Source organism: Mesorhizobium sp. B1-1-5 (assembly GCF_006443065.1).
In the GTDB taxonomy this organism is placed as follows: Bacteria; Pseudomonadota; Alphaproteobacteria; order Rhizobiales; family Rhizobiaceae; genus Mesorhizobium.
The window spans coordinates 1-45,321 of sequence record NZ_VFWS01000031.1 but is presented as its reverse complement, the minus strand read 5'-3'; the positions used below and the strand labels follow the sequence as shown (position 1 = coordinate 45,321).

Sequence of the window (45,321 nt, the reverse complement as noted above, 5' to 3'; positions counted from 1 at the left end):
CTTCCAACACCCCTCATCCGGCCGCTTCGCGGCCACCTTCTCCCACAAGGGGAGAAGGGGGAAGCAGCGCTTCACTTATTGAAGTTGGCGATGAACTGCCTGAACTGCGGCGTCGGCGGCCTGGCGAACATCTCCTTCGGTTCGCCGGCCGAGTCCACCTCGCCCTTGTGCAGGAACATCACCTTGCTCGACACGTCGCGGGCGAAGCCCATCTCATGCGTGACGACCAGCATGGTGCGTCCTTCTTCGGCGAGCGAGCGCATGACGCGCAGCACCTCGCCGACCAGTTCCGGATCGAGCGCAGATGTCGGCTCGTCGAACAGCATCACCTTGGGATTCATCGCCAGCGCGCGGGCTATTGCCGCGCGCTGCTGCTGGCCGCCCGACATGTGGGGCGGATAGTAGTTGCGGCGCTCCCATATGCCGACGCGCTTCAGCAAGGCCTCGGCCTGTTCCAGGCACTCGGCGCGCGGCCGCTTCAGCACATGCGTCGGCGCGGCGACGAGGTTTTCCAGCACGGTCATGTGCGACCACAGATTGAAGCTCTGGAAAACCATGGCGAGGTTGGCGCGGATCCGCTCCACCTGGCGGATGTCGGCGGGCATCTGGTGGCCGTCGCGACCCCGCTTCATCTTGATGAGCTCGCCGTCGACCCGCACTTCGCCGGAATCCGGGGTCTCCAGGAGATTGATGCAGCGCAGCATCGTGCTCTTGCCGGACCCGGAGGAGCCGAGAATTGAGATGACGTCGCCCTTGTGCGCTTCGAGCGAAATGCCCTTGAGCACCTCGTGATCGCCGAAGCACTTGCGCAGATCCTTGACGCTGATGGCGGGCGTATCGTCGGAGGACGGCGCGGCTTTCGCCGCAGCGGCGACATTTGCCGACATCACAACACCTCCGGTACGGGTTTGACTTGCTGGTTCTGCTCGGGCGGGGCACGCAGATGCGGCGAAAGCCGGTGCTCGACCCAGGCGAACAGCCGGGCGATCGACAGGTTGAGCAGCAGGTAGATCACGCCGGCGCAGGTCAGCACCTCGATCGGCCGGAACGTGTCATGCTGGATCTTCTGCGCCGTTCCCATCATCTCCATGATGGTGACCACGGATGCCAGCGCGGTGGCCTTGGTCATGAGGATGATTTCGGTCGAATAGGCCGGCAAAGCGAGCCGCAGCGCGATCGGCAGCGTGACGAGCCGGAAGCGGGTGAAGGCCGACATGCCGAACGCCTTGGCCGCCTCGATCTGGCCGACAGGCACCGCCCGCAGCGCGCCGCGGAAAATCTCGCTCTCATAGGCCGCAGTGTTCAAGGCCATGGCGACGATGGTGCAGTACATCGGATCGCGCAGGATCGGCCACAGGATCGGGCTGTGGCGCACGAAGTCGAACTGGGAGAGCCCGAAATAGACCAGATAGAGCTGCACCAGCAGCGGCGAGCCGCGGAAGACGAAGACATAGGCGCGGGTGAAATACTCGCCCGATTTGTAACCGGAAGCCCGCAGCCAGGTCAGGCCGGTGGCGATGAGGAGCCCGAAGGCGATGCCGAAGAACCAGATCTCGAGCGTCAGCGGCAGCGCCTTCAGCACGCTCCACATGGTTGAAAGGTAGAAGTCGAAATCCACCGCCACCTCTTATTTCGGCCGCGTGAAGCTGCGGGAGGTGTAACGCTCGGCCCTGTCGAAGATCGGTGTCGAGATCGACGTCATCACCAGATAGAGGATGCCGGCGAGCGTATAGAAAAGCAGCGAATGATGCGTCGAGCGCGCCGCCTTGTTGGCGGTGAGCATCAGCTCGGCGACGCCGGTGACGGAGATCAGCGCCGAATCCTTGATCGTCAATTGCCAGACATTGCCCAGCCCCGGCACCGCGAGGCGCAGGACCTGCGGCATGATCACGAGGCGAAACCGCAGCCAGGCCGACATGCCGTAGGCACGCGCCGCTTCCAGCTCGCCGCGATGGATCGCCAGGAAGGAGCCGCGAAAAACCTCGGCCTGGTAGGCGCCGGAAATGATGCCGACCGCGAGAACGCCGCCGAGGAAACTCGGCATGTTCAAGATATCGGCCGAGCCGATCGATCCGGTGGCCCGAGCAACGCCGGTCAAGACCTGCGTGCCGCCATAGTAGAACAGGTAGATGATCAAGAGTTCCGGCTCGCCGCGGAAGACGGTGGTGTAGCTCTCGCCGATGAACCTCAATCCGCCGCGATGCGAAAGCTTGGCCGCCGCCACCAGCGAGCCGAGAACGGCACCAATCATCATCGAGACGACGGTGACGGCGAGCGTCCAGGCGATGCCCCAGAGCAGTTGCACGCCCCAGCCGGCGGCCAACAGCTCATAGGCCGTCGACACCTGGTCCTTGAGATCGTTGAGAAACTCCACTTACGGCTCCTGCGGGCGCCGAGATAGGCATCGACGGGTTCCTGCTTCGGTGCATGTCGTTTTCCCGCACTTTCGGGCGACATGCACTCAATGCAAAACGGGAGCAGCCTTGGCTACTCCCGTTGCGACATTACTTGGTAATGTCGATCTTGAACCATTGCATGGAATATTTCGACACCGAGCCGTCGTCGAGCGCGGCCTTGAGCGCCTTGTTGTAGATGTCCTGCAGGTCCTTGTCGGTCTTGCGGAAAGCGGCGCCGATGCCCGGTCCGAGGATCGGGCCGCCCTTGAATTGCGGGCCGACGAATTCCAGGTCTTTCGCATCGGGCTTGGCCAGCGTGCCGAGGAAATAGGTGGTGTCGGCGAAGGCAACGTCGATGCGGCCCGCCATCAGGTCGAGGTCGTGCTCGTCGGTGGTCTTGTATTCATGGACGTTGGCGACATCCTTGAGATATTTGTCGGCGAAGGTCGCTTCAGTGGTCGAGACCTGCAGGCCGACATTCTTGCCGGTGAGCTCCTTGCGCAGCGTGTCGAGCGCCGCCTTGGATTCGGCGTCGTCCTTCGACAGATCGATCATCTTGCCGGTGTTGGACATCTGCGCCAGCGGGCCGTTCTTGTCGGCCAGGAAAGCCACCGGCGAAGAGGCATAGGGGATCGAGAAGTCGATGGTCTTCATGCGCTCTTCGGTGATCGACATGCCGTCCATGACAATATCGAACTTGCCTGCCGTGAGCCCGGGAATGACGCCATCCCAGTCCTGCGCGACGATGCTGCATTCGAGCTTCGCGCGGGCGCAGACGTCGTTCAGGATGTCCACCTCGAAGCCGACGATCTTGCCGCTGGCATCGGTCTGGTTCCACGGGGCGTAGGAGCCCTCCATCGCGACCGTCACGGTCTTCCAGTCCTTGGCCATAGCCGGGGTCGAGCAGGTCAACGCCAGCGCGGCGAGCGCGATCCAACGTGAAGATGTCACGGTAATTTCTCCCATATTTTGTTCTTGGAACCCTCAGATACCCAATTGCTTAGCCCAGCCCCGATTCTGCGACAAGGGCTGTTTTCCGGTTCACGCGTTGTTGCAATTCGTCCACGATCGGGACTTGCCCCGCGGCTTCACCGCGAGCGTCGACCCAATCGGAACCGGTCCGGGTGTGGACGGAAGAGCGAGACTACTCCGCCGGCGCGCCGGCGACGCCCCTGCGAGACGCCTCCAGCATCCGGCGCCGGGCGCGGAAGACGCCCCATTGCTGGTCGACCAGCACACCGATCAGGATCACGCCGCCCATCACCGCGAAGTTGAGCGAGGAAGGAATGCCGAGCAGGTTGACGAGGTTCTGCAACTCCTGCAGCAGCACGGTGCCGAGGACAGCGCCGACCAGCGACCCTTCGCCGCCGCGCAGCGAGAAGCCGCCCAGCACCGCCGCCGCAATGGCATAAAGCTCGTAGAACTGGCCGTGGCTCGCCGGCGAGATCGAGCGCGTGTACATGGCGAAATAGATCGCCGACAGCGCCGTCAGCACGCCGCAAATGACATAGGCGGCGATGATCACCCGGCCCGTGCGGATGCCGGAATATTTCGCCGCTTCCTCGTTCTTGCCGATCGCATAGAGATAGCGGCCGAAAACCGAGCGGTGCAGCACCACCCACATCACGATGGCGATGACGATTAACGCGATGAAGCTGTTCGGCAGGCCGTAGGAGCGGCCCGCGGTCAGGAACTCGAGCGTCGGGAAGTTCTGCCCGAAGGCGAAGCCGGCCGTGCCGTCGGCGGTATAGAAGCGCGCCACGCCGCGATAGATGAGCAGGCCGCACAGCGTCACCACGAAGGGCTGCAGTTTCAGCCGCGTGATCAGCCAGCCATGCACGAAGCCGATGATGGCGCCGAGCGCGAGGATCAGCACGAAAGCCAGCGGCCAGCTCACCTCGCGCACCGCGATGAAGTCGATGAACAGCGTGCCGAGCAGGGCGATCACCGAGCCGACCGACAATTCGATGCCGCCGGTGATGATGACGAAGGCCTGGCCGATCGAAAGGATGCCGAACAGAGCGACCAGATTGGAGGTGTTGGCGAGGTTGATCGCCGACAGGAAGCGCGGATTGATGGCCGTCACCACCGCGCCGACCACCAGGATCAGGATCAGCAGGCCGAGATCTTTCTTGGTCATAGCGCTCCTCCCGCCGTTTGCAGCAGTTTCGGCTTCTTGCCGACCGCCAGCAAAAGCACGTTCTCCTGGCTGAAATCGTCCTTGTCGAGGATGCCGGAGATCTGCCCCTCATGCATGACCGCGATGCGGTCCGACACGCCGATCACTTCTTCCATGTCGCTGGAGATCATCAGCACGGCGACGCCGGCGTCGGCCAGTGCCCGCATCAGCCCGTAGATCTCCGCCTTGGCGCCGATGTCGATGCCACGCGTCGGCTCGTCCAGGATCATCACCTTGGGGTTCATCGCCAGCCATTTGGCCAGAACCACCTTCTGCTGGTTGCCGCCCGACAGCGTGCCGGTTCGGGTCAAGACCGACGGCGCCTTGATGCCGAGGTTCTTCTTCTGCTTTTCCGCCGTCGCGAGCTCGGCGCCGGCCGAGACCAGCGAGCGCCTGGCATGCGCCGGCAGGTTGGGCAATGAAATGTTCTGCGCGATCGAGAGATCGAGCAGTATGCCGGTCAGCTTGCGGTCCTCGGGTACCAGGAAGATGCCGTTCGCCACCGCGTCGGCGGCCGATGTCACATTCAGCGGCTTGCCGTCGAGCGCAACGCTGCCGGCGAGCCGTTCGTCGATCCCGAACAGCACGCGCGCGAGCTCCGTGCGGCCGGAACCGACCAGGCCGGCGAGGCCGAGTATCTCGCCGCGTTTCAATTCCAGACTGACCGGCCGGTCCGGATAGGTGCTGGTGCGGATCGCATCCGCCGACAGGGCCACGCTGCCCGGCGCGCGGGCGGCCTCGCCGGCCTTCTCGCGCTCCTTCAGCATGCGGCCGATCATCAGCCTGACCATCTCGTCGTGATTGATGTGGCTCTTGGGAAGGGTGCCGGCCAGCGTGCCGTCGCGCAGCACCACGACGCGGTCGGCGACGCGCTCGATCTCATGCAGCCGGTGCGAGATGAAGATGACGCTGATGCCTTGCGCCTTCAGGCCCTTGATGACGTCGAGAAGCTTTTCGGTTTCCGCCATCGGCAGGCTGGAAGTCGGCTCGTCGAGGATGACAAGGCGGGCCTTGATCGACAGCGCCTTGGCGATCTCGACCATCTGCTGCTGCGCGAGCGACAGCGACGCCACAGGCGCGTCGGCCGAGAAATTGGCGCCGACGCGCTTCAGGAGCGGCGCCACCATCTCGCGCAATTTCGCGCGGTCGACCAGCCTCAGCGGACCGGCGCGCAGCGGCTCGCGGCCGAAGAAGATGTTGGCGGCGACGTCGAGGTTTTCGAAGAGGTTCAGTTCCTGATGCACGAAGGCGATGCCGGAGCCGATGCTCTGCTCGACGGTCAGGCCGTCATGCGCCGCGCCATCGACGGTGACGGTGCCGCTGTCCGGCCGCGTCACGCCGCCGAGGATCTTCATCAGCGTCGATTTGCCGGCGCCGTTTTCGCCGACCAGGCCTATGACCTCGCCGGGCCGGACCTCCATCGAGAATCTGTCCAGCGCGACGACGCCCGGATAGGTCTTGCGCACGGCATCGAGGCTCAGAAACGGAGCGGTGGTCGGTTGAGTGGAATCGGTAGAGGTCATCACGCCATAGTTTACCGCACGGGCAACAGCCGGTGGCCCACAGACTGACGGGCCTTGGCAGGTCCGTCAATACGAACGCCGGCTCAAGGCGGACCCTTGAGCCGGCGCATCTGTTTTGGACCTACTTGCCCTGCATCGCCTTGAGATTGGCGGCGTAGGCGTCGACGTCATCCTTGCCGATGATCTTGGTCGGGATGATGATCAGATTGCCGTCCGGGATGCCTGACTTGTCACCCTTGAGGTAGGCGGCCATCAGCTTCATGCCCTGATAAGCCCACTCGAACGGCTGCTGCACCACGGTCGCGGCGACGGTGCCTTCCTTGACGCCACCCAGCGTGATCGGATCGTCGTCGAAGCCGACGACGGTGATCTGGCCGAGCTTGCCGGCGTCGCGCAGCGCTTCATAGATGCGCGGCGTGTTGTAGGAGTAGAAGCCGACCATGCAGGTGATGTCGGGGCTGGCGACCAGCGCGTCCTCGACATTCTTCTTGGCGCGGGCCTGATCGATGTCGTCGCCGCGCACATCGACGAGCTCGATCTTGCTGCCGGCGAGCCCGTCCTTCATGCCCTGGATGCGCTCCTTGGCGTTGTCGGCGCCGAGCAGGCCGACGAAGCCCAGGCACTTGCCGCCGTCGGGCATCGCCTTCTTGGCGATCTCGGCCGCCTGCTTGCCGGCATCGACATTGGACGAGCCGATATAGGCGACGCGCTTGGTCTGCGGGGCATCCGAGTCGGTGGTGAACAGCGCGGTTTCCGACGCGATCTTGTTCAGTCCGTCGGTCGAGGTCTTGGGATCGACGGCCGAGACCATGATGCCCTTGACGCCTGCCGTCACCAGATCGTCCATCAGCCGCTGCTGGATGGCGACCGACGACTGTTCCGGATATTTGAGCTCGAGATTGTAGTCGGGCAGTTCGCCCTGCGCCTTCTTCACGCCGGCTTCCGCCGCCTTCCAGAAGTCTGACGCACCGTTGACGACGAAGGCCAGCGTCGGCTTGTCGTCGGCGCGCACACTGGCGCTTACCGACAGGCCTAAAGCCAAGGCCGCCGCGGCGACGGATGCGTTGCGTATCATGGATTTCATAGTTCAACCTCCCTTGTAGAACTCTTCGCTGATGTCTCGGCTGCGGCGCGGATAACCCTCCTCCTCAAGGGTGTGGCGCAAAGGTCCGCCGACTTAAGAACGGTTCCGATCCGGCCGCGGTCGAGACACTAGACACTCATGTGGCATTCGTAAATAGTCCGATTTGTCTGACATTTTCGTGAGGATGGACACGAGCCCAAACCGGCGATCCCGCCGGGTTTCGAGCGAGCATCCTTCGCACTTTGCCGGCACCGAGCGGAAGCCCGGACGGTTTCGACGAGTTGACAGTAGAACGCTTACAGCTATTAGTAAAGAGTATTAGTTTTAGACCGAGGCGCGCGCTTTCGAAGCGGAGGAGACGCTGGTCGAAAGATGCGCCGGGAATGAGGAGTGCACGTGCGGCAAAAGCCTGCTACCGCACGGAAACCCATGGGAATTGTCAGCGCTGCTGACCTTGTCGCATTGATTTCGTCGCGATGCGGCGCGGCCGGCGATTTGTATGTCGCGCTTGATAATACTTATTATCAATGGTGCGTTTCATATGAGCGTGCCGACCATCTTGCCGTTGCAATCGGCCTTTGCTTTAGAGCCGGCCGGGTTTGGGAACCGACCATGAGTGAACCGACGGAACTGCGCGATCCTCCCGGGGCTTCCAGGCGCCGCAAGCCGGCCGCCAAGCCCAAAGGACGCGTCACCATGACCGACATCGCACGCGCCGCCGGCTGCTCGCAGGCGACGGTCTCGTTCGTGCTCAACAATTCCCCGGGCATCAGGCTGTCGCAACAGACACGCGACCGGGTGATCGAGGCGGCCCGAGCGCTGGGCTATTCGCCGCCGGTCTTTTCCGCGCTGCGGCCGCCGGTGACGCCGTTCGAAGGCCTGGATGGCATCATCGGCTTCGCGGTCGACCAGCTCGCCACCAGCCCCGAGGCGGTGGTCGCCATCGAGGGCGCGCGGCAGGCCTCGTGGAACGCCGGCAACGTGCTTCTGGTGGCGCAGACCATGGGCGACGCGGTGATGGAGCCGCGCGCCATCCAGGCGCTGACGGGGCGCGGCATCACGGCCTTGATCTACATGACCATCTTCACCCGCGAGATCGCCGCGCCGGATTTCCTCTACAGCCTCGAGATGCCGGTCATCCTGCTCAACTGCTACACCGCCGATTATGCCTTCCCGGCCGTGGTTCCCTCCGAGATCGCCGGCGGCCAGAGCGCGACAAGACACCTGATCGGCCATGGCCATCGCCGCATCGCCACCATCACCGGCGAGCCGTGGATGCAGGCCGCTCAAGATCGGCTGAAGGGCTACCGCCGCGCTCTAGCCACCGCCGACATCCCGTTCGACCCGGAACTGGTGGTCGAGGGCGACTGGTCGGCCAGTGCCGGCTATGCCGCGACGGTCAAGCTGCTCGGGCTCAAGGAGCGACCGACCGCCATCTTCTGCCAGAACGACCGCACTGCGATCGGCTGCTACGAAGCGCTGAAGGAAGCCGGCCTGCATATCCCGCAGGACATCTCCGTGGTCGGCTATGACGATGAGGAGATCGCCCGCCATCTCTTCCCGCCGCTGACGACCTCCATCCTGCCGCATCTGGCGATGGGCCAATGGGCGATCGAGCAGCTCGAAACACCGCCGACGCCCGGCCGCGGACGCTATCCGATCACCAAGCTGGAGTGCCCGCTGGTGGAGCGGGAGAGCGTGGGGAGCGTACCCGCACAATTCCGGTGACCCGGCCCCGAGACCGGCTTATGATGGGTGGGCGTGTGTTCCTTCCCAACAGGAAAAACGCTCATGTGGCCGAACCGCCGTTTATGCGATCTCTTGAAGATCGAGCATCCGATCATCCAGGCGCCGATGGCGGGCTCTGCGACGCCGGAACTCGCCGCCGCAGTGAGCAATGCCGGCGGGCTGGGGTCGCTCGGATGCGCATCGATGCTGCCGGATGGCCTGCGCAATGTTGCGCGCCAGATGCGCGCCTTGACCGGGCGTTCCTTCAACCTCAACTTCTTTGTTTTTCCCAGGCCCGACACCGGCGACGCCGTGCTGACCCAGGTCATCGACAGGTTGCGGCCCTACTACGAGGAGATGTCGCTCGGCGAACCCTCGCGGAGGCTTCCGCCGATCGGACCGGGTTTCGATGAAGAAAAGCTTGAACTGCTGCTCGAGGTCCGGCCGCCGGTCGTGAGTTTTCATTTCGGCATTCCGGATGCGGCTGCCGTCGGCAGGCTGAAGCAAGCCGGAATCGCAATCATCGGCACCGCGACCAATGTCGCCGAGGCGCGCAAGCTCGCCGACGGCGGAGCCGACGCGGTCATCGCCCAGGGCTGGGAGGCGGGAGGTCACCGCGGTTCGCATGCTCCCAATGGTCCTGGCGACGGCGTTGGAACGATGGCACTGGTTCCCCAGGTCGTCGATGCCGTCGAACTCCCGGTCATTGCCGCGGGAGGCATCGCCGACGGCCGCGGCATAGCGGCCGCTTTCGCGCTTGGCGCCAGCGGCGTGCAGATCGGCACCGGCTTCCTGTCCTGCGACGAAGCCGGCACGGACGCACCGCGCCGCGCCCTGATCCGCACGGCGACCGACATGGACACGATGGTCACCGATGCCTTCACCGGCCGCGCGGCGCGGGCCAGACGCACCCGCTACGCCCTGGAAATGGAGGAGAGCAGGGTGCCGCTTCCGGACTTCCCGCAAATGGTCGCGCTCAGCGCCCCGCTCGGCGGCGACAAGGATTTCGCCTTCCATCTCTATGGGCAAGCGGCGGCGCTGAACAGGGAGCTTCCGGCCGACCAACTGGTGCGAACGCTCGTGGCCGAAACGGGCGAAGTGTTCGACGTTCTCTCGACCGGCAAAACGACGCCTGCGTGAGCGAAGTCTCCGTCATCGCGGTCCCGACGAGCTTTTAACCCCGAGCGTCGAGGCCGGATTGCGAAAAGATCAGCCGGCAAGCAGGGATGCCATACGGTCGCGATCGATGATGTTGGGATTCGGCGGCAAGGGGCGACCGTCCAGTTCGGCCAGTTTTGCCGCGATATGCGGTCTGGCGACGACATCCTGCGGCAGCGAAACGCACATGGCGATCTCGATCACGCCGCGAAACACGTCGGCATCCTCGCTTGCGGCGGCGAAAAGCCGGGCCATGACCGGATTGGGCGGCGGAACAGGAAGGCCGTCCGCCAGGGCGTCCATCTCCGCGATCCGGGCACGGTCGGCGGCGATCTGGTTGCGATAGAACGGCCCGACCTGGCGTTCGGTCTCGGCATCGTATTCCCGCGAGAATTCGGCAGGGTCGCCGATGTGCCGGCGAGCGACATTCCTGAGCACCTGCGCGTGCAGAAGGCCGACGCTCAACCCCCGCCCGGCGGACGGATTGGTGCAAGCCCAGGCGTCGGCCACAGCCGCAAACCCGGTGACGACAGGCTGGTGTTCGACGACAAACCGCCGGTAGCGGTCGAGAACGCCTGCCATCAGCAGGACATGCGTGATCGGCTCGCCGTCAAGCCAATGGGCCTGCATCGGACATGCCATGACGACACGGTGAAACGTGGCGGTGTCGCGCAAAACGCGCATGGCCTTGTTTCTCGCGGAGGTGAACAGGGTTACCGACCAGGTGTCGTTGTCGCCATCTAGGGTGAGAATCGAGAACAGGCCCATCGGCGTGAGCAGGCGGCCCTTTCGGCGCGGCCGCTGCTTGCCCGTGAAATAGCGGGTGAAATAGACGAAATTGCTGTCCTCGGCTTCCTCGCTGGGACTGCGGCCTCCCGCCGCAACGATCCATTCGCAGGCAGGGCTTCGCCTCCCCATCGCATCGATCACCAAATCGGCGCGAATCTCTTCGCCGGACGTCGTTCGAACGCCCGCAATATGCGGCACGCCGGGAATGGCTGAGGCTCCCGTGATCAACTCGCGAACCTTGATCCCCCGCCGGACGGTCACATTGGGCGCAGCTTGCGCCATCTCGGCCGTGGCCCACTCGATCACCGGCCGCCGGCCGGTGACGAAGCGCATGGCTTCGTCGCCCGGGCGGGGCGCCCTGTCCGTTATCGTCGGGGGCAACGATCGAGGGTCGAAGAAATCCATCCAGACGCAGCCGGCGCGCAGCAAAATATCCGTCAGCCCCGGCAATTCTTGATCGGCGACCATCCGGAAACGCGAGCTGAGGTTATGGGGCTGCCTGAACTGCGCAACGCCGGGGCGCTCCCAGTCCCACCCTTGACTGGAACTCGAAGGCCGGTCCGCCGGATCGGCCTCGAGGACCGTCACGTCATGACCGTCGCGGCCAAGCATGGCCGCCGCGCACAACCCGATTACGCCTCCACCGCAAATCAGGATCTTGCTCACCCCGTCCCCCAATATCCGCGAGGGTTCGGCGCCATATTAGCTTCTGTGCACAGTCCCGGCAATGTGCTGGGCCGCCGGGGCCTACCGCTTGTGTGCGGTCACGGAACGATCCGCTGCTTTGGCTGCTTGGCATGGCTTCCGTGGACGTCTAGGCTGACTTCAGCGAAGGGAGGGCGGGATGACATCAAGCTTCACCGTTCACGCGGCGTCAGGCTATGAGCAACTGATGGGGCGCTGGAGTCGCAGGCTCGCGCCCAAGTTCATCGACTTCGCCGGTCTGGCCGGCGGCGAAAAAGTCCTCGACGTGGGTTGCGGCACCGGCAGCCTCACCTTCGAGCTGGCGAAGTCAGGCGATCTCGCCGAGATCCAGGCCATCGACTTCTCGCCGATCTTCGTCGCGGCGGCGAAGGAGAGGAACACCGATCCGCGCGTCACCATCCAGCAGGCGGACGCCACCGCGCTGCCGTTCGCCGACAATGCGTTCGACCGCGCGCTGGCGCTGCTGGTGCTGCACTTCGTGCCGGAGGCCGCCAAGGCGGTGGCCGAGATGCGCCGCGTGACGCGACCGGGCGGCGTGGTCGCGGCCGTGGTCTGGGACCATTATGGCGGCATGGCCGGCATGCGCATGATGATCGACACAGTTGCTGCGCTCAGCGAAAGCGGGCGTCAGATGCGCAGCCGCTATTGCTTCCAACCGATGGTGCAGCCGGGCGAGATGAAGCGGACCTTTGTCGAGCAAGGCCTGGCCGATGTCACGGAGGCCGAGCTGATGATCCGCATGGATTACGCGGATTTCGACGACTTCTGGGCGCCGATCGGCGCCGGCGAAGGCCCGCTCGGCAGATACATGACACTGGATGCGGCCGAGCGGGAGCGTGTCGAGGCCGCCGTCCGCGATGCCTATCAAGCCGGCCGGCCCGATGGCCCGCGATCCTTCGCCAATGTCGCCTGGGCCTGCCGCGGCATCGTTCCCTGAGATCCAAGGCCGGCAACTGGTCAGTTGCCGGCCGCCACCGGGGCATTGATCTCCCAGCCGTCGACCCACACCTGCCGCAGCCGGTCGCCTTCGCCCTTGAACCATTGGCCGGCCGCCCGGCAATCCTCGATGCGGTCGCTGCGGAAATTGCGGATGGCCTGGCGCAACTCGCACCAGGCGACGATATTGGCGGTTTCGGCATAGTAGATCAGGGCGACCGGGCGGATGATGCGGCCGGTCGGCCGCCCCGCCTCGTCGCGATAGGAGAGGTCGAGTTTCTCCTCGTCGCGGATGGCGCGGCGGACCAAAGCGAGGTCGACGGCGGAAGCGGAGGGTGCGGCAAAGCCCCAGGCATGGAGGGCGTTGGCGTCGAGCGTTTGCCGTAAAGGCGGCGGCACGGCGCCGGCGATCTTGGCGCCGACGCGCTTGGCGGCCTGCTTGAGCTCGTCGTCGCCCGTGCGCTCCAGCAGGGCCAGCGACAGCACGATCGCTTCCATCTCCTCGATCGAAAACATCAGCGGTGGCAGGTCGAAGCCTGGGCGCAAGATGTAGCCGATGCCGCGCCCGCCCTCGATCGGCACGCGCATGGCCTGCAGTGCCGCGATGTCGCGATAGACCGAGCGTGCGGTCACTTCCAGCCGCTCGGCGATCGTGGCCGCCGTCACCGGCTTCTTGGCCAACCGCAGGATCTGGATAATCTCGAACAGGCGCGAGGCCTTGCGCATTTTCTCACCCGGCTGGAATGCAACTGACACACCCCCGTCAGTTGGAATGCCCTATAGGGCCGCCTACCCGCTTGAAAAGCAACAGGTTCCTTATCGGCCGGCGATCGAAGCGACCGGCAACTGACATGAGCTATGGCGAAAACCTCTGGCTGTTCTTCGTGCTTCTGTTCGGCATCATCGCCGTTCCGGGCATGGACATGCTGTTCGTGCTGGCCAATGCGCTGGCCGGCGGCAGCAACCGGGGCCTGGCCGCGACTGCCGGCATCATGCTGGGCGGCGCCGTGCATACGCTGAACGGTGCGATCGGCGTCGGGCTGCTCATGCATTTCGTGCCGATCCTGTTTACGCCGCTGCTGATCGCCGGCGCCGCCTACATGGCCTATATCGGCATTTCGCTGATGCGCAGCTCGATCACCGTCGGCGACAACGCACCATCGGGGAGCCGCTCGGCCTGGAAGGCGTTTCGCCAGGGCCTGGTCACCTGCCTGATCAATCCGAAGGCCTATCTCTTCATCCTTGCCGTCTATCCGCAATTCCTGAAGCCGGCTTACGGCCCGATCTGGCTGCAGGCGACAATCATGGGATTGCTGACGGTCGCCACGCAGGCCGCGATCTATGGCGGGCTCGCCGTCACCGCCGGCCGCAGCCGGCGCCTCCTGGTCGACAATCCGCAAGCGACTATATTTGCAGGCCGCGCAGCGGGGCTGCTGCTGTTTGCCGTTTCGATATTCACGGCCTGGGAAGGGTTGAGGGCGGCGTGATCGCCGCCCTCTCCATTTTCGCTCAAGCCGCACCCTGCCGGCTGGCAAGCATCTCGCGCTTCACCGACCGGCGCCATTCGACGGCGCCGGCGAGGCCGTGCAGGACCGTCTCGGTGGTCGCCCAGTCGATGCAGCCGTCGGTGATGCTCTGGCCGTAGACGAGCGGCTTGCCGGGCACGACGTCCTGGCGGCCGGCGACGAGATTGCTCTCGATCATGACGCCGATGATGCGCTCGTCGCCCGCGGCAACCTGGCCCGCCACGTCATGCGCGACCTTCGGCTGGTTCTCCGGCTTCTTGGCGCTGTTGGCGTGGCTGACGTCGATCATCAGCCGCGGCGCGACGCCGATGCGGCCGAGCTCGGCCGCGGCGGCCTCGACGCTTGCGGCATCATAGTTCGGCGCGATGCCACCGCGCAGGATGACATGGCAATCCTCGTTTCCGGTCGTTGCCGCGATGGCGCTGCGTCCGCCCTTGGTCACCGCCATGAAATGATGCGGCTGGGCGGCGGACTTCACCGCTTCGCCGGCGATCCTGAGATTGCCGTCGGTGCCGTTCTTGAAGCCGACCGGGCAGGACAGGCCCGAGGCCAGCTCGCGATGGATCTGGCTTTCGGCGGTGCGCGCGCCGATCGCGCCCCAGGCGACGAGGTCGGCGATGTATTGCGGGATGGTCATGTCGAGGAACTCGGTCGCCGCCGGCAGGCCGAGATTGTTGACGGCCGACAGAACGTTGCGCGCCATGCGCAGCCCCTTTTCGATGTTGAAGCTGCCGTCGAGGTCCGGGTCATTGATCAGGCCCTTCCAGCCGACCGTGGTGCGCGGCTTTTCAAAATAGACGCGCATGACGATCTCGAGCCGGTCGGCCAGGGCCTCGCGCAGCGCCGCCAGACGGCTGGCATAGTCAACGGCCGCGACCGGATCGTGGATGGAACATGGGCCGACGATGACAAGCAGTCGATCGTCGGCCCCCGAAAGGATGGAATGGATGGCGTTGCGCGAGGCGGCGACGGTACGCGTCGCGGTGAGCGAGCGCGGTATCTCGCGCATCACCTCGTCCGGCGCGCTCAGGGCCCTGATTTCGGTGACCCGAAGGTCGTCTGTGGTGGTCAACACGGCTTTCTGCTCCTGGTTTAGGAGACCTGCCGGCTGAAACAAAAAAGCCGCCAGGTCTGGCGGCTTGTCGGATTTTTGATCTGGAGTTTTCAGATCGAGCGCAATCCTCCCGCCGCCAGCGAGCTACCGTAGCTAAAGTACCAAGACGAGGCGGTCAGGTGGATCATACGGCTCATATAGTCGAAGCGTTGGGGTTTGTCACGTGCCTGATGGGGCTGGCGATTTCGGGGTGGGGCCGAACCTTCGCGATTTCGTCATTCCAGGGCGAAGCAGGAGCGAAGCTCCGTCGCGAAGACCCTGGAATCCATGCCGTTACCTTGGCCGAAGAGCGCGGCGATGCATAATTCTGGACCGCAGCAACGCTCTGCAGTCGCGGCATGGATCCTCGAGTCTACGCCGCGTCGCTTCGCTCCTTGCTCCGCCCGTGGATGACGAAGTAACTTGCGTCGCCGCCAGACTCCCCTGTGACTACTCGCCGACCACCCCGGCGATGTTCTGATCATAGTCGACCAGTGAGCCGGTCATGACGCCGGCCTGCGGGCTCAGCATGTAGGTGATCAGCCGGGCAAGCTGAGCCGGCTTGACCAGCTGGCCCATGGGCTGCGCGGCCTCGGCCTTCTCCAGCCAGTCGTCCGGCGCGCCATGCCATTTCTTCTGCACGATCGCCTCGCCCTCGGTGTCCATCCAGCCGGGCAGCACGGCGTTGCAGCGGATGCGGTTCTTCCGATAGGAGCTGGCGACGTTCTTGGTCAGCGTCATCAGCGCGCCCTTGCTGGTCGAATACGGCGTGAGGAAGGACTGGCCGGCATGCGCCGACATCGACAGCACGTTGACGATCGAGCCCGGAGCCTTGCGCTCCAGGAGATGCGCGACAAGACCCTGCATCAGGAAGAAGGGTCCGCGCACGTTGGTGTCGAAGATCTGGTCGAAGAGTTCTTCCGAGGTCTCCACCAACGACCCCCGCGCGGACGTGGCGGCGGCGTTGACCAGCGCGTTCAGCGTTCCGAAGTGCTTGATCGCGGTCTCGACAGCGTGCTTGCAGTCGGCGACCTTGGCGACGTCGGCGCTGATGAAGATGGCGTCGACGCCGTTCTTCTTAAGCGCCGCGACCGCCCTGTCGCCCTTTTCCTGCGAGCGGCCGATCAGCGCCAGTGCGCGGCAGCCCTCGTCGGCCAAGGCTTCCGCAACCGCGAAGCCGATGCCCTGCGCGCCGCCGGTGACGATGGCGCGCGTTTGTGAATTGCGACCGGCCAAACCGTTCATCGCTGTGCTCCTGTGTTTTTGACTACCAATGGACTTCGAGGTTCATTGAGGTTCCGATCGTTTCTCGGTGCCTCGCCCCATCCTCTACGTCGTCATCCTAGGGCGAAGCAGGAGCGAAGCTCCGTCGCGAAGACCCTAGGATCCATTCCGTGACGCCAGTCGAAGAACGCAGCGGAGCAGAATTTTGCACCGTTAGCATCGCTCAGATGTAACGGCATGGATCCTATGGTCTGCGCCGCGTCGCTTCGCTCCTTGCTTCGCCATAGAATGACGACGTGAGGGATGCTCCGGCTAATCACTAGACCCCGCAGTCCGACAACCTGACCGTCCTCAAACGCTCGCCCGTGATTTAATCGACGCGGATGGTCTTGCCTGTCTTGGCCGACTGCAAGGCCGCGTCGGCCAGTTTCAGCGCGATCAGCCCATCCTTGCCGCTCGGCGCTGCTTTCTTGCCCGACGTCGCCGCCGTGATGAAAGCCGCGATCTCGTTGGCATAAGCGTCGAGATAGCGGGTCATGAAGAAGTCGTGCAGCGGCGGGCGGGTGTAGCCCTTGTCGTTGGCGAGCTCGATCGACACCGGGCGCTGGTTCTCGGCAGCGACCATGCCCTTGGAGCCATGCACCTCGATGCGCTGGTCATAGCCATAGGTGGCGCGGCGCGAATTGGAGATGACGGCCTGCTTGCCGGAGGCGGTTTCGAGGATGACGCTGACCGAGTCGAAATCGCCGGCTTCGCCGATTTTCTTGTCGACCAGCACCGAGGCATGGGCGCTGACGGCCACCGGCTCCTCGCCGAGCAGGAAGCGCGCCATGTCGAAATCATGGATGGTCATGTCGCGAAAAATGCCGCCGGAGCGGGCGATGTAGTCGAGCGGCGGGGCGCCTGGATCGCGCGAGGTGATGGTGACCATCTCGACCGTGCCGATGGCGCCGTCGTCGATCGCCTTGCGGACGGCAGCGAAATGCGGGTCGAAGCGGCGGTTGAAGCCGACCATCAGCGTGGCCTTGGTCTTCTCGACAACGGCCAGGCATTTTTCGACCCGCTCAACGGAGAGATCGATCGGCTTCTCGCAGAAGATCGCCTTGCCGGCCTTGGCGAAGCGCTCGATCAGATCGGCATGGGTGTCGGTCGGCGTGCAGATGATGACGGCGTCGATGTCCTTGGCCTGCTCGATGGCATCGATCGTGCGCACTTCGGCGCCGTAGGCGGAGGCGAGCTCAGTCGCCGCTTTCTCGAAGGCATCCGCCACGGCAACCAGTTTTGCCTGCGGATTTGAGCCGACGGCGCGGGCATGCACCTTGCCGATACGACCGGCGCCGAGAAGAGCGAAGCGGAGAGTCATGGAAGATCCTTTGAGGTGATTCAGAAAGCTGTCCGCGCCGGCCGGCGCGGATGATTGATTGATCCCGTCGCAGCGCCCGTTGCGGCGTCCGTCAGGCGGCCTGCAGTTCCGCCTGTCCGGTCTTGGCGCCGGTGATGTAGGCGACGATGTCGTTGCCGTCGGTGTCCTGCTTGCGCAGGTTGGCGACGATCTTGCCGCGGCGGAAGACGACGATGCGGTCGACCAGATCGAACACCTGGCGCATGTTGTGGCTGACCAGGATCAGCGGCTCGCCGTTTTCCTTCAGCGTACGGATGATGTTTTCGACCTGCGCGGTTTCCTGCACGCCGAGGGCTGCCGTCGGCTCGTCCATGATGATCAGCTTGGAGGCGAAGGTCGCGGTCCGGGCGATCGCGACGCATTGGCGCTGGCCGCCGGACATATGGCGGATGGTGCTGGAGAGATTGGGGATCTTCACCGCCGTGCGGATCAGCGCCGCCTCGGTCGCCTTGCGCATCGCCTTGCGGTCGAGGATCGAGAACGGCCCGAGGTTGAAGAGCACCTTCTCACGCCCAAGGAACAGGTTCGACGGCACGTCGAGATCGTCGGCCAGCGCAAGGTTCTGGAACACGGTCTCGATGCCCGCCTCGCGTGCCTCGATCGGGCCGGCGAAGTTCACTTCCTTGCCGTCGAACCAGATCTTGCCGTCGGTGCGCTGCTCGACGCCGGTGATCTGGCGCACGAAGGTCGACTTGCCGGCGCCGTTGTCGCCCATGATGGCGACATGCTCGCCCTTGCGCAGTTCGAAATTCGCCTCCTGCAAGGCGTGCACGCCGCCATAATGCTTGGTGAGGTTTTCGGTCTTCAAAACGATGTCGGACATGGTCAAGCTCCTATCGCGCGGCGGCGCTGGCGCCATTGATCGAGAACGACCGCGCCGACAATGATCACGCCCTTGACCATCTCCTGATAGTAGGCGTCGAGGCGCAGGAAGGTGAAGCCGGAAATGATGACGCCGAAGATCAGCGAGCCGATCACGGTGCCGATGATGGAGCCGCGGCCGCCCGACAGCGAAACGCCGCCGATGACCGCCATGGCGATGGCGTCGAGCTCGTACATGACGCCCATGCCGGCCTGGGCGGTAAGGTTCTTGGAGCAGAGCACCACGGCGGCGAGCGAGGCGAGGATGCCGGCGATGGCGTAGACCAGCACCTTGTGGTTGGCGATCTTGATGCCCGACATGCGCGCGGCATCCTCGTTGGAGCCGATGGCGTAGCAATGCTTGCCGTATTTCGTATAGCTCAGGATAAGCTGGAACAGGAGCGCCAGCGAGATGAAGATGACGACAGGCATCAGGCCCTTGCCGATGGCCGCGAAACTGTCGGTCGGGAACGAGATCGGCTGCCCCTTCGACCACCATTTGGCAATGCCGCGCGCGGTGACCATCATGCCGAGCGTGGCGATGAAAGGCGGAATGCGGGTATAGGCGATCAACAGGCCGTTGATCAGGCCGGCGATCAGTCCGCAGCCGATCGCGACCAGCACCGGCACGATAACCGGCAGGTCGGTCCAGCCATAATCGATGAACATCGCCTTGGGATTGGGATTGCCGTTGACGGTCGCAACCTGCGCGAAGCTCATGGCGATCATGGCGGTGGCGCCGACGATCGAGCCCGAGGACAGATCAATGCCGCCGCAGATGATGACCTGGGTGACGCCGATGGCGATGATGCCGACGATCGAGACCTGCAGGATGATGATCTGCAGGCGCTGCTCGTTGAAGAGGCCCGACACATTCTCGCGCGTGTTGAACAGGAAGCTGTCGCCGAGGAAAACGCGGCCGATCAGCTCGAAGGCGACGACGAGTATGACCAGCGCCAGGAACACGTTGAACTCGGCCGGCCATGGGCGCTTCTTGGCGTCATAGCTCAACCCGCCAATGCCATGCGATGTCTGTGACACGTCTTCTTCCTCCGAATGACCGCGCCCCGTTCTCCCGCCCGATCGGGCGGGAGAGGAACAGAGCGGCGCCGCTTCGCCAGCAGCCGATTTCAGCCAGTCCGATGCGTCGCGGCACCACTCCGCGGTTTGTCTTCACGCAATTCCGTACCGAAAACCGTTCCTGGAATTGCGCCGGCGCGCCTCAGTTCTTCTTCAAGAACTTGTCGATGTTCGCCGGAGTGACGAGCTGGAACGGGATATAGACCTTGTGTTCCACCTTTTCGCCCTTGGCGAGCTTCAGCGCCGCGTCGAGCGCGCCGGCGCCCTGGCCGGCAGCGTCCTGGAAGACCGTCACGTCGAGATCGCCTGCCTGCATCGCGGCCAAAGCGTCCTGCGTGGCGTCGACGCCGCCGACGACCACCGACTTCATGTCGATGTTGGCGGCCTTCATCGCCTGGATGGCGCCGATGGCGCTTTCGTCGTTGTTGGCGATGACGCCGTCGAACGCCTTGCCCGACGACAGCCAGTTGGTCATCAGGTTCTGCGCCTGGTCACGATCCCAGTTCGAGGTCTGCTTGTCGATGATCTTGATGAAGCTGCAGTCCGGCGTGGCGATGACTTCCTCGATGTCCTTGGTGCGCTGCACCGCGGCCTGGTTCGAGAGCTCGCCCATGATCACGTAGACATTGGCTTCCTTCTTGCCGGCTTCCTTGAACAGGCGGCAGGCTTCCTTGGTCTCGAGCGTGCCGGATTCCGCCTCGTTCGACGCGACGAAAGCCTGGTTGTCCGGCAGCTGGTCGACATTGACCGGCTGGCGATTGACATAGACCAGCGGGATCTTGGCCGCGGCGGCCGCGTCCGACATTGCCTGGGTGGCCGAGGTGTCGACCGGATTGACGATGATGGCGTCGACGCCCGAGGCGGCGAAGTTCTTGATCTGGTCGAGCTGCTTGGCCACGTCGTTCTGCGCATCCTCGACCTGCAATTCGACACCGCTCATGCCCTTGGCCTGCGCGATCATGCCGTTGCGCAGCACGGTCAGGAAGTTGTCGTCGAACTTGGCCATCGAAACGCCGATCTTGGCGGCGAAGGCGGATGAGCACATCAGCGCCGAAAGCGCGACGCCCAAAAGCAGTTTCTTCATTTTATTCTCCTCCACTTGGTGTCCGGCTGCACCCATTTGAACCGGAATCCCCGGTTTGCCCGGGGAATCTCTCCCTGCGACCATGCGGCGTCCCAATCCGACTGGAACGCCTCTTCCTCCGTTCGTGCAGACGCTCCCGGAACGAAAGAACCAAAAAGCCTAGTTAGTGAAATATTTATTCCATTTCGTTTTGGAAACGTCAAGGGCGATTCCGACGAGATTGGCCGGTTTTTCGGTCCCGATCGCCGTGACGAAGGCCATGATCGTCGAAACCTGAGTCCGAATCGGAGCAAATCGCCATGAAAGAATCCATCAGCTTGATGGATTCTTTCACATCGATCCCATCGCAAACGCCGGGAATTGGTTGAAGCCGGCCCAACCTCGTCATTCTATGGCGGAGCAAGGAGCGAAGCGACGCGATGGGCGTTTCGGCCAATCTCCAACGCGTGCCACCTGCCAACGCAAACGGGCGGCCGATCAAAATCCCTGCGCTGGAGCTTCTAGATGTTTTCCGGCAGATAGATATCGAAGGGCAGGAAGGTCTGCCCCGGCGCATTGGCGGCGCCGCTTTCGATGGCATGGGCCATAAGCCCCACGAGCTCCCGGCAGAGCGCGGCGAGCGGCGTCGAGATCACCATGGTAAGGATGTTGTCGGCAAGTGCTGCGCGCGAGGCAGCGTTGATCTCGTTGCAGATGACGACCGGCATATCCGCCGGGTTCGCCGTTCTCAGCGCCGAGACGGCGCCTTCCATGCCGCCGCCGGCGACATAGCAACCGGCAAGATCGGGATGGCGCGCCAGAAGATCGAGCATGGCGTCATGCGTCACGTCATTCGCCTCGAGGTTGACCAGCGTCTCCATCACGGTGAAATCCGGCGCGTGCTCGCGGAAATAGGAGCGGAAGCCGATCTCGCGCAGCTCGTGGCCATGGAAGCGGTGGCTGCCGACGAAGAGCGCCACCTTGCCTGGCTTCCTGGCGGCCTTGGCGATCATCCATGCGGCGCTGCGTCCGACCTTGCGGTTGTCGAGGCCAACATAGCCCTCGCGGATTCCGGCGGCAAAATCGGACAGCAGCGAGAAGACCGGCTGCCCCCTCGCCTTCAGCGCCTCCACCACCGCCGTCAGCGTCGGGTGATCTGGGCCGACGACGGCGATGGCTCTCGACTTGGCCGCCAGCCTGCGCATCTGGCCCGCAATCTCATCGGGCGCCAGCGACGTAGCGAAGTCGATCGCGGCAGTGCCGCGGAAACGTTGCGACTGCGAAACCGCCAGCTCGAGCTCCCTGGCAAAATCGCCATAGAAGACGTCATTGCCCCTCAGCAGCAGGAAGCCGAGCCGGTATTCCGGCAATTCCTGGCGCATGCGCTGCTTGATCAGCCCCGCCGCGTGGTAGCCGATCTCGGTGGCGGCCTCGTAGACCCGGCGCGCCGTCTCCTCGCGCACCGGCAGGCGGCTGTTCAGCACCCTGTCGACGGTGGCGACACTGACGCCCGAGACGCGCGCGAGATCGCTAATGGTCGGCCGCTTTGCCATGAATGCTCCATTGCTTGTCCGACTCAGCATATCTCACTCTGATAGGAAATGATAGAAACTATCTTCCTGATGTTGAGACTATCATGGGCCGGCGGTATGGTGAAGTGGAAGCCGGCCATGAACGAGCCCAGACCTGCTAAAACCGTTCGCCGGGCGCTGTTGGAGGAACCTCAATGACGGCCATGACGTCTTCGTCGGCGTCGCCACGCGACTACAGCCTGACCGGCCGCGACGCCAAGCTCGCGGTCGAGAACGGGCTAGCGGCGGCCGAGTGGTACCATACCGAGATCCCGCGCAAGCAGATGAAGGAGCTGATGCAGCGCTCCGACCAGCCGGCGATCCGCGACACCATCATCTGGCTCGGCGCGCTGATACTCAGCGGCGCGGGCGGCGCCTGGTTCTGGGGTAGCTGGTGGTGCGTGCCGTTCTTCTTCGTCTATGGCACGCTCTATGGCTCCTCGACCGATTCCCGCTGGCACGAATGCGGCCATGGCACGGCCTTCCGCACCCAGTGGATGAACGACGCCGTCTACCAGCTCGCCTGCTTCATGATCATGCGCAATCCGGTGACATGGCGCTGGAGCCACACACGCCACCACACCGACACGATCATCGTCGGCCGCGATCCCGAGATCGCCGTCATGCGGCCGCCGGATCTGCTGCGCGTCGTGTTGAACTTCTTCGGCATTCTCGACGCCTGGCATGCCATGACCGACATGGTGCGCAACGCTGCCGGCGTCATCAGCGCGGCGGAAAAGACTTTCATCCCGGAACAGGAGCAGCCGAAGGCCATCCGCGTCGCCCGCCTATGGCTCGCTATCTACATCGCCACGATCGCCTTGGCTCTCTACCTGCATTCCTGGCTGCCGCTGATGCTGATCGGCCTGCCCCGCCTCTACGGCGCCTGGCATCACGTCATGACCGGACTGCTGCAGCATGGCGGGCTGGCCGAGAACGTCATCGATCACCGGCTGAACAGCCGCACCGTCTACATGAACCCGGTCAGCCGCTTCATCTACTGGAACATGAACTACCATGTGGAGCATCACATGTTCCCGATGGTGCCCTATCACGCGCTGCCGAAGCTGCATGAGATGATCAAACATGACCTGCCGGCGCCGACGCCGTCGATCCTGGCCGGCTATCGCGAGATGATCCCGGCCTTCCTGCGCCAGCTGCGCAACGAGGATTACTTCCTCAAGCGCGCGCTGCCGCCGACGGCGAAGCCCTACCGGGAAGAGCTGCACAACGACAATCCGGTGGCGGCCGCGGCCGAATGATCTGCCGAAGAGCTTAACCAACCGATTTTCGCGGAGGACGAGATGAGCGACTGGGTCGAGGCCTGCGCGGCCGGGGACATTGATGAGGAGGACGTGATGCGGTTCGACCATGCCGGCCGCACCTTCGCCATCTACCGCAGCCCCGACGACGAGTATTTCGCGACCGACGGGCTGTGCACGCATGAAAAGGTGCATTTGGCCGACGGGCTGGTGATGGACGACATCATCGAATGCCCGAAGCACAATGGCCGCTTCAACTACAAGACCGGCGATGCAAGAGGCGCGCCGGTCTGCGTCAGCCTCAGGACCTATCCGGTCAAGGTCGACGCCGGCAAAGTTCTTGTTCAGGTCGGGTGACGCTGATGACGGGAGGAATGGTGGTCATCGGAGCCGGCGAATGCGGCGGGCGCGCCGCGCTCGCTTTGCGCGATCTCGGCTTCGAAGGGCCGGTGACTCTGGTCGGCGACGAGCCGCATCTGCCTTATGAACGGCCGCCGCTGTCGAAGGAAGCGATGACCGGCGAGGCGCCGGCGATCAAGGCGATCGCCACCGACGCGCTGTTCGCCGAGCGCGCGATCCGCCATATACACTCCGTCCGGGCCGTCGCGATCGATCGTGCCGCGCATGTCGTGCAACTGTCGGACGGATCCTCCCTGCCATATGAAAAGCTTTTGCTGGCGACCGGATCCGTGCCGCGCAAGCTGCCGATGCCGGGTCTCGGCGGCCGTTGCGTCTATCTCAGGACGTTCAACGACGCTTTGGCCATTCGCGCTCATCTCAGCGCCGGCAACCGCGTCGCCATCATCGGCGGCGGCTTCATCGGCCTCGAGCTTGCCGCCGCGGCGCGCAAGCTAGGCGCCGCCGTCACCGTCATCGAGGCGCAACCGCGCATCCTGATGCGCGGCGTGCCGGCCGAGATCGCCGAGATCATCCACAAGGCGCATCAGGCCGAGGGCGTTACGATCCGCACCGGCCAGGGGATCGCGGCGATTGACGACGACGGCGCGGAGGTCGGCATCACGCTGGCCGACGGGCAGAGGGTCGTCGCCGATCTCGCGGTGATCGGCATCGGCGCCGTGCCGGTGACCGCGCTTGCCGCCGAGGCGGGGCTGGCCATCGACAACGGCATCGCGGTCGACGAGCAATTGCGCACCGCCGATCCGGACATCTTCGCCGCCGGCGATTGCTGCTCGTTCCCGCTCGCCGTCTATGGCGGCCGGCGCGTGCGCCTCGAAGCCTGGCGCAACGCGCAGGAACAGGGCGCCTTAGCCGCGAAGAACATGCTTGGCGGCGGCGAGGCGCATGCCGCCGTGCCGTGGTTCTGGTCGGATCAGTATGGGCTGACCCTGCAGATCTCCGGGTTGTCCGACGAAGGCAAGAGTATCGTGCGGCGCGACCTCGACGACGGCGCCTTCATCCTGTTCCATTTGGCCGAGGACGGCAGGCTGGTGGCCGCCAGCGGCATCGGCCCCGGCAATGCGGTGGCGCGCGACATCCGGCTGGCGGAAATGCTGATCGCCAGGCGGGCGAGCCCGGCGCCGGAAGCGCTCGGCTCGCAAGCGGTCAAGCTGAAGTCGCTGCTGGCAGCGTGACAGACCCGCCTAAAACAGTGCCTTCAGCTCATCCAGCTTGTCGTTGACCAACCAGCCGTAATAATTTTCTTCGGGCAGCTTTTCCGGCTCGCCGGCGGCGCGGCGCTTTTCGTTCTCGGCCTTCAGAGCGTAAGCGCGCTCTTCGGGGTTGCCGACATTGTAGAGCGTGGCGGTGAGGCCCGGATTTTTCGAGATGTCGAAGCCGGCGATGCCGCGGTAGGCGTCAATCGACTTCTTGATGGTCGCGGCGACGTAGGGCAGCGTCAGGTCGGGGTCCATGATGGTCTTGTAGACCGCGTTGGGATCGCCGACGTCGAGCCTGGGCAGGCCCGAGACCTTGTGCACGAGGTCGCTCATCTGCAACGCGGTCAGCGGGTTCAGCTGGCCGAGGCCGAAGGTCTGGCCGGCATAATAGGGCTGGAAGAAGGTGGCGCCGAAACGGTCGTTGGGGAAGTCCTCGCCGCCGACGCTCTTGCCGCGGAAGGCGCGGTTCCACACCTGCTCGCGGCATTCCCAAAGGTCGTAGCTGTCGTCCATGCCGGCGCATTTCTCGAATTCCGGCCGCTGGATGAAATCCGAGACGTCCTCGCCGTGATAGGCGAAGGAGAGCTTGCTCGACAGATAGGAGATCGCCTTGACGTAGTAGGTCTGCAGGCGGTCGTAAGCGTCGACATTGTAGGTATGCTCGCCGACGATAGCGCCGACGATATGCATGGAATCGATGCCGTAGGCCGCTGCCGCCTTCCTGATCTTGCCGCGCAGCTCGGCATCGTTCTGCAAGAGCGCGTAGACCTTGCGGTACTTGGCCTGGAAGGTGGTGTTGGTGGCCTGGGTGCGCCGGCTGGAGGCGCCTGGAATATCCGGCTGCACGCTGTTGCGGTTGCCTGGGGGCACGATGGTCGCGGCATCGGCGGTTGCCACCGCCGCCGCCAGGGCCATGCCGAGAAAAAGCAGGATAAGATTCTTCATACGCCGCCGCCTTCGAATGCGCGGCAAACTAGGTAAAGCGCTTGGCAGAGTCGAGAGAAGGCTTCGAGCTGCCAGCAAAAATGGTGGCCAGATGCTTCCATTTGGCCACACTTTGGATTGGAAGGGCGTTTTCAGGCGGGCCGGAAGCCGGGGCACCGGAGGGCCGTTTCGGGTCGGCTACGAGAGCCCCGCCCAAACTAGTGGCGTGGCGGCGCCTCCAAGTCACGGAATGGATTCTATGGTCTGCGCCGCGTCGCTTCGCTCCTTGCTTCGCCATAGAATGACGACGTTGGGGGCGGCTTCAGCAACTCCCGGCGTTTGCGCTGATTTCACTCCCTGAGTCGGGGAACTAGGAACTCAGAGGATAAACCGCGACAGGTCGGTGTTTCTGGACAGGTCGCCGACATGCTTCTCGACATAGGCGGCGTCGATGGTGACGGCCGTGCCGTTGCGGTCGGGTGCGTCGTAGGAAATCTCGTCCAGCACGCGCTCCATCACCGTCTGCAGGCGCCGAGCGCCGATATTCTCGACGCTGGCGTTGAGGTCGACGGCGATGCCGGCAAGCGAATCGATGGCGTCATCGGTGAAGGTCAGCTCGACGCCTTCGGTCTTCATCAGCGCGATATACTGCTTGATGAGGCTAGCCTCGGTCTCGGTGAGGATGCGGATGAAATCCGCCTTCTCCAGCGCGCGCAGCTCGACACGGATCGGCAGGCGGCCCTGCAACTCCGGCAGCAGGTCGGACGGCTTGGAGACGTGGAAGGCGCCCGACGCGATGAACAATATATGGTCGGTCTTGATCGGCCCATATTTGGTCGCGACCGTGGTGCCTTCGACCAGCGGCAGCAGGTCGCGCTGCACGCCTTCGCGCGACGGGCCGCCCGAAATGTCGCTCCTGGCGGCGATCTTGTCGATCTCGTCGAGGAAGACGATGCCGTCATTCTCGGCCGATTCCAGCGCCCTGCGCACCACCTCGTCCTGGTCGAGCAGCTTGTCGGACTCGTCGTTGACCAGCACCGCATAGGAATCGCGCACCGTGGTCTTGCGGGTCTTGGTCCTGCGGCCACCCATCGCCTTCGACAGCATGTCGTTGATGTTGAGCACGCCGACGCTGCCGCCCGGCATGCCGGGGATATCGAAACCGGGCATGCCGCCGGTGCCGGTGTCGGCCACCTCGATCTCGATCTCCTTATCGTCGAGCTCGCCGTCGCGCAGCTTCTTGCGGAAGGAGTCGCGGGTCGCCGGGCTCGCCGTCTTGCCGACGAGGGCTTCCAGCACGCGTTCCTCGGCGTTGATCTGGGCGCGCGCGGCGACATCCTCGCGCATCTTTTCACGCGCCAGGCCGATGGCGACCTCGACGAGGTCGCGCACGATCTGCTCGACATCGCGGCCGACATAGCCGACCTCGGTGAACTTGGTTGCCTCGACCTTGACGAAGGGGGCGCCGGCGAGCCGCGCCAGACGGCGCGAGATCTCGGTCTTGCCGACGCCGGTCGGGCCGATCATCAGGATGTTTTTCGGCATCACCTCTTCGCGCATCTGGCCTTCCAGCTGCTGGCGGCGCCAGCGGTTGCGCAAGGCAATGGCCACTGCGCGCTTGGCGTCCTTCTGGCCGATGATGAAGCGGTCGAGTTCCGAAACGATTTCGCGGGGAGAAAAGGTGCTCATATTACTCAAATTCCACTTTGCCACTGCCTGATAAACTCGAACGGATGCAGCAGCATGATCACGTTGAGCGTCAGATTGTCCCGGATGATGTAACCCGTGCCGAACTCGAAGATGAGCGCCAGGGCCACGACCACCCATATAGGTAGCTTTCGCGCCATCACAAATCCCAGCGCCATGAACAGCGTGTCGGACACCGAGTTGATGATCGAGTCGCCGTAATAGTTGAGCGAGATGGTGCCGGCGCGATAGCGGTCAATGATGAAGGGGCTGTTTTCGAGGATCTCCCAGCCGCCTTCGATGAGGACGGCGAAGGCGAGCCTTAAGCCGACCGGCGAGCGCGGGAACAGCGCCCAGGCCAGCGCATAGAACAGGAAGCCGTGAATGATGTGCGAGAAGGTGTACCAGTCGGCGATGTGCTGGGAATTCTCCGAACTGTTGACCACGCCGTGCCAGAGCTTGACGTAGCCGCAGGTGCAGATCGGCGGGTGGCCCATGGCGTACAAGGCGCCTGCCTGGAAGATGATCAAAGCCAGCACGAGCAGCAGGCCCATGCGCCAGCTGTCTTCATAGGCCGAAAGTGTCTTGTCCCCTCCGGATGCGGTCAATTCAATCAGTCCCCCAGCTGTTCATCGTCGTCGGCCGCATCGACGGCCATCAGCACGACGTCCCCATATTGCGTATGCCTGCGCCCGATCGGCCTGAAGCCGGCTTTCTCATAGGCGCGGATGGCGCGGCCATTGTCGGGATGCGGGTCGATGATGACGCGCGGCGCGCCTTCCTCGAACAGCTCCTCGACGAACTGGCGCAGGATGGCCGAGCCATGGCCGACCCCGACCAGTTCCGGTGGGCCGATCGTGAGATCGATACCCAGCGTGCCGAAGGGCTGGTCGGCATAGGGATGGTCGTCCTCCATATGCGGATCATAGCTCTGCAGATAGGCGATCGGCCTGCCGTCGAGCTCGACGATCAGCGGTTCCACCGAGACCGAATCGATATGCTCGCGGATCTCGGCGATTTCCTTGTCCGGATCGTCCCACCATGCGGCGACATGCGGCTCGCGCAGCCATCCGGCGATCATCGGCAGGTCTTTTTCCGTGACCGGCCGGAACTCATATGTATCTGCTGGTTCGACCATGATCTTGTCCGAAAACCGGCGGCCACCTTTCGCTTTCGCGGTCCTTCGGTTCGGGGTCATGGTCGTTCAGGCGGCATCAAGCGTTTCGACGACGAAATTATTGTTGGTGTAGACGCAGATGTCGGACGCGATCTGCATGGCCTTGCGGGCGATCTGCTCGGCATCCTTGTCGGTGTCGATCAGCGCGCGGGCCGCGGCCAGCGCGTAATTGCCGCCGGAGCCAATGGCCATGACGCCATGCTCGGGCTCCAGCACGTCGCCATTGCCGGTCAGCGCCAGCGAGACAGACTTGTCGGCGACCAGCATCATGGCTTCCAGGCGGCGCAGATAGCGGTCAGTGCGCCAGTCCTTGGCGAGCTCGACGCAGGCGCGCGTCAGCTGGTCCGGATATTGTTCGAGCTTGGCTTCGAGCCGCTCGAGCAGGGTGAAGGCGTCGGCGGTAGCGCCGGCGAAGCCGGCAATGACGCTGCCGTCCTTGCCGATCCGGCGCACCTTGCGGGCGTTGCCCTTCATGATGGTCTGGCCAAGGCTGACCTGGCCGTCCCCGGCGATCACGACCTTGTTGCCCTTGCGCACGCTGATGATGGTCGTGGCGTGCATGGTGAGTTCATTCGACATTTGAGCTCCGATTCGCGCTATCCCTTGATAAAGGCAATTGGCGCGGTACGAGTGGATTTGATCGGCCATATGTATGCACAAGGCCAACGATTGCAAACCACCTCAGGCCGAGCCGATAGCGGCCGGAATGGCAACTGGCAATCGCCGGATCATGCTGATAGAAGGCTTTCGTTTTCAAGCCCTGGCGCCTCCGAGCAGGGCAACAAGGACAGAGCGATGACGCGTTCGGCCGAAGTCAGCCGCAAGACCAAGGAAACCGAGATTTCGGTCTCCGTCGATGTCGACGGCAAGGGAAAGTCCGACATTTCGACCGGCGTCGGCTTCTTCGACCATATGCTCGACCAGCTGTCGCGGCATTCGCTGATCGACATGACGGTCAAGGCCAAGGGCGACCTGCATGTCGACGACCACCACACGGTCGAAGACACCGGCATCGCGATCGGCCAGGCGCTGAGCGAGGCGCTGGGCGAACGGCGCGGCATCATGCGCTATGCCTCGATCGACCTTGCCATGGACGAGACGCTGACCAGGGCGGCGATCGACGTCTCGGGCCGGCCGTTCCTGGTCTGGAACGTGGGCTTCTCGTCGCCGAAGATCGGCACGTTCGACACCGAGCTGGTGCGCGAGTTCTTCCAGGCGCTGGCGCAGAATGCCGGCATCACGCTGCATGTGACCAATCATTACGGCGCCAACAACCATCACATTGCCGAAACCTGCTTCAAGGCGGTGGCGCGGGCGTTACGCGCAGCGCTGGAGCCCGATCCGCGCCAGCCCGACGCGGTTCCCTCCACCAAGGGATCCCTGAAAGGATAGCCCTATGGCGATCTATGTCGTGATGGCGCCGCCGGCCGGCAACAAAGCCGAGGACGCAAGTTTTGTGCGCGACAGCTTCACCTGGCTGGGTTTTCTGGCCGCGCCGCTCTGGCTCGCCTGGCACCGGATGTGGATCGAGGCGGCTCTGACCTTCATCGTCATGGCGATCCTGCCGGTGGCCGGCGAGAGGCTCGGGCTCGAAGGAGCCGGATCGCTGCTGTCGCTGCTGGTCTCGCTCTATATCGGCTTCGAAGGCCAGGGCCTGCGGATCGCCTCGCTGCGGCGGCGCGGCTGGCGCGAATGGGGCGTGATCGAGGCCGGCAATCTCGCCGATGCCGAGACGCGCCATGTGCTGGAAACCGGCGAGGTGAGCGAGGAGCCGCCAGCCCTGCCGCGCATCGTGCCGGATGCATCGCAGGCACGTCCGCCGCAGACAGGCATGGCGCTCGGCCTGACCCATACGCCTGGAAGGCCCTGACATGCGGGTGGCCATCATCGACTACGGCTCGGGCAACCTGCGCTCGGCTACCAAGGCCTTCGAGCGCGCCGCGCATGAGGCAGGCCTTGCCGCGACGATCGAGCTGACGGCCGACGCCGAGCGCGTGCGTTCCGCCGACCGCATCGTGCTGCCGGGCGTCGGCGCCTATGCCGACTGCGCCGCCGGCCTGCACGGGGTGGCAGGCATGTGGGAAGCGGTGGAAGAGGTCGCGATCGTCAAGGGCCGGCCTTTCCTCGGTATCTGCGTCGGCATGCAGCTGATGTCGCAACGCGGCCTCGAAAAGACCATCACCCAAGGCCTCGGCTGGATCGCCGGCGACGTCAGGGAGATCACGCCGTCCGATCCGGCGCTGAAGATCCCGCAGATAGGCTGGAACACGATCGAACTCCAACGCAAGCACCCGCTGTTTTCCGGCATCGGGACCGGCCCGAAGGGGCTGCACGCCTATTTCGTCCATTCCTATCATCTGGACGCGAAGAACCCGGCCGAGATCATGGCGACGACTGATTATGGCGGCGCGGTGACGGCGGCCGTCGCCCGCGATAACCTCGCCGGCACGCAGTTCCATCCCGAGAAGAGCCAGGCGCTCGGCCTGGCCTTGATCACCAATTTCCTGAAGTGGAGGCCCTGACAATGAGCAAGAAGGGCTATTGGATGGCGATGATCGATGTCCGCGATCCGGACGTCTACAGGCAATATATCGAAGCGAACGCCGTCGCCTTCGCGAAATACGGCGCAAAGTTCCCGGTCCGCGCGGGACGCTACGAGAGTCCGGAAGGTCCGACCGGCAACCGTCACGTGCTGGTCGAGTTCGAGTCCTACGACAAGGCGATCGAATGCTATCATTCGCCTGAATATCAGCATGCCTCGAAGTTCCGGCTCGCCTCTTCGACCGGCCATTTCGTCATTGTCGAGGGCGCCTGACCGATGATCCTGTTTCCGGCAATAGATCTGAAGGACGGCCAATGCGTGCGCCTGAAGCACGGCGACATGGCCACGGCCACCATTTACAACGACGATCCCGCCGCGCAGGCGAAAGCCTTCGAGGAGCAGGGCTTCGAGTGGCTGCATGTCGTCGACCTCAACGGCGCCTTCAAGGGCCAAAGCGTCAATTCGGCAGCGGTCGGTGCCATCCTGAAGGCGACGAAGAACCCGGTGCAGCTCGGCGGCGGCATCCGCACCTTGCCGCAGATCGAGGATTGGCTGGATCGCGGCCTGACGCGCGTTATCCTCGGCACCGTGGCGGTGCGCGAACCCGACCTGGTCAAGGAGGCCTGCAAGGCCTTTCCCGGGAAAATAGCGGTCGGCATCGACGCCAAGGGCGGCAAGGTCGCGGTCGAAGGCTGGGCCGAGGCCTCCGAGCTCGGCGTCATCGAGCTCGCCAAGAAATTCGAGGGCGCCGGCGTTGCCGCCATCATCTACACCGACATCGACCGCGACGGCGTGCTGACCGGCATCAACTGGGATTCGACCATCGACCTCGCCGAGGCGGTGTCCATCCCAGTGATCGCCTCCGGCGGCCTCGCCTCGATCGCCGACATCGTGCGCATGACCATGCCGGATGCGCAAAAACTCGAAGGCGCGATCTCCGGCCGGGCCCTATATGACGGACGCATCGACCCGGCCGAGGCGCTGGCGATCCTGCGCGGCGAGCGGGCGGAGGCAAGAGCGTGAACATTTCGATCATCCTGGCGTCCTATGACAGCGGCCATTTCCACGGCGGCTGCGGCCAGGGCCCGGACGCGCTGATTTCGGGCGGGCTGGCCGAGGCGCTGAAGCTCGCCGGCCACGATGTCGAGGTGAGCGACATCGGCAAGGTGGTCGAGGACGAAGCCGAGCGCGAGATCGGTACCGGATTTGCCGTCTGCAACGCCGTTTCAGGCGAAGTCCGCATGGCGCTGGACAGGAAGCGGTTTCCGATCGTGCTGGCCGGCAACTGCCTGACCGCCGCCGGCGCCGTGGCCGGTGCCGGTGCCGACGCCATCATCTGGGCCGACCAGCATGGCGACCTCAACACGCCGGAAACCTCCACCACCGGCTTCCTCGACGGCATGGCGCTGGCCGCGGTGCTGGGCCTGTGCTGGCGATCGATAGCGGCGCAGATCCCGGGCTTCAAGCCGGTCGATCCGTCGGGCTGCGTTCTGGTCAATGCGCGCGACCTCGACAGCGCGGAAGAGGAACTGCTGGAAAAGCTGCCGATCATCCGGACCGAATGCCCGGACTGGAAGAGCGCCGCGCAAAGACTGAAGGCCGACGGCGCACGCCAGGTTCACATGCATGTCGACCTCGACGTGCATGACCCCGAGAAGCTGCAGGCCAATCGCTACACCACGCCCGGCGGTCCGGCGCCCGAGCAGCTGCGCACCGCCATGTGCGGTCTCGCCGGGCCGCTCGCCATCGCCGGGCTTACCATCTCCGCCTACGATCCGGCCTTCGATCCCAAGGGCGACGTGCCGCCGCTGGTCGGCGCGCTGGTGGTCGACCTGCTCTCGACGCTGGAGCGCAAGTGATGCTCAAGGCCCGCGTCATCCCCTGCCTCGACGTCAAGAACGGCCGCGTGGTCAAGGGCGTCAATTTCGTCGACCTCGTCGATGCCGGCGACCCGGTCGAGGCCGCCAAGGCTTATGACGCCGCTGGCGCCGACGAGCTCTGCTTCCTCGACATCACCGCATCGTCCGACAATCGCGAGACGATCTTCGACGTGGTTGCCCGAACGGCCGAGCAGTGCTTCATGCCGCTCACCGTCGGCGGTGGCGTGCGCCAGGTGGCCGACATCCGCAAGCTGCTCCTGGCCGGCGCCGACAAGGTGTCGATCAACACGGCGGCGGTGAAGAACCCGGATTTCGTCGCGGAAGCCGCCGATAAATTCGGCAATCAGTGCATCGTCGTGGCGATCGACGCCAAGAAGGTATCGGCGCAAGGCGACACCGGCCGCTGGGAGATCTTCACCCATGGCGGACGCGAGAAGACCGGCATCGACGCGGTCGAATTCGCGCAGCGCATGGTCGAGCGCGGCGCCGGCGAGATCCTTTTGACCTCGATGGACCGCGACGGCACCAAGGCCGGCTACGACATCGCGCTCACCCGGGCGATTGCCGACGCGGTGCGTGTGCCGGTGATCGCTTCCGGCGGCGTCGGAACGCTCGATCACCTGGTCGAAGGCATCCGCGACGGCCATGCGGGCGCGGTGCTCGCCGCCTCGATCTTCCATTTCGGCACCTACACTATCGCCGAGGCCAAGACGCATATGGCCAGGGCCGGCCTGCCGATGCGGCTGGACTCGGCCGCCCATCGGACTTAAACCGCTGCTATGGCTCAATTTTCACTCGCCGAGCTGGAAACGATCATCCATCAGCGCGCCCATTCCGGCGACGCCGACTCATGGACGGCGAAGCTGTTCGCCAAAGGTATCGACAAGGCGGCGCAGAAGCTCGGCGAGGAAGCCGTCGAGACGGTGATTGCAGCCGTCAAGGGGGACAGAAAAGCCGTCGTTTCGGAAAGTGCGGATCTTATATATCATTGGCTGGTCGTTCTTGGCATCGCGGGCATTCCGCTTGACGAGGTGCTGAAGGAGCTTGAGGGCCGAACCAGCCGCTCGGGTACCGCCGAAAAGGCGTCCCGGCCCCAGGGTTGATCGAAAGAGAGAGCATGATGTCGCCCGGCTTCGCACTTTTCGGCAGCACGCTCTAGGAGGGCAGGAAACCCGATGGACCAGCTGGCTCCGACCGAGAAGTATTCCCCTTATCGATTCTTCTCCGCCGAGCAATGGTCGCAATTCCGCGCCGACACGCCGCTGACGCTGACCGGGGACGAGATCGACCGGCTGCGCTCGCTCAACGACCCGGTCGATCTCGAAGAGGTCAAGCGCATCTACCTCTCGCTGTCCCGGCTGCTTTCGGCCCATGTCGAGGCAAGCCAGTTGCTGTTCCGGCAGCGCCAGGCCTTTTTCAACGCGCAGGACGTCGTCAAGACACCCTTCATCATCGGCATCGCCGGCTCGGTCGCGGTCGGCAAGTCGACCACGGCGCGCGTGCTGAAGGAACTTCTGGCGCGCTGGCCGTCGAGCCCGAAGGTCGACCTCATCACCACCGACGGCTTCCTGTTGCCCAACGAGATCCTGCGCCGCGAAAACCTCATGGAGCGCAAGGGGTTCCCCGAGAGCTACGACGTCGGCGCGCTGCTCAGGTTCCTGTCCGGCATCAAGTCGGCGCAAAGCAGCGTCAGCGCGCCGGTCTATTCGCACCTGACCTACGACGTGATTCCCGGCGAGTTCGTCACCATCGACCGGCCGGACATACTGATCTTCGAAGGCATCAACGTCCTGCAGCCGGGCAAGCTGCCGAAGGACGGCAAGATCGTGCCGTTCCTGTCCGACTTCTTCGATTTCGCCATCTATATCGATGCCGACGAGAAGCTGATCCATCAATGGTACATCCAGCGTTTCATGCGGCTGCGCGAAACCGCCTTCCGCAACCCGGACTCCTTCTTCCACCGCTATTCGCAGCTCTCCGAGGATGCCGCGCGGGCCATCGCCGAGGGGCTGTGGGCCAACATCAACCTGAAGAACCTGCGCGAGAACATCCTGCCGACCAGGGCGCGGGCCGACCTCATCCTGCGCAAGGGCACCAACCACCTGGTCGAGGAAGTGGCGTTAAGGAAATTGTGACCCCTTAACGGCGCCTTAGGCAATCCCGACTAGCGTCGCCAGCCAAACTCCAGCGGGTGTCGGGAGGGAACCGGTGATCGATGCGGACAATGCCGCGGGACGCGAGGTCCCGGTCTATTCACTGGTCATTCCGGACTTCAATGAAGAGGCCTTGCCGCCCCTGCTCGTGGCGTTGTGCAAGCCTGTCCTCGTGGGAGGCGTTCCCATCAACGCCAACGGCCCCCTCTGCCCCGAAGGACGGAGCCGATGACCGCCGTCCTCGACAGCCCGACGGCAGACGCGCCGATCAGCGACGCGCGCAACACGCGGACATGGACCGTGGTTTTTTGCCTTCTGGTGCTGGCGGCCGCCGTTCCCTGGCAGATGCGATGGGGCGTCATATCCGACACGAGCTGGGTGATCACCGTGTGCGAACGGATGCTTGCCGGATCACGGCTCTATGTCGATATTTTCGAAGTCAATCCGCCTTTCACGCTTTGGATGTTCATGCCGGCCGTGGCGCTCGCGCATAGGATCGGCATCTCGCCTGAAATCGCGGTTCATGCCTACAGCTATGCGATCTGCCTGGCGGGATTGGGCCTTGCCGCATGGATCGCCAGGCGGGCGGGTTTTGTCGAGAATCGCACCCTGTTTTCACTGCTGCCTCTTTTTCTGGCGCTGCTGGTCATCTTCCCCGGCAATGCCTTCAGCGAGCGGGAGCATCTCGGGATCGCGCTGTTTTTGCCGTTGCTCATGCTGACGGCCTGGCGCGCGGCGCCAATCGACGATCGAATGCCCAGCCTGCCGGTGGCCCTCCTTGCCGGATTGAGCGGCAGCATCCTGGTGCTGGTGAAGCCCTATTATGCTCTGGTCGTGCTCGTTCCGGCGCTCTACGCGGCCTGGAACCGCCGGTCGATCCGAACGCTTTTCGCCGTCGAGTACTGGACGATCGGCCTGATTTGCGTCGCCTATATCGTCGCCGTGCAGTATTTCCATCCGGAATTCCTAAGCGTCATCTACCCGGTGCTGGCCGAAACCTACATGCGGATCCGGAATATGGAGGCGTTGCTGACGACCTATGGGCCGATCTACCTGATCGCGCTCCTGGCGCTGCGCTTTCTTCGCCCAGGATTGCCGTTGTCGCCGCTGATCACCGTGTTCACGCTTGCTTCGCTGGCTGCAACCATGCCGCTGATCTACCAGGCCAAGGGCTGGGCCTATCACGCGTTTCCGGCCTTCAGCCTGATTCTGGCGGCGCTCCTGCTGAGGATGGCGCAAGCTGCCCCGGCGACACACGACTCGTCGGGCACGGCAATGGACCTGAGGCGCAAGATGCTGTTGGCTGCCATCATTGCCGCCGCCGCCATCCCGTTCATGCGGACACAGAAGCTCAGTGCGGAGTTTGTCGCCAAGCTTAAGGCCGCGGCTCCTCAGCCGACCGTCGCGCTGGTCGGCGCCGACATCTCGGGGGGCCATCCGCTTACCCGCATGCTCGGCGGGACATGGATTTCACGCCATTGCAACGACTGGCTGGGTGAACAGGCGCTTTATCTTTCGGGCATCGCAAGCCGGGACGGCGACCAGGAGGCGGCATCCCACTACCGGCAGATCGCCGATCGCTACATCGAGAGCAAGATCGCCGAACTCGAAGCCCAACAGCCCGCCATGATAATCGTCGAGAAAATCGACAGGGACTGGAATACGGAGCTTGCCCAGTGGCCGGACTACGTCAACTTCCTGCGAGGCTACCAGCAGATTGCCGAGAATGGCGAACTTCAGGTGCTGCTGCGCAATCCAGGAACTGCCCAGGCAGAGTGATCCGCAGCGCTTTTCGGGAGAGGTCGCGAGGAAAATTTTGAGCGGTGTCTGCCGGTTAAAGCGCGCTTAACTGCCGGTCCGTTACAAGCTAAGCCACAAACGCTGTACTGCTATTGAGGCTCCCGGCATGGATGCGCCATTGGTTGCTTCAGGCGAGCAGGCCAATCTGCGGCCCCGTCAGGCCGGAGCTGCATTTCGTCTTGGCCCGCCTGCCGCCGCAACATTGTTGATCGCCCTCTATGCGATTGTCGTCTCGCGCGTCTTGCCGGGCAATGTCGACGTGTCGTGGCTGCTGACCGTCGGCGACCGCGTGCTGAGCGGCGAACGCCTCTATGTCGACGTCGCCGAGGCCAATCCGCCCTTTTCCACCTGGCTCTATCTGCCATTCCTGATTCTTGAGCGGTTGACCGGGCTTTCGGCGGAGCTCTGGGTGGGGCTCGGCATGGTAGTGCTGGCAATCGGTTCGGTCTGGCTTTCAGCTCGAATCCTTGTACGTGCCGACCAAACGCTGACGCGATTCGTCTGGGCAGTTCCGGTCCTGGTGTTTCTTCTGCTTGCGCTGTCCCCGGCGGATTTCGGCCAGCGCGAACAAATCGCAGTCATCTGCCTTTTGCCTTGGCTGGCGCTGCTTGCGGCACGCGACCGGATAGCGGATTTCCGTGCCGGCAGCACGGCCGAGCGGCTTGCCGCCGGGATTGGCGCCGCGATTTTCGTCATGATCAAACCGCCCTTCAGCGTGCTGGCGCTGGCTGCGCCGGTGCTGGTCCTTGCCGCGCAGCGACGCTCGGCGCGGCCTCTGCTGACGACCGAGAATGTGTTCGGCGCTGTTTTGACCGTCGCCTATCTGGTCGTGCTTGTGGTTTTCATGCAGCCCTTCTTCACCGATGTCCTGCCTTTGCTGCGCGAGGTCTATTTGCCGATGCGCTTGCCGGTCGTCGACATGTTGATGCTCTTGCCGGTGAAGATTTTCGTGGCCATGGCCGCGGCAACGTTGGCTATGGCCTACCCTGACCGGCCCCATCGCGATGCGAAGATCCTGCTGCTGGCGGGTGTTGGCTATCTCCCTGCCTTTGTCGTCATGGGCAAAGGCTGGACCTATCAGGCGATGCCGTTCTTGACGCTCGGCATGTTGGCGTTTGTGCTCCAGTTCATCCGGTTGCGGCCACAGCGCGACCTGCCTGTGCTGGCAAAGGCGGGTGTAGGGTTCGGTCTGCTTTTGTTCGTAACGACCGTCGCGCCACGGCAAGGCCTGGCATTCGTCGAACCGCGTGGCGATCTCGACGCGGCGACGGCCGCCATCAACCGGATCGCCGATCACCCGACCTTTATATCGATCGGCTCAGGGCTGCAGATCGGCAATCCGCTCGTCCGGATGGCCGGCGCTCGCATGGTTGGGCGCCACCCGTCCGGCTGGATGGTCAATGATGCCATGGTCCTGATCGAGTCCGGGCCGGATGCCGCGACCCGGCTTCGGCTCGAATCCTTGCGGGCGGACTACACGCAGGCGATCGCCAGTGAGTTGACCACGAAACGGCCCGATATCATTGCCGATGACGGAACCGCAGGACCGGACGTACCGGTAAAGCTCCATCTGACGCAGCCGCACGCAACAGCGCCGTTGCGTGATAGCCCTTTGATCGCAAAGGCTTTGCAGGACTATCGACTGCTCTATCAGAACGCCTCCGTAACCCTGTTCATCCGCAGCGATATGGCCGAACGCAATTAGGGCAGCACTGGCTAATCGAGATCAATTGACGCTTATCGGCGTCGCGCTTTTCCTGCCGCTGATGTCATTGATGGCGTGGTGCGCGCGGGGCGAGGTACGGGTGCTACAGCGCAACGCCGGAATTAGCCAGGCACGAGGACCCGCGACCACCTCAAATTGATATGGCCGCCATTCTTCATACTTCCTGCGGCGAACGGAAGGCTGCGGCAAAGCCGCCGAGCCTATCGCTGCGCACGTATCCTGGGATTGCTTCAGGCTAGGGACGGTTCTCCCGAGAGTTGAGCCTTCCGGCCTCTCGTCCATATCGAATGCAGCATCCACGCGGCAAGAAAAAGCGGGATCAGGACAGCGACGCAATATCCGCCCCAGGTGAAGAAATGCACGACGAAAGGCCCAAGCCAGCAAATCGCCAGGATCAGCCGAGGCGGCCTGGAAACCATCGCGGCGAGCATCGCCACCGCTACGGCCACACCGATCGTGTCGTAGGTGTAGCCATAGGGCGTGGCCAGGATTGCGAGGACAGCGGTAAGCACCACGCGTTCCTGATGGGAGACCACGCGGCCCGGCCGCCAGAGCCAGATCGCCGCGGCGATGGAAGCGATGGTCGCGACCGCCTGCACACCATAGGCGGAGGTCACCCCGGCTCCTACGGCTCTCGCCGTGAAGAACACCGTTATCGCGTTGTACTGATAGGGCTGCGGATAAGGCGCCTCCATGATCGCCGTCATCAAGGGGCGGGTTTCGGTCAGGAACAGGCGCCAGACATCGAAGCCAAAGAACAGGCCGGTGGCGAGGGCGATCACGACGCTGGTGCCGATGGCCGCGAGAATGGCGCGCCAGTTGCCGCTGGCTAGCAGGCAGAAGGGCACGAGAATGCCGAGATGCGGTTTGATCGTCAGCAGGCCGAACAGGATTCCGGCCAGCAGCGGACGCCTGGGCGCCACGGCAAGGCCTCCGATCAACAGCGCGGTGGTCAGCGCGCCGTTCTGGCCGAACACCGAGTTCCAGATGACGGCGGGGCTCAAGACAATCGCCAGTTCCAGGGCCGCTCCGAGCTTCAGCGGCCGGATCGCCAGCCACAGGCACAGCACGGTCCCGAACGTCCAGATCAGATAGGCAGGCAGGATCGGCAAGGTGGCAAGCGGAACGCCGAGCAGGAGGATGTTCGGCGGATAGCTCCATTCCTGATTTGGAAGGTCGGGCGAGAACATCGCGCGCAGCGCCGCGCGGTAGGCCTCCACGTCGAAGAGGGTAACAACATGACCGTCGATGGCCATGCGGGAACCAGCCCAGAGATTGGTGAAGTCCCAGTAGGGGAGCCTGTGCGAAAGTTCGGAAAACCCTCGGTCGTCGAGGTTCCACAACAAGCTCAGGTAGAATTCGGTCATCCACAGAGCGATGATCGACACGACCGTGACGATGGCGACGTCCAAAAGGCTTCTGGTTCTGATCCAATCAGGTTGCATGGCGATCTCGGTTTCGCAACCGCGGTTGTAGCCCGGGTATGCTTAAGATCGCGTTGCCCCGACGCCAGGCATGCTCAGCCAGGCACCGTCACCCGCCGCAACGTCAGATTGATGCGGCCGCCATTCTTCAGCAGCGCCGACGTCGCGGGATAGATGCGATCGACGCCGTGGAAGGCGAGGCGTCCTTCGCCGCCAAGCACGACGACGTCGCCGCTCTTCAGCCTGAACGACTTGGTGCCGCCTTCGCGCCTGTCCTGGCCGACCCGGAACAGGCAGTCGTCGCCCAGCGAAACCGATACCACGGGCGCGGCGAAATCCCGTTCGTCGCGATCCTGATGCAGGCCCATTTTGGCATCCGCCGAATAGAAGTTGACCAGGCATGCCTCGGGCGGATGCGGATATGCCGAGACCTCGCGCCATAATTCCAGCAGGATTTCCGGGATCGGCGGCCAGGGCTCGCCGGTCACCGGATGCGTCGGCTGATAGCGATAGCCGCGCTCCTTGTCGGTCACCCAGCCAAGCGCGCCGCAATTGGTCATGCGCACGCTCATCTGCTTGCCGGTGCGCGGCATGGCCGGCACGTAGAGGGGTGCGGCCTGCACGACGCGCCTGATCTCCTCGACCAGCGCTTCCTGGGCCGGGCGCGCGAGGTAGCCCGGCATATGGCGGACGCCTTTGGGCAGAACGAGCATGGATCGATCCGGTTACCGATGCGGTTGACTGGCCGAGCATGCCACCGGCAAAAGAAAACGGCGACCCGAAAGCCGCCGTTTCCAGATTCCCGTGATATGGCCGGTCAGGCCTGGTCGATATCCGGTATGCGCAGCACCTGTCCGGGATAAATCTTGTCGGGATGCGTCAGCATCGGCTTGTTGGCCTCGAAGATGATGTTGTTCTTCGCGCCCTTCCCCTTGCCGTAGGATTTCTCGGCGATCTTCCAGAGGTTGTCTCCCTTCTGGACGGTATAGAGCGTCGGTTCCTTGGCCGGCGCCGCCGTGCCGGCCTCGGGCGCGACCTTCAGCTCGTCGGCTTGCACCTTGGAAACGCCCAGCGTGTTGCCGACGGCGATCACCGCCTTTTCGAAGACCGACTGATCGTTGACTGTACCCTTCAACACCGCAGTGTCGCCCTGGACGGTCACCTGGACGCCGTCCGTGCCCAGCTTGTGCGAGTCGAGTTCCTTCTTCAACGTGTCCGCGTTTGGCGATGCCTCATCGTCGCCGCCGATGCCGAGCTTCTTGCCGACGCCTTTGACAAAATCGAAAATACCCATTGCTGGTCTCCTCGTTGTTGCAGCAATCGGAGCCTGCCATCTGCAACCCTGAATTGGAAGCAGCTAATCCAACCGTGCTTAGAGCGCTTCACCGTTTCACGGAAACGGCGAACCGCTCTGTCTCTTGTTTTGACGCAATTCCGGACGGAAAACCGCTCTCACTTTTCCTGGAATTGCTCTAATCGTTCTCGACTCGGCCGCGCAGCTTCTTCACCGTCGACCGGCCTGCCTTGCTCTTCAGGCGGCGCTCGACGGCGCCTTTGGACGGCCTGGTCTTCTTGCGCGGCGGCGGCGGCGGCTCGGCCGCCTTGGCGATCAGCGCGGTTAGCCGCGCCCGCGCGTCGGCGCGGTTCTGCTCCTGGGTGCGGAAGCGGCCTGCCTCGATGACGATGACGCCGTCCTTGGTGGCGCGCTGGCCGGCCAGCTTGATGGCGCGCTCGCGCACGCGCTCGGACAGCCCGGATGCGTTCGCCGCGTCGAAGCGCAGCTGCACGGCGGTGGCCACCTTGTTGACGTTCTGGCCGCCCGGACCGGAGGAGCGGATGAAGTCCTCATGCAGGTCGCCAGGACGGATGACCACTTCGCCGGAGATGATGATATCGTCGTCGCTTGCCATGCACGCACTCATGACGCGACGGCGGCAAAAAGAAAAGGCCCGGCGCGAGCCAGGCCCTGGAGGAAGACATTAGCAGTGACCGCTATTCAGCCGCTTCCTGCATCCGCGGCGCCGCGCCGAGGATGGTCGCGTCGACATGGCGTTCGAACTTCTCGAAATTGACGGCGAACATGTTGACCAGCTTCGCGGCCTGGCGGTCGTAACCGGCCTTGTCCGCCCAGGTCGAGCGCGGGTCGAGAATGGCGCCGTCGACACCGGGGACCGCCACCGGCACCTCGAAGCCGAAATTGGCGTCGGTGCGGAACTCGGCCGACTTCAACGAACCGTCGAGCGCAGCGCCCAGCAAGGCGCGCGTCACCTTGATCGGCATGCGGCGTCCGGTGCCGTAGGCGCCGCCGGTCCAGCCGGTGTTGACCAGCCAGCAGTCGACGCCGTGGCCGGCGATCAGCTCGCGCAGCAGATTGCCGTATTCGGACGGATGGCGCGGCATGAACGGGGCGCCGAAGCAGGTCGAGAACGTCGCCTCCGGCTCGGTGACGCCCTTTTCCGTGCCGGCAACCTTGGCGGTATAGCCCGACAGGAAATGATACATCGCCTGCGCCGGCGTCAGCCTTGCGATCGGCGGCATGACGCCGAAGGCGTCTGCGGTCAGCATGATGATGTTCTTCGGATGCCCGGCGCGGCCGGTCTTCGAGGCATTGGGGATGAAATCCAGCGGATAGGCGCAGCGCGTGTTCTCGGTCAGGCTGCCATCGTTGAAATCCGGAATGCGGCCGGCGTCTAGCACCACGTTCTCCAGCACCGTGCCGAAGCGCTGCGTGGTGGCGAAGATCTCCGGTTCGGCCTCCGCCGACAGCCTGATCGTCTTGGCGTAGCAGCCGCCCTCGAAATTGAAGATGCCGTGCGGGCTCCAGCCATGCTCGTCGTCGCCGATCAGCGTGCGCGACGGGTCGGCCGACAGCGTCGTCTTTCCGGTGCCGGACAGGCCGAAGAAGACGGCCGCGTCGCCGTCCGCACCTTCATTGGCGGAACAGTGCATCGGCATCACGCCCCTTGCCGGCAGCAGATAGTTCAGCATGGTGAAAACCGACTTCTTCATCTCGCCGGCATAGGAGGTGCCGCCGATCAGAACGATCTTGCGGGTGAGGTCGACCGCGATCACCGTTTCGGTGCGGGTGCCGTGACGTGCCGGATCGGCGCGGAAGGAGGGCAGGTCGATGATCGTCAGCTGCGGCACGAAACGCTCGATCTCCGCGGCTTCGGGACGGATCAAAAGATTGCGGATGAACAGCGAGTGCCAGGCGAATTCGGTGATGACCCGGGTCGGCAGCTTCAGATTGGCGTCGGCGCCGCCGACGAGGTCCTGCACGTAGAGGTCCTTGGCGGCTGCATGTGCCTTGAAATCCGCCAGCAGCGCTTCGAACTCGCCCGGCGAGATCGCCTTGTTGTTGTCCCACCAGACCTGGCCGCCGGTCGCCTCGTCGCGCACGACGAATTTATCCTTCGGCGAACGCCCGGTGTGCTGGCCGGTCTCGGCGACGAGCGCGCCCTGCGCGGTCAACCTCGCCTCGCCGCGCCGGATCGCTTCCTCGTAGAGTTCGGCCGCGCCAAAATTATAGCGTACCATGCCCATTGTCTTCAGGCCGATCGCGTCGATGGCGCAGTCGGGGTTGCGTTTGCCGGCTTCCGACATCAAATTTCCTCTCTGGATTTGGCCGCATCTAACGGGTTACTTCCCGGAGCCCGCGCTGGGGCCGTCAGGTTCAGAACCAGAAAAGCCGAATGATATCAAATCATTAATCGATTTAAAAAATTTGAAAGTTGTTTAAATCGTTTATATGTGCAAAAAACATAGAGGTTGCCCAAAGGATTGGCAGGCTCGGTTCGTCCAATCCCACTGTGGGTGCGATGGCGTGTGACGGCAGGCCGCCCGTGACTTCGGACAAGGCCCGTGCCACATTTTGTACCCAATTTGTCCTGCAAAAGCCCCTTCTCGACGACAGAAGGGACAGCTCATGAGGGAGCCGCTTGAAATGGCAACAATCGCGCTTGTCGACGACGACCGCAACATTCTGACTTCGGTGTCGATCGCGCTCGAATCCGAGGGCTATCGGGTCGAAACCTACACCGATGGCGCGTCGGCGCTGGAAGGCTTGGCGGCGCGACCGCCGAACCTCGCCATCCTCGACATCAAGATGCCGCGCATGGACGGCATGGAGCTGTTGCGCCGCATGCGCCAGAAGTCGGACCTCCCGGTCATCTTCCTGACGTCGAAGGACGACGAGATCGACGAATTGTTCGGCCTCAAGATGGGCGCCGACGACTTCATCCGCAAACCGTTCTCGCAGCGCCTGCTTGTCGAGCGCGTGCGCGCCGTGCTGCGCCGCACCAGCGCCCGCGAGGCGGCGGCCAAGGCGCCCAGCCAGCAGGCCCGCTCGCTCGAACGCGGCCAGTTGGTGATGGACCAGGAGCGGCACACCTGCACCTGGAAGGGCGAGCCAGTGACGCTGACGGTGACCGAATTCCTCATCCTGCATTCGCTGGCGCAACGCCCCGGTGTGGTAAAAAGCCGTGATGCGCTGATGGATTCAGCCTATGATGAACAGGTCTATGTCGACGACCGCACCATCGACAGCCACATCAAGCGGCTGCGCAAGAAGTTCAAGGCCGTCGACGACGACTTCGAGATGATCGAAACCCTTTACGGAGTCGGGTACCGGTTCCGCGAGGCATGAGATAGGCAGTAGGCAGTAGGGAATAGTCAGTAGTCAGTTTTGAATGATGCGAGCGGCCACTCATGCATAGCCGCGGTCAGCCAACATTATTCCTACTGCCTACTGCCTACTCACTACTCACTAACCAAGCAGGGCCTGCTATTCGATGGCAGTGGAAGTAGAGCGAGG

General features: G+C 63.8%; 46 protein-coding genes. 20 read left to right on the top strand and 26 right to left on the bottom strand.

Features of this window, described 5'->3' with window-relative positions; all coding sequences use genetic code 11:
* Window positions 1-71: 71 nt before the first annotated feature.
* The 7 genes from FJ980_RS13150 to FJ980_RS13120 all read right to left on the bottom strand — a co-directional run bounded on the left by FJ980_RS13150 (window position 72) and on the right by FJ980_RS13120 (window position 7,182).
* Window positions 72-887, bottom strand: coding sequence for an ATP-binding cassette domain-containing protein (locus FJ980_RS13150; protein WP_140543296.1), 816 nt, complete (start codon window positions 885-887; stop codon window positions 72-74).
* Entirely contained in the window at window positions 887-1,618 is a 732-nt protein-coding gene (locus FJ980_RS13145) for an ABC transporter permease (protein ID WP_181181189.1), read from the bottom strand. Before FJ980_RS13145 ends, FJ980_RS13150 begins: the two co-directional genes overlap by 1 nt.
* 9 nt (window positions 1,619-1,627) lie before the next feature.
* The gene (locus tag FJ980_RS13140; RefSeq protein WP_246676406.1) at window positions 1,628-2,374 is read right to left on the bottom strand and encodes an ABC transporter permease subunit; all 747 of its coding nucleotides are present in this window, start codon (window positions 2,372-2,374) and stop codon (window positions 1,628-1,630) included.
* A 130-nt stretch (window positions 2,375-2,504) separates the two neighbouring features.
* Window positions 2,505-3,347 carry a transporter substrate-binding domain-containing protein gene (locus tag FJ980_RS13135; protein ID WP_224639526.1) on the bottom strand — a complete coding sequence of 281 codons (843 nt, stop codon included), beginning with the start codon at window positions 3,345-3,347 and terminating at the stop codon, window positions 2,505-2,507.
* Between the two features lie 193 nt (window positions 3,348-3,540).
* A complete protein-coding gene (locus FJ980_RS13130) occupies window positions 3,541-4,536 on the bottom strand; it encodes an ABC transporter permease (protein ID WP_140543294.1) in 996 nt (331 codons plus the stop codon).
* Complete coding sequence (locus tag FJ980_RS13125; protein ID WP_140543293.1) at window positions 4,533-6,098, bottom strand: sugar ABC transporter ATP-binding protein; 1,566 nt, start codon at window positions 6,096-6,098, stop codon at window positions 4,533-4,535. Before FJ980_RS13125 ends, FJ980_RS13130 begins: the two co-directional genes overlap by 4 nt.
* A 121-nt stretch (window positions 6,099-6,219) precedes the next feature.
* Window positions 6,220-7,182 (bottom strand): sugar-binding protein, encoded by a 963-nt coding sequence (locus FJ980_RS13120; protein ID WP_140543292.1) that lies wholly within the window; start codon window positions 7,180-7,182, stop codon window positions 6,220-6,222.
* Between the two features lie 612 nt (window positions 7,183-7,794).
* Here FJ980_RS13120 and FJ980_RS13115 point away from each other — a divergent pair.
* Window positions 7,795-8,910, top strand: coding sequence for a LacI family DNA-binding transcriptional regulator (locus FJ980_RS13115; protein ID WP_181181188.1), 1,116 nt, complete (start codon window positions 7,795-7,797; stop codon window positions 8,908-8,910).
* Between the two features lie 63 nt (window positions 8,911-8,973).
* Entirely contained in the window at window positions 8,974-10,050 is a 1,077-nt protein-coding gene (locus tag FJ980_RS13110; RefSeq protein WP_140543291.1) for a nitronate monooxygenase, read from the top strand.
* 69 nt (window positions 10,051-10,119) lie between these two features.
* On the opposite strand, the gene FJ980_RS13105 is transcribed toward FJ980_RS13110, so the two are convergent.
* A complete protein-coding gene (locus FJ980_RS13105) occupies window positions 10,120-11,523 on the bottom strand; it encodes an FAD-dependent oxidoreductase (protein WP_140543290.1) in 1,404 nt (467 codons plus the stop codon).
* Between the two features lie 178 nt (window positions 11,524-11,701).
* Here FJ980_RS13105 and FJ980_RS13100 point away from each other — a divergent pair, with 178 nt between their 5' ends.
* Window positions 11,702-12,499 (top strand): class I SAM-dependent methyltransferase, encoded by a 798-nt coding sequence (locus tag FJ980_RS13100; RefSeq protein WP_140543289.1) that lies wholly within the window; start codon window positions 11,702-11,704, stop codon window positions 12,497-12,499.
* 20 nt (window positions 12,500-12,519) lie between these two features.
* Here the strand turns inward: FJ980_RS13100 and FJ980_RS13095 are convergent, their stop codons facing one another.
* On the bottom strand, window positions 12,520-13,224 hold the full coding sequence (locus tag FJ980_RS13095; protein WP_140543288.1) for a YafY family protein: 705 nt from the start codon (window positions 13,222-13,224) through the stop codon (window positions 12,520-12,522).
* A 125-nt stretch (window positions 13,225-13,349) separates the two neighbouring features.
* Here FJ980_RS13095 and FJ980_RS13090 point away from each other — a divergent pair, with 125 nt between their 5' ends.
* Window positions 13,350-13,985: a LysE family translocator gene (locus FJ980_RS13090; protein ID WP_140543287.1), complete on the top strand. Its 636-nt coding sequence runs from the start codon at window positions 13,350-13,352 to the stop codon at window positions 13,983-13,985.
* A 22-nt stretch (window positions 13,986-14,007) separates the two neighbouring features.
* Here FJ980_RS13090 and FJ980_RS13085 read toward each other — a convergent pair whose 3' ends face one another.
* From FJ980_RS13085 to FJ980_RS13055, 7 genes are all read right to left on the bottom strand, one after another.
* Window positions 14,008-15,099, bottom strand: a complete 1,092-nt coding sequence (locus FJ980_RS13085; protein WP_140543286.1) for a 3-deoxy-7-phosphoheptulonate synthase — start codon at window positions 15,097-15,099, stop codon at window positions 14,008-14,010.
* Between the two features lie 468 nt (window positions 15,100-15,567).
* A complete protein-coding gene (locus FJ980_RS13080; RefSeq protein ID WP_140543285.1) occupies window positions 15,568-16,362 on the bottom strand; it encodes an SDR family oxidoreductase in 795 nt (264 codons plus the stop codon).
* A 349-nt stretch (window positions 16,363-16,711) separates the two neighbouring features.
* The gene (gene iolG, locus FJ980_RS13075) at window positions 16,712-17,704 is read right to left on the bottom strand and encodes an inositol 2-dehydrogenase (RefSeq protein WP_140543284.1); all 993 of its coding nucleotides are present in this window, start codon (window positions 17,702-17,704) and stop codon (window positions 16,712-16,714) included.
* 91 nt (window positions 17,705-17,795) lie between these two features.
* Window positions 17,796-18,566 (bottom strand): ATP-binding cassette domain-containing protein, encoded by a 771-nt coding sequence (locus tag FJ980_RS13070; RefSeq protein ID WP_140543283.1) that lies wholly within the window; start codon window positions 18,564-18,566, stop codon window positions 17,796-17,798.
* Between the two features lie 2 nt (window positions 18,567-18,568).
* Complete coding sequence (locus tag FJ980_RS13065; RefSeq protein WP_095768206.1) at window positions 18,569-19,645, bottom strand: ABC transporter permease; 1,077 nt, start codon at window positions 19,643-19,645, stop codon at window positions 18,569-18,571.
* A 181-nt stretch (window positions 19,646-19,826) separates the two neighbouring features.
* Complete coding sequence (locus FJ980_RS13060; RefSeq protein ID WP_140543282.1) at window positions 19,827-20,768, bottom strand: sugar ABC transporter substrate-binding protein; 942 nt, start codon at window positions 20,766-20,768, stop codon at window positions 19,827-19,829.
* 500 nt (window positions 20,769-21,268) lie between these two features.
* Window positions 21,269-22,300, bottom strand: coding sequence for a LacI family DNA-binding transcriptional regulator (locus tag FJ980_RS13055; protein ID WP_140543281.1), 1,032 nt, complete (start codon window positions 22,298-22,300; stop codon window positions 21,269-21,271).
* Between the two features lie 173 nt (window positions 22,301-22,473).
* Between FJ980_RS13055 and FJ980_RS13050 the strand changes: the two genes are divergently transcribed.
* From FJ980_RS13050 to FJ980_RS13040, 3 genes are read left to right on the top strand one after another with little or no spacing between them, the layout of a single operon-like run.
* The gene (locus FJ980_RS13050; protein WP_181181187.1) at window positions 22,474-23,580 is read left to right on the top strand and encodes a fatty acid desaturase family protein; all 1,107 of its coding nucleotides are present in this window, start codon (window positions 22,474-22,476) and stop codon (window positions 23,578-23,580) included.
* 42 nt (window positions 23,581-23,622) lie between these two features.
* Window positions 23,623-23,937, top strand: coding sequence for a MocE family 2Fe-2S type ferredoxin (locus tag FJ980_RS13045; RefSeq protein ID WP_140543280.1), 315 nt, complete (start codon window positions 23,623-23,625; stop codon window positions 23,935-23,937).
* 5 nt (window positions 23,938-23,942) lie between these two features.
* The gene (locus FJ980_RS13040) at window positions 23,943-25,172 is read left to right on the top strand and encodes an FAD-dependent oxidoreductase (protein ID WP_140543279.1); all 1,230 of its coding nucleotides are present in this window, start codon (window positions 23,943-23,945) and stop codon (window positions 25,170-25,172) included.
* A 9-nt stretch (window positions 25,173-25,181) separates the two neighbouring features.
* Here the strand turns inward: FJ980_RS13040 and FJ980_RS13035 are convergent, their stop codons facing one another.
* From FJ980_RS13035 to hslV, 5 genes are all read right to left on the bottom strand, one after another.
* Window positions 25,182-26,141: a DUF1402 family protein gene (locus FJ980_RS13035; RefSeq protein WP_140543278.1), complete on the bottom strand. Its 960-nt coding sequence runs from the start codon at window positions 26,139-26,141 to the stop codon at window positions 25,182-25,184.
* A 357-nt stretch (window positions 26,142-26,498) separates the two neighbouring features.
* A complete protein-coding gene (gene hslU / locus FJ980_RS13030) occupies window positions 26,499-27,809 on the bottom strand; it encodes an ATP-dependent protease ATPase subunit HslU (protein ID WP_140543277.1) in 1,311 nt (436 codons plus the stop codon).
* Between the two features lie 5 nt (window positions 27,810-27,814).
* Entirely contained in the window at window positions 27,815-28,360 is a 546-nt protein-coding gene (locus tag FJ980_RS13025; RefSeq protein WP_140543297.1) for a DUF2585 domain-containing protein, read from the bottom strand.
* Window positions 28,361-28,419: 59 nt separating this feature from the next.
* The gene (locus FJ980_RS13020; RefSeq protein WP_140543276.1) at window positions 28,420-28,944 is read right to left on the bottom strand and encodes a GNAT family N-acetyltransferase; all 525 of its coding nucleotides are present in this window, start codon (window positions 28,942-28,944) and stop codon (window positions 28,420-28,422) included.
* Between the two features lie 66 nt (window positions 28,945-29,010).
* Complete coding sequence (gene hslV, locus FJ980_RS13015) at window positions 29,011-29,562, bottom strand: ATP-dependent protease subunit HslV (protein ID WP_140543275.1); 552 nt, start codon at window positions 29,560-29,562, stop codon at window positions 29,011-29,013.
* A 216-nt stretch (window positions 29,563-29,778) separates the two neighbouring features.
* On the opposite strand from hslV, the gene hisB reads away from it, so the two are divergent.
* The 12 genes from hisB to FJ980_RS12960 all read left to right on the top strand — a co-directional run bounded on the left by hisB (window position 29,779) and on the right by FJ980_RS12960 (window position 39,063).
* Window positions 29,779-30,375, top strand: a complete 597-nt coding sequence (gene hisB, locus FJ980_RS13010; protein WP_140543274.1) for an imidazoleglycerol-phosphate dehydratase HisB — start codon at window positions 29,779-29,781, stop codon at window positions 30,373-30,375.
* A gap of 4 nt (window positions 30,376-30,379) precedes the next feature.
* Complete coding sequence (locus FJ980_RS13005; RefSeq protein WP_140543273.1) at window positions 30,380-30,853, top strand: DUF2628 domain-containing protein; 474 nt, start codon at window positions 30,380-30,382, stop codon at window positions 30,851-30,853.
* Window position 30,854: 1 nt separating this feature from the next.
* Window positions 30,855-31,505 (top strand): imidazole glycerol phosphate synthase subunit HisH, encoded by a 651-nt coding sequence (gene hisH / locus FJ980_RS13000; RefSeq protein ID WP_140543272.1) that lies wholly within the window; start codon window positions 30,855-30,857, stop codon window positions 31,503-31,505.
* Between the two features lie 2 nt (window positions 31,506-31,507).
* Window positions 31,508-31,798 carry a DUF1330 domain-containing protein gene (locus tag FJ980_RS12995; protein WP_140543271.1) on the top strand — a complete coding sequence of 97 codons (291 nt, stop codon included), beginning with the start codon at window positions 31,508-31,510 and terminating at the stop codon, window positions 31,796-31,798.
* Window positions 31,799-31,801: 3 nt separating this feature from the next.
* Entirely contained in the window at window positions 31,802-32,548 is a 747-nt protein-coding gene (hisA, locus tag FJ980_RS12990; protein WP_140543270.1) for a 1-(5-phosphoribosyl)-5-[(5-phosphoribosylamino)methylideneamino]imidazole-4-carboxamide isomerase, read from the top strand.
* Window positions 32,545-33,384 carry an arginase family protein gene (locus tag FJ980_RS12985; RefSeq protein WP_140543269.1) on the top strand — a complete coding sequence of 280 codons (840 nt, stop codon included), beginning with the start codon at window positions 32,545-32,547 and terminating at the stop codon, window positions 33,382-33,384. The genes hisA and FJ980_RS12985 overlap by 4 nt, the downstream gene beginning before the upstream one ends.
* Window positions 33,384-34,175 (top strand): imidazole glycerol phosphate synthase subunit HisF, encoded by a 792-nt coding sequence (hisF, locus tag FJ980_RS12980; protein ID WP_140543268.1) that lies wholly within the window; start codon window positions 33,384-33,386, stop codon window positions 34,173-34,175. Before FJ980_RS12985 ends, hisF begins: the two co-directional genes overlap by 1 nt.
* A gap of 9 nt (window positions 34,176-34,184) precedes the next feature.
* On the top strand, window positions 34,185-34,508 hold the full coding sequence (locus FJ980_RS12975) for a phosphoribosyl-ATP diphosphatase (RefSeq protein WP_140543267.1): 324 nt from the start codon (window positions 34,185-34,187) through the stop codon (window positions 34,506-34,508).
* Between the two features lie 72 nt (window positions 34,509-34,580).
* Window positions 34,581-35,540, top strand: a complete 960-nt coding sequence (coaA, locus tag FJ980_RS12970) for a type I pantothenate kinase (RefSeq protein ID WP_140543266.1) — start codon at window positions 34,581-34,583, stop codon at window positions 35,538-35,540.
* A gap of 73 nt (window positions 35,541-35,613) precedes the next feature.
* Window positions 35,614-35,790: a hypothetical protein gene (locus tag FJ980_RS34670; RefSeq protein WP_181181186.1), complete on the top strand. Its 177-nt coding sequence runs from the start codon at window positions 35,614-35,616 to the stop codon at window positions 35,788-35,790.
* The gene (locus FJ980_RS12965) at window positions 35,787-37,337 is read left to right on the top strand and encodes a hypothetical protein (RefSeq protein ID WP_140543265.1); all 1,551 of its coding nucleotides are present in this window, start codon (window positions 35,787-35,789) and stop codon (window positions 37,335-37,337) included. The genes FJ980_RS34670 and FJ980_RS12965 overlap by 4 nt, the downstream gene beginning before the upstream one ends.
* Window positions 37,338-37,563: 226 nt before the next feature.
* Window positions 37,564-39,063, top strand: coding sequence for a hypothetical protein (locus FJ980_RS12960; RefSeq protein ID WP_140543264.1), 1,500 nt, complete (start codon window positions 37,564-37,566; stop codon window positions 39,061-39,063).
* Between the two features lie 251 nt (window positions 39,064-39,314).
* On the opposite strand, the gene FJ980_RS12955 is transcribed toward FJ980_RS12960, so the two are convergent.
* The 5 genes from FJ980_RS12955 to FJ980_RS12935 form a co-directional block, all read right to left on the bottom strand.
* Complete coding sequence (locus FJ980_RS12955; RefSeq protein ID WP_140543263.1) at window positions 39,315-40,529, bottom strand: glycosyltransferase family 87 protein; 1,215 nt, start codon at window positions 40,527-40,529, stop codon at window positions 39,315-39,317.
* Window positions 40,530-40,603: 74 nt separating this feature from the next.
* Window positions 40,604-41,221: an alpha-ketoglutarate-dependent dioxygenase AlkB gene (locus tag FJ980_RS12950; protein WP_140543262.1), complete on the bottom strand. Its 618-nt coding sequence runs from the start codon at window positions 41,219-41,221 to the stop codon at window positions 40,604-40,606.
* Window positions 41,222-41,325: 104 nt separating this feature from the next.
* Window positions 41,326-41,802 (bottom strand): peptidoglycan-binding protein LysM, encoded by a 477-nt coding sequence (lysM, locus tag FJ980_RS12945; protein ID WP_140543261.1) that lies wholly within the window; start codon window positions 41,800-41,802, stop codon window positions 41,326-41,328.
* Between the two features lie 178 nt (window positions 41,803-41,980).
* A complete protein-coding gene (gene arfB / locus FJ980_RS12940; protein WP_140543260.1) occupies window positions 41,981-42,418 on the bottom strand; it encodes an alternative ribosome rescue aminoacyl-tRNA hydrolase ArfB in 438 nt (145 codons plus the stop codon).
* Window positions 42,419-42,500: 82 nt separating this feature from the next.
* Window positions 42,501-44,111, bottom strand: a complete 1,611-nt coding sequence (locus tag FJ980_RS12935; RefSeq protein ID WP_140543259.1) for a phosphoenolpyruvate carboxykinase — start codon at window positions 44,109-44,111, stop codon at window positions 42,501-42,503.
* 340 nt (window positions 44,112-44,451) lie between these two features.
* Here FJ980_RS12935 and FJ980_RS12930 point away from each other — a divergent pair, with 340 nt between their 5' ends.
* Window positions 44,452-45,153, top strand: coding sequence for a response regulator transcription factor (locus tag FJ980_RS12930; RefSeq protein ID WP_006201274.1), 702 nt, complete (start codon window positions 44,452-44,454; stop codon window positions 45,151-45,153).
* The last annotated feature ends 168 nt before the right edge of the window (window positions 45,154-45,321 follow it).

Bases quoted from the DNA above. Each gene is read 5' to 3' on its own strand.
- FJ980_RS13150 (WP_140543296.1), bottom strand. From the start codon at position 887: ATGTCGGCAAATGTCGCCGCTGCGGCGAAAGCCGCGCCGTCCTCCGAC.
- FJ980_RS13130 (WP_140543294.1), bottom strand. From the start codon at position 4,536: ATGACCAAGAAAGATCTCGGCCTGCTGATCCTGATCCTGGTGGTCGGC.
- FJ980_RS13125 (WP_140543293.1), bottom strand. From the start codon at position 6,098: ATGACCTCTACCGATTCCACTCAACCGACCACCGCTCCGTTTCTGAGC.
- FJ980_RS13120 (WP_140543292.1), bottom strand. From the start codon at position 7,182: ATGAAATCCATGATACGCAACGCATCCGTCGCCGCGGCGGCCTTGGCT.
- FJ980_RS13115 (WP_181181188.1), top strand. From the start codon at position 7,795: ATGAGTGAACCGACGGAACTGCGCGATCCTCCCGGGGCTTCCAGGCGC.
- FJ980_RS13110 (WP_140543291.1), top strand. From the start codon at position 8,974: ATGTGGCCGAACCGCCGTTTATGCGATCTCTTGAAGATCGAGCATCCG.
- FJ980_RS13100 (WP_140543289.1), top strand. From the start codon at position 11,702: ATGACATCAAGCTTCACCGTTCACGCGGCGTCAGGCTATGAGCAACTG.
- FJ980_RS13095 (WP_140543288.1), bottom strand. From the start codon at position 13,224: ATGCGCAAGGCCTCGCGCCTGTTCGAGATTATCCAGATCCTGCGGTTG.
- FJ980_RS13090 (WP_140543287.1), top strand. From the start codon at position 13,350: ATGAGCTATGGCGAAAACCTCTGGCTGTTCTTCGTGCTTCTGTTCGGC.
- FJ980_RS13080 (WP_140543285.1), bottom strand. From the start codon at position 16,362: ATGAACGGTTTGGCCGGTCGCAATTCACAAACGCGCGCCATCGTCACC.
- iolG (WP_140543284.1), bottom strand. From the start codon at position 17,704: ATGACTCTCCGCTTCGCTCTTCTCGGCGCCGGTCGTATCGGCAAGGTG.
- FJ980_RS13070 (WP_140543283.1), bottom strand. From the start codon at position 18,566: ATGTCCGACATCGTTTTGAAGACCGAAAACCTCACCAAGCATTATGGC.
- FJ980_RS13060 (WP_140543282.1), bottom strand. From the start codon at position 20,768: ATGAAGAAACTGCTTTTGGGCGTCGCGCTTTCGGCGCTGATGTGCTCA.
- FJ980_RS13055 (WP_140543281.1), bottom strand. From the start codon at position 22,300: ATGGCAAAGCGGCCGACCATTAGCGATCTCGCGCGCGTCTCGGGCGTC.
- FJ980_RS13050 (WP_181181187.1), top strand. From the start codon at position 22,474: ATGACGGCCATGACGTCTTCGTCGGCGTCGCCACGCGACTACAGCCTG.
- FJ980_RS13045 (WP_140543280.1), top strand. From the start codon at position 23,623: ATGAGCGACTGGGTCGAGGCCTGCGCGGCCGGGGACATTGATGAGGAG.
- FJ980_RS13040 (WP_140543279.1), top strand. From the start codon at position 23,943: ATGACGGGAGGAATGGTGGTCATCGGAGCCGGCGAATGCGGCGGGCGC.
- FJ980_RS13035 (WP_140543278.1), bottom strand. From the start codon at position 26,141: ATGAAGAATCTTATCCTGCTTTTTCTCGGCATGGCCCTGGCGGCGGCG.
- hslU (WP_140543277.1), bottom strand. From the start codon at position 27,809: ATGAGCACCTTTTCTCCCCGCGAAATCGTTTCGGAACTCGACCGCTTC.
- FJ980_RS13025 (WP_140543297.1), bottom strand. From the start codon at position 28,360: ATGGGCCTGCTGCTCGTGCTGGCTTTGATCATCTTCCAGGCAGGCGCC.
- FJ980_RS13020 (WP_140543276.1), bottom strand. From the start codon at position 28,944: ATGGTCGAACCAGCAGATACATATGAGTTCCGGCCGGTCACGGAAAAA.
- hslV (WP_140543275.1), bottom strand. From the start codon at position 29,562: ATGTCGAATGAACTCACCATGCACGCCACGACCATCATCAGCGTGCGC.
- hisB (WP_140543274.1), top strand. From the start codon at position 29,779: ATGACGCGTTCGGCCGAAGTCAGCCGCAAGACCAAGGAAACCGAGATT.
- FJ980_RS13005 (WP_140543273.1), top strand. From the start codon at position 30,380: ATGGCGATCTATGTCGTGATGGCGCCGCCGGCCGGCAACAAAGCCGAG.
- hisH (WP_140543272.1), top strand. From the start codon at position 30,855: ATGCGGGTGGCCATCATCGACTACGGCTCGGGCAACCTGCGCTCGGCT.
- FJ980_RS12995 (WP_140543271.1), top strand. From the start codon at position 31,508: ATGAGCAAGAAGGGCTATTGGATGGCGATGATCGATGTCCGCGATCCG.
- hisA (WP_140543270.1), top strand. From the start codon at position 31,802: ATGATCCTGTTTCCGGCAATAGATCTGAAGGACGGCCAATGCGTGCGC.
- hisF (WP_140543268.1), top strand. From the start codon at position 33,384: ATGCTCAAGGCCCGCGTCATCCCCTGCCTCGACGTCAAGAACGGCCGC.
- FJ980_RS12975 (WP_140543267.1), top strand. From the start codon at position 34,185: ATGGCTCAATTTTCACTCGCCGAGCTGGAAACGATCATCCATCAGCGC.
- coaA (WP_140543266.1), top strand. From the start codon at position 34,581: ATGGACCAGCTGGCTCCGACCGAGAAGTATTCCCCTTATCGATTCTTC.
- FJ980_RS12965 (WP_140543265.1), top strand. From the start codon at position 35,787: ATGACCGCCGTCCTCGACAGCCCGACGGCAGACGCGCCGATCAGCGAC.
- FJ980_RS12955 (WP_140543263.1), bottom strand. From the start codon at position 40,529: ATGCAACCTGATTGGATCAGAACCAGAAGCCTTTTGGACGTCGCCATC.
- FJ980_RS12950 (WP_140543262.1), bottom strand. From the start codon at position 41,221: ATGCTCGTTCTGCCCAAAGGCGTCCGCCATATGCCGGGCTACCTCGCG.
- lysM (WP_140543261.1), bottom strand. From the start codon at position 41,802: ATGGGTATTTTCGATTTTGTCAAAGGCGTCGGCAAGAAGCTCGGCATC.
- arfB (WP_140543260.1), bottom strand. From the start codon at position 42,418: ATGGCAAGCGACGACGATATCATCATCTCCGGCGAAGTGGTCATCCGT.
- FJ980_RS12935 (WP_140543259.1), bottom strand. From the start codon at position 44,111: ATGTCGGAAGCCGGCAAACGCAACCCCGACTGCGCCATCGACGCGATC.
- FJ980_RS12930 (WP_006201274.1), top strand. From the start codon at position 44,452: ATGGCAACAATCGCGCTTGTCGACGACGACCGCAACATTCTGACTTCG.